Genomic DNA, 56,371 nt, shown 5'->3' with positions numbered 1-56,371 from the left:
TTATAGCGAATTGAAAACACCTGAAGAGGTGAAAGAAGCGTTAGAAAAGAATGGTACAACACTCGTCATGGTAAATTCCACATGTGGATGTGCCGGTGGCGTTGCAAGACCGGCAGCTGCAAGTGCTATCCATTATGATAAGCGACCTGATCAACTAGTTACAGTATTCGCAGGGCAAGACCGCGAGGCAACCGAAACGGCAAGACAATACTTTGAAGGATATCCGCCATCCTCACCTTCTTTTGCATTACTGAAAGATGGGAAAATTCTCAAAATGGTGGAAAGAAATGAAATAGAAGGACATAGCCCGGTAGAAGTTGTCAACCGATTACAGCAACTATTTGATGAATATTGTGAGGAAGTGTGATACGGGCAGCTTTTCCAATTTTTCACACGGCTGAATTAGATCAATAGTGAGACTTTGATCAGTGGGGGTCTTGCAGACGGTTAGCACCGTGATAAAATTAATTACTACATTAATAAAAAAAGGAATCGACATCTATGATGTTGATTCCTTTTCATGATTTAGATAAATGAAGATAGTCCCATTGTAAGAGCAGACAATACCATTGCAATAATCATAATATATACAATTACTTTTGTTCGTTTTTCTCGTTTTGATGCCATGTAAACAGCCTCCTTTAACAACAATACTATTATTATTTTACATGGTATTTATCAGCAGGACAAGTAAATAATAAGGAAAATATATTTCTGGAGGGACAGGTAATGGTAAATAGACAAAGAATCATCGAGCAGTTTCTTGAACTTGTAAAAATTGATTCTGTTACTCAACACGAAAGAAAGATTGCAAATCATCTTACAGGTTTTTTCAAAGAGATGGGGCTGGAGGTAATGGAGGATAAGACGGCAGAAATCACCAGCCATGAGGCAGGGAATATACTAGTTCGTTACCCGGGGAATGCTGATAAGGAAGCGATATACTTTACGAGTCATATGGATACCGTTTCGCCAGGTAATGGAATTAGTCCAATTGTTCAGAAAGACTATATTTGCTCAGATGGTACCACCATACTAGGCGCTGATGATAAAGCTGGCATTGCTGCGATTATCGAAACTATCTTACTATTAAAAGAACGGACAATTGAACATGGAGATATCTATTTTCTGATTACAAGTGGTGAGGAATCCGGTCTTGTCGGCTCCCGTTATTTTGATGAAACGTCTCTCCCGGTTAAATATGGATATGCATTAGACAGTGATGGAGAGGTCGGACAGATTATTACTGCGGCACCATCACAAGTGAAAATATATGCAACAATTTACGGGAGAGCGGCTCACGCGGGGGTTAGTCCGGAAAAGGGAATTTCCGCCATCAGTTTAACAGCCAAAGCTGTTACCAATATGCCGCTTGGGAGGATTGATGAGGAAACAACAGCAAATATTGGGAGTTTCGAGGGGAAAGGACCAACTAATGTAGTGTGTGAGCAAGTATTATTAGTCGCTGAAGCAAGGTCGTTATCTGAAAAAAAATTAGATGTGCAAGTAAAACAAATGGTGGAAGCACTGGAATCGACTGCAGCAGCGATGGGAGGGAAAGTAGACATAAAAACTGAACTCATGTATCCATCCTATCGTTTCGGGGAGGAAGATGAGGTGGTAAAAACAGCCGTTCGGGCAGTGAAAAATATGGAGACTGAACCTGTGCTTGCAACCAGCGGTGGTGGCAGTGATGCAAATCATCTGTCAGGTAAAGGCATCCCAACAGTTAATTTAGCAATTGGCTATGAGAATATCCACACAACTAGTGAAAGAATATCAATAGAACAATTAGTGAAAATCCCGCAATTAATGATGGAAATTATTAAAGAAGTAGACAGTAAATAATAAAGAAGTGAAGTGTTATGAAAAGTTGGTATCCGAAAAACGGTTATGTTATTTTGCATGTTGATATGAATTGTTTCTATGCCTCTGTTGAAATAGCTGATAAACCGGAACTGAAAGGTAAACCAGTAGCGATAGCTGGTAATCCTGATGAACGGAAAGGGATTATAGTAACATGCAGCTATGAGGCGAGAAATTTCGGCGTGAAAACTACTATGCCATTATGGGAAGCTAGAAAGCTCTGTCCAAAGCTGGTTGTACTGAGACCGGACTTTCCAAGATACAGGGAAGTATCTCAACAAATATTTAAATTACTGGAATCATACACCCCGTATGTAGAACCTGTATCTATTGATGAGGCATTCGTGGATATTACCACATGCAGTCACTTAGGCAGTCCTGTGGAAATCGCGCATTCTATTCAAAAAGAACTTCTTGTACAGTTAAATTTACCATCAAGTATTGGTATTGCCCCGAATAAGTTCTTAGCAAAAATGGGCTCAGATATGAAAAAACCGAACGGCATCACTATACTTAGAAAAAGGGATATTCAGTCAAAACTATGGCCGCTGCCTGTGGAGGAAATGTACGGGGTTGGAAGAAAATCTGCTGAAAAACTTAGGAAACATAATATAAATAATATTGGAGAAATTGCAAATGCTGATCCACAGCTCCTGAAGATGCTGCTTGGAATTAATGGTGAAAAATTAAAAGCTAGAGCTTCAGGAAATGATCCCAGACCTGTTGATCCTCTTCAAGCAGCTGCTTTCAAAAGTATTGGAAGTTCTGCAACATTCCCGAAAGATATATTAGATTATGATGAATTAATCCTTCAGTTGAATGATATTGCATACAATGTTGCGGTTCGGTTAGACAGAAAAAACGCTGTCAGTGATGCAATTCAAATAATGATCCGTTATGGTAATCGAAAAACGATCACAAGAAGGATGAAATTGCCAACATACATTATTTCCAAGGAGGATATATTTTATTATAGTGAATTATTGTTAAATCAGCATTGGAATGGTGAAGCAATTAGACTTCTTGGTATTACGATGCAGGATGCGAAGAGAAAAGAAGATGTCACATACCAGCTTAGTTTCTTCTAACTAAAACTATACTCGGTTTGCTTATTAAACAGTAAACCGAGTATAGTCTTTTGCAATTTCTGTATTCGGGAAGATGCTCTTAGCCTCTTTTACAAGGTTTTCATAGTCCTGCTCTTGAAACCTTGCTGAAATATGAGTTAATATAAGTTTCTTTGCCTTTGCATTTTTTGCAATGGCAGCTGCCTGAATCGTTGTTGAATGGTAATATTCATTTGCAAGCTCCTCCTGTGAACCTGAAAAAGTCGCCTCATGTATGAGGAGATCCGCATTCTCCGCCAGTAAGTAATGTGTTTCCTTAAAGCGCGTATCCCCAAATATAACAACAACTTTTCCTTGCTTGGACTTTCCGATGAAACGGGAAGTATCTATCACCTCTCCGCTTGGCAGTGTAACTGTCGGATTGTTTTTTATTTGCTGATAGATAGGACCTGGTGGAATGTTTTGTTTTTTTAGTTCTTCCACTAATAAAGCTCCGGGAAGATCTTTTTCCACAATTCGATATCCGAAACTAGTAATTCCGTGATCTAGTGACTGTGCAATCACCTTAAACTTATCATCCTCATAAATGATCCCATCACTAATTTCAACAAACTTTATTGAATAAGAAAGATGCGTTTGACTAATTGTTAAACACGTCCTTACAAATTGCTCCAAACCTTCTGGTCCATAAATAGTTACAGGGTCTGAACCTCCCTGGAACGAACGACTGCTCAAGAAACCTGGAAGTCCGTATATATGATCACCGTGTAGATGGGTAATAAAGATCTTTGTTACTTTACGGGGTTTTATGTTTGTATGTAAAATCTGGTGCTGGGTTGCTTCCCCGCAGTCAAACATCCACATTGATTGATTTTCCTGTAATAAATCGAGTATAACGGATGTAACATTCCTGCTTTTACTAGGTAAACCGGCACCAGTCCCTAAAAAAACGACTTGCATATCTTCACTCCTTCAATTCCCTTCTCATGTAAGTCTGTTTCTAACTGAAATGGCTGTATCTGGAACGTCAGTAAACAGGGCATGGCATTTGTTTTTTATTACTCTTGAAAGTGAGAATGGCTGATTAACCGTGTAAACGGCGATGTATAATTTATTCTCGGCTGCCTTTTCCACTAGTTTCCTTGAAAGCAGTCGATAACGTATATGCAAACCATCTACACCCAATTGTTTCCCATCCTCAATTAGACTGTTTGACCTTTTACTTGTTAATAATGCTGTTGGGATATCATATTTCAGTTTAGTTATTTCTTTCAGACTTTTTCTGTTAAATGAAGAGATTACTACATTGCTATCCATGTTGTAGGTCTTTACTTTCTCACACACTATTTTTTCCAAATTGGGATATTCAATCAGGTTATTCTTTAACTCTATATTTAATTTCAATTGCTTATCTTGATTCCATTCTAGTAAATCATCGAGTGCAGGAATTACAGTGTGGCGGTATTTGTCGGAATGCCAGTAGCCGGCATCAAGCATTTTCAGCTCCTCATACGTATGATCCTGCACAAACCCAGCTCCATTTGTTGTTCTTCGCAAATTTTCATCATGAATTAACACCGGAATATTATCTTTTGTTAATTGTACATCTGTCTCGATACCATCTGCTCCTAGTTCATATGCTAATTCAAATGCTGGCATGGTGTTTTCGGGTGCTTGCTTACTTGCCCCTCTGTGTGCATAAATGATTGTTGACATATTGTTTCCCCCATCCTCTACAAACGAATCATCATTTAGGAATATAATTGTTTATTTTGCTTCATTTCCAATAACATGTCAAATTCTCATGCTTCTATCATTCATAGTATGCAGCTCTCTTCGTAGTATTAATGATCTTTTTCATTCGATTGTCCATGATTTCATGTTAGAATAAAATTGGTGATGTAAAATGAATTCATTAAAAGGGAAGGTAGCACTTATAACGGGGGCTTCCTCTGGTATCGGTAAAGAGATCACTTTACAATTAGCCAGCAGAGGAGTTACTCCGGTAATGATTGCCAGATCAGAAGAAGTTATGCAATCATTACAACAGGAAATAAATAAGAATTATAATATGAACTCCTATTATTACAGTGTAGATTTAACAGATGAAAAAGAGTGGGAAAGGACCATTAACGAAATACAAATCACGCTTCCTGCTATAGATATTATTATTAATAATGCAGGTTTCGGCATTTTCGAACTATTTGATCAAATGAATTGGGAAAAAGCAGAACAAATGCTCTTATTAAACACTCATAGTTTAATGTATACGACGTACCGGTTTCTTCCTTTGTTGAAGCGAAAAAGCCAGGCACATATAATCAACATTGCCTCACAGGCAGGCAGAATATCCACTCCAAAAGCTGCGGTTTACAGTGCATCAAAAGCAGCGGTGATAAGTTTTACGAATGCTTTGCGAATGGAATTAGCTGCAACGGATGTGAAAGTAACATCAGTAAACCTAGGTCCTGTAAAGACTTCATTTTTTGATCAGGCAGATCCTTCTGGAAAGTATCTAAGCAGTGTGGGACGTTATATGCTGGACCCTGGAGATGTTGCAAGCAGAATTTGCCGTATTATATTTACAAAAAAGCGGGAAATAAACTTACCTTACTGGATGCACATAGGATCCAAGTTGTATCAACTTAGTCCTAACTTAATGGAAAAAGTATTACGCAAACAGTTTGAGAGGAAATAAGGAGGTTTTACTAGTGGAACTTACGATCACAAAACAAGCATTGGAAAAAGTAGAGGAAAATAGAGATATAAATGACCGCTATCTTTTCCTGACATATGACATTGACGGATGTGGCTGCGGGGTAAATGGCATGCCGACGATAAGCTGGAAGGAAGAAAAGGAAGATTCTGATATTCCAGTTACATGTGAAGAAATACCGGTCATTGTACATTATCAGCAAAAAGTTTTCTTTGCTAAAAATATGAAACTCGACTTTAATGGTCAGACATTTCGTCTTTCCAGTACTGAAGGGATGCTGAATCCGTTTATCCCTTTAAATGCTCTCCAATAAAATGGCAATGGCCCAGAATCTATCTGCAAAAAAATTACCCGCAGAGCGGTTTTATATCCACTGCGGGTAATTGTATGAAGAAGAATATTCTCTTATAATCATCTATGCTGGGAGTAGCGGAACGATTTCACAATCTGTCTCACCTCTGCTATCTGTTCAGGGCGGAATTGCTGGGTAACTGCCTCAATGTTATCCATTAATTGAGCGTTTGAGCTTGCTCCTGCTACAACAGACGTAACAGCATGTTCTGCTAATACATAGTTTATAGCTAGTCCATTTAAGGTTTGTCCAGCTTCTAAGATGTGCGATAATTGTTTTACTGATTCGGTAAGCTCATTTTGACTGAAGTTTAAATAACCTTTTTGTGCTTTCTCCGAGATTATGGACAGTGCTTTTGAGCTTAACATGCCTTTGGCAAGCGACCCTCTCGTAACAACACTAATCTCGTTTTGTTCTAATAAACGTAGTATTTCTTCTTCAGGGCGTCTGTCAAAAATACTGTATTGCATCATCACACTTACAATATTTGATTTTTTTACATATTCCCTTATCACATTTGGTCGAATGGATGATATTCCGTAGTATCTTATTACTCCTTCTTTAACGAGTTCTTCAAATGCTTCAATTGTTTCCTCAATCGGATCATCTATCGTTCCCCCATGAAGCTGGTACAGATCGATATAATCAGTTTGTAATCTTAGTAAACTATTTTTTACCTGATTTTTTATATAGTCTTTTGATGGATCCCAGAACCAGCTGCCGGCCTCTTTTAAATGATTTCCAACTTTGGTTGCAAGAATAATATCTTTGCGTTTAGACTTAATTGCTTCCCCAACAATTTCTTCATTCATACCTTGATCATATAAATCAGCAGTGTCCAAATAATTTATTCCTTGATCTACTGCAGCATCAATAATACTACGCGCCTTTTTAAGGTCTGTTCCTAGTGACATACATCCTAGTGATAATTGAGATACGTTTAAGTCCGATTTCCCTAAATTGTTATATAACATTGCGATCTCCTTTCTATTATGAGTTATTTCATATTCATTGTATATATTACTGAAAAGAAATACAATGAATGAAGATGAAAGGGTGGAGAACTATGAATTTTGAAGAGAAAACAGTACACAGTAAAAAGATTTATGATGGGAAAGTAATTAATCTTCAACTCGATGAAGTCACACTCCCGAATGGGAAAACTTCTTCCAGGGAAATTGTTAAACACCCCGGTGCGGTAGCGGTAATTGCGGTTACTGAGAATAACAAAGTTATTTTCGTCAAACAATATCGTAAAGCACTGGAAAAAACATTGGTTGAAATACCTGCAGGTAAAATGGAGAAAGATGAACCTCCGGAATTGACAGCGGTTCGGGAATTAGAAGAAGAAACCGGATATACTACAGAACATTTAAGCTTTGTCACTTCATTTTACACATCGCCTGGCTTTGCAGATGAAATCATATATTTATATGAAACAAATCAATTGAAACTATTGGAGGAAAAGAAAGCACTGGATGAGGATGAGTTTGTCGAACTTCTTGAACTCTCTCTTACTGAGGCAGAAGAACTGGTAAGAGACCAGCAAATTCATGATGCAAAAACGGCATTTGCAATTCAATATTTAAAAAGTAAAGGTATGAAATAGGAATGGAACAGTTTTTTGCAGATCTGCATATTCATGTGGGCAGAAATAAATATGGTAAGCCAGTTAAAATTACAGGAGCAAAGTCTTTGACGATCACTAATATTCTAAAAGAAGCTTCTGACCGAAAAGGGATAAATATCGTCGGAGTAATCGATTGCCATGCTCCTTCCGTATTAGAAGAACTGGAAGACAGCATCAATAGTGGAATAGCAGTTGAAGAGGTAGATGGAGGAATCAGATATAAAAATACTACTTTATTTTTAGGTAGTGAAATTGAAATATATGATCACAAATGTCAGGGGCCTATTCATGTTCTCTGCTACTTTCCGGCTATCAAGATAATGAAGCAATTTACTGATTGGCTGAGTCATCATATGAAAAATATAGAACTCAGCTCCCAACGTTACTATGGAACGGCGATAGAATTACAGGAAAAAGTAAAAGAGCTGGATGGGATATTTATCCCCGCACATATTTTCACACCGTTCAAAAGCACGTTTGGAAAAGGTGTTAAGCGATCAATGGGGGAGGTATTCAATACCAGGTTAGTCGATGGCGTGGAATTAGGTCTAAGTTCGGATACTTATATGGCAGATCAGATAAAGGAACTTCATGCATACCCTTTCCTTACTAATTCTGATGCACATTCACTCGGGAAAATCGGAAGAGAGTATCAGCTGCTGGAGATGGAGGCACCTACTTTTTCAGAATGGAAAAAGGTGCTGCACCATAAGGGAAACCGGAAGATTGTCGCCAACTACGGCATGCATCCAAAGTTAGGGAAATATTATGCGACAGTATGCAAAAATTGTTTATCTCCTGTGCCTCATGAGTCACCTTGCCCTGTTTGCGGATCATCAAGTGTTATCAGAGGAGTTTCTGACAGGATAAATGAACTTGCGAGTAATGAACCCAATCCAAATAAGCGACCGCCATATATTTATCAGGTGCCTTTGGAGTATATTCCAGGCTTAGGAAAGAAAACTTTTGAAAAGCTGTTAGATCACTTCCATAATGAAATGAATATTATTCACTATGTACCTTATGATCATTTAAAGGATGTCGTAGGGGACAGGATTGCAAACTCTATTATGAACATAAGAAATGGTGTTGTGGAGATAGAACAAGGAGGCGGCGGGAAATATGGAAAATGGTTAAGTTGATTCAAAAAGATAATCACAGAGCTAACAACGGTAATACGCCTGCTGTTGAAAGTTTCTTTGCTTTTGCGATCAGATTAAGGGGATGCAAATGGCAAACGAATCTGTTCTATTTCTATCATCCTCTTCATAGATTTAAGTGATAATATGAATAGAGGATGTGAAAGTTATGACGAAAAAAGGAAATGTCATTGTAAACCACTTAAATCAGTACTATACCATTTACATTTTTACCGTAATTTTGTTTTTAACAGGTATCATCTTTGGTGCCATAATTGTAAATAGTATGTCATTTATCCAGAAGCAGGATTTATATTTTTACTTAGAGAATTTTTTTCTTAATTTTCTACATGACGAAAATATCGTGCAGACAGACTTATTTAAAAATGCAATGCTTTATCATATTCAGTTTTTAGCATTACTTTTTTTCTTAGGATTAGCGGTAATTGGTTTGCCGATTATATGGATACTTTTATTTGTAAAAGGGGTAGCGGTTGGCTTTACTGTAGGTTATTTTGTTAATCAGCTTGGATGGAAAGGATTAATGCTAGCTTTTTCTTCCATAGCTTCCCAAAATATGGTGATAATACCGATCTACATTATAGCGAGCGCATTTGCGATGATTTTCTCTTTTACATTATTGCAGAGTATTCTTTCAAAAAGATATAAATTACCTGTAATCCAGGTATTTTACCGCTATATAGGTGTTTTTTTCATTTTAACTGTTGGTGCCGCTGCTGCAGCCGGATTGGAAAGTGTGATTTCCTATAAATCAATGCAAATGATATCCGATTATTTTATTAAATAATAATAATTATAATAAAATAATTAATATTCTTTATCTTTTTATAATTATTTTAATTGACACCCTTCCTTCCGATATTTATAATTGGGAATGTGAGGGAGGTCTTACTTATGGAACACCGCTTAGACCGGATTAAAAAAGAGTTGCATGCGCAAAGCTATAAATTGACACCGCAACGAGAAGCAACTGTGAGGGTGCTCTTGGAGAGAGAAGAGGATCATTTAAGCGCAGAAGACGTTTATTTATTAGTAAAAGAAAAAGCGCCGGAGATAGGCTTGGCAACTGTATATAGAACGTTGGAGCTTCTAACAGAATTAAAAGTAGTCGATAAGATTAACTTTGGTGATGGGGTATCTCGGTATGATCTTAGAAAAGAAGGAGCGAAACACTTCCATCATCATTTGGTTTGTACAGAATGCGGTTCTGTAGAAGAGATCGTTGACGACCTTCTGGAGGAAGTGGAGGAGATTGTCCAAAAAGACTGGGGTTTCCTTGTAAAAGATCATCGGTTAACCTTTCATGGAGTTTGTCGAAAATGTCAAGCGGATGATGATAAATAAAAGGTATATTTTCTCTATTTTCTGGCATAAATTCTAATAGAATAATATTTTCTATTAGGAGAATGTATGATGCAGGCAATTTTTCGGGTTTTTTATGAGATGTTGAAAGTATTTATTGTGTTCGTATTATGTACGTTCCTGTTTTATTATGTAATCAAAGCATTGCACCAGGAATATGAAAAATTAGACCGGTATGAGACACCGCAAGGAAGTGCTGTTAAAGTATTTCAGCAAGAAGAGAACACCGGCATGTGGGAACGTTTAAATATTTTTTTTCGATTGGGTGAGTAGTCATGGATGAGATGCAATATGCAATGGAAGATTTTTTTCATTATTTACAGATAGAACGGGGTCTTTCATCCAATACAATACAGGCTTACAGGCGTGACCTGAAGCAATATCACACCTTTTTAACAGGCAGGCAAATCAGTCGCTGGGAAAATGTATCAAGGCATGATATTTTGCAATTCTTATATCAACTGAACGATTTGGGGAAATCAAGTGCTACTCTGGCCCGAGTGTTATCGACCATAAGGTTATTTCATCCTTTCTTAATGCGAGAGTATCAGATCTCTGAAGACCCCAGTATACATATAGAAACACCGAAAACAAACAGGCAATTGCCTAAAGTGCTATCAGTTGGAGAAGTTGACAGGCTGCTGACTTTTACCGATGAAGACAAGTTTGCTTTTAGAAACAAGGCGATGCTTGAGACGATGTATGCGACTGGATTAAGGGTGACAGAATTAATTGAGCTGACTCTATCCGATTTGCATTTATCAATGGGATTTGTCCGCTGCTTTGGAAAAGGGTCCAAAGAAAGAATTGTACCATTAGGAGAAGTTGCGAGAGAGGCTTTAGAAAAGTACCTTGAGCACAGACCGCAATTCGTGAAGCATAAAAATACTGAGCAGGTTTTTGTTAACCACCACGGGAATGCCTTATCAAGACAGGGTTTTTGGAAAATTATAAAGCAAATAGCAAAAAGCGCAGGGATAAATAAAGAAATTTCTCCACATACACTCCGACATTCTTTTGCAACACATTTGTTAGAAAATGGAGCAGATTTGCGGGCAGTACAGGAAATGCTTGGCCATGCCGATATATCTACAACACAAATTTATACACATGTTTCTAAATCCAGACTTAAGGATATATATAAAGCTCACCATCCCAGAGCATAAATGGCCACGACAAAAAAGCGTGGTTTTTTCTTTTTAGAATGGTGAAAGATTTAAGCTTATTAGGATAAGATAAAGGGTAAAGTTGGACAGGAGGGATTTATATGGCTTTTAAGCGTATTTTTCTAATTGTATTAGATTCAGTGGGGATTGGGGAGGCACCGGATGCCAGCCAGTTTAATGATACAGGTGCTGATACCTTAGGGCATATTGCGGAATATCGAAATGGGTTAAACATGCCAAATTTAGCTTCATTAGGACTTAGTAACATTCGGGAAATAAAAGGGATAGCGAAAAGTGAACAACCGTTAGCATATTTTACAAAAATGAAGGAAGCCTCTAACGGAAAGGATACCATGACAGGTCACTGGGAGATCATGGGCTTACATATTGAGACACCTTTCCGAACTTTCGAGAAATTTCCTGACGAATTAATTAATGAGCTGGAGAAGAGGACAGGCCGAAAAGTGATAGGGAACAAACCTGCTTCTGGTACGGAAATTATAAAGGAACTGGGCAAGGAACATATGGAAACGGGAAGCCTCATCGTGTATACATCAGCAGATTCAGTACTTCAGATTGCTGCACATGAAGATATTGTACCAATTGATGAGCTTTATCGAATATGTGAAATTGCCAGAGAGTTAACGCTTGACGAAAGATATATGATAGGCCGGGTTATAGCAAGACCTTTTACAGGGCAGCCGGGAGCATTTGAAAGAACCTCAAACAGGCATGACTATGCATTAAAACCTTTTGGCAGAACGGTAATGAATGAACTGAAAGATGCAGGGTTGGATGTAGTTGCCTTAGGGAAAATAACAGATATATATGATGGCGAAGGTGTAACGGAAACTATCCGCACGAAGGATAATGAAGACGGAATGCAGAAATTTATTGATTCTATGGATAAACAATTTCAGGGCTTAAATTTTCTCAACCTTGTTGATTTTGATGCAAAGTATGGACATAGAAGAGATCCCGAAGGTTACGCTGAGGCACTGGAGAAGTTCGACCAGCGACTGCCGGAAATGCTGGATAAATTAAAAGCGGATGATTTACTTATCATTACAGCTGATCATGGAAATGATCCTACCCATCACGGAACAGATCATACAAGAGAATATGTACCCTTATTAGTTTATAACCGTGAAACCAAAGGAAAAGAATTGCCTGTTAGAAACACTTTTGCAGATATAGGTGCAACTATAGCGGATAACTTTAATGTAAATTTGCCGAGTAATGGAACAAGCTTCCTTCCGGATATAACAAATGGAGGAGAGTAATAATGAATCATGCACAAATAGAAGAAGCAGTTCAGTATATACAAAAGAAAGTAAGTGGAAAAGCTGATATTGGGCTTATACTTGGTTCAGGTCTTGGTGTATTAGCAGAGGAATTAGTTGAGACCACTGCTATTGATTATGAGCAAATTCCTCATTTTCCAGTATCAACGGTAGAAGGCCACAGTGGCAGGTTAGTATTCGGTAAGTTAGAAGGTGTTAATGTTGTTGTAATGCAAGGTCGCTTTCATTACTATGAAGGGTACTCACTGGAACAGGTAACCTTTCCGGTCCGTGTATTCCAGCTGCTTGGAATTGAACAGCTGATTGTTACAAATGCTGCTGGTGGTATAAATGAAAGCTTTTCTGCAGGAGATTTAATGATCATAACCGATCATATTAATAATTTAGGCTCTAATCCCTTAATTGGGCGCAATGAAAAAGTATTAGGAGAAAGATTTCCTGACATGTCGCAAGCTTATGACAGGGATCTGATTGAAATTGCCAAAAAATGTGCTGATAAGGTAAATATAGCAGTAAAGGAAGGGACTTATGTAGCAAATACCGGACCTTCTTATGAAACACCCGCTGAAGTAAGAATGCTCCGCCGATTAGGTGGAGATGCAGTTGGAATGTCTACAGTTCCCGAAGTGATTATTGCAAGACACGCCAAAATGCGTGTTCTCGGAATTTCCTGCATTTCCAATATGGCTGCAGGTATTTTAGACCAGCCGCTTAGTCATGAGGAAGTAATCGAAACTACAGAAAAAGTAAAAGAGAATTTTATTCAATTGGTACGTAAGGTTATTCAGGAACTGACCTAATTTAATTAGCGAAAAGGATTGATTATATGCGGATGGTAGATCTGATAGCCAAGAAAAGAAATGGGATGAAGTTGTCAGAAGCAGAAATCAAATTTGTTATCGAGAACTATATGGCAGAGACTATACCTGACTATCAATTATCAGCATTAATGATGGCGGTATACTTTCAGGGGATGGACCAGGAGGAAACAGCGTTCCTTACAAAGTATATGGTGGAATCTGGTGATACGATTGACTTGTCTGCAATAAATGGTCACAAAGTGGATAAACATTCCACAGGCGGCGTTGGTGATAAGACTACATTTATTGTTGGACCATTAGTTGCAGCAGCAGGGATCCCAGTAGCCAAAATGTCAGGACGGGGACTAGGTCATACAGGTGGTACAATTGATAAACTAGAGTCGATCCCAGGTTTTAAAGTGGAATTGACCAACGAACAATTTATTGAAAATGTCAATAAATATAAGTTAGCGGTTGTGGGCCAGACAGGAAATTTAGCTCCTGCAGATAAGCAGTTATATGCACTGAGAGATGTTACTGCAACCGTTAATTCGATTCCTCTGATTGCTAGTTCTATTATGAGTAAGAAAATAGCTTCTGGAGCTGATAGTATTGTACTCGATGTAAAAACAGGCAGTGGGGCATTCATGAAAACGCTGGAAGACTCCAGAAAGCTGGCAGAGGAAATGGTAACTATTGGAAAACAATTAAAACGAAATACAGTGGCCATTATTAGTGATATGAATCAGCCGCTGGGCTATGAAATTGGTAATGCAAATGAAGTGAAAGAAGCGGTTAAGGTACTGCAGGGAGAAAATGTGGAAGATTTACGAGTGTTAGCGCTAGAATTAGCTGCACATATGACAATCTTAGCAGGAATTTATCCGGATTATGATAAAGCAGTTCACGAATTATCACGCTTAATCGATAATGGGGAAGCCCTTCAGGCATTTAAAAACTTTGTAGAAGCACAAAATGGTGATATATCTGTAATTGAAAATTTAGACAAATTACCATCAGCTGCTTATCATATAAGTGTAAAGGCAGAAGCGGAAGGGTATGTCCATGAAATGGATGCTGAATCTGTCGGCATAGCTGCAATGCATCTAGGTGCTGGCAGAGCGAGGAAAGATGATAAAATTAATCACGGAGTTGGCATCACCTTGCATAAAAAAATTGCAGATATAGTTAAAGAAGGTGATACGCTTGCCACATTGCATACGGACACTAACAGCAATGATGATATAATCAAACTGATACAGAATGCTTATACAATAAAAGAACAGGTAATTCAGAAGAACACAATGATTTATGATGTAATTAAATAAGATACATTTTAGAGAAGAGATGATTATCTAGCGGTAATCATCTTTTTTTGTTATATATTTAGATTATTTTGGCAAAAATAGATATTGTTAATAATCGGAGGTGTATGAATTTGAATAAGTTAATCAATGCGCTAAAAATCTTTATCAGTTTTTCATTAGTACTATGTGTGAGTGTTGAAATGGATTTGTATGCTGATCATCATGAAACAGAATCTGTTAGTGAAACGGAATCGCAGGACTTAGCACCTAATTCAAAGTCGGCCATATTAATTGAACGGGATACAGGAGAAGTTATATTTGAAAAGAATGCACAAAACGTTCTTCCACCGGCGAGTATGACTAAAATTATGACAATGTTATTGATAATGGAGGAACTTGAAGGTGGGAATTTATCGCTTTCTGAAAAAGTAAGAATTAGTGAAAAAGCGGCATCCATGGGCGGATCGCAAATCTTCCTGGAAGAAGGGGAAGAAATGACCGTTGATGATTTATTAAAAGGTATTGCAGTTGCTTCGGGAAATGATGCATCAGTAGCTTTAGCTGAAAGAATCGGAGGAAGTGAAGAAGAATTTGTAAAAATGATGAATCAGAAGGCTAAAGAATTGGGACTTAAAAATACACTGTTTCAAAATACAACAGGACTCCCTGCAGAGAACCATTACAGCACCGCAGAGGATATGGCTGTTATGGCGAAAGAATTGCTAAAATTCGAAGATATAACAAAATATACTAGTATTTATGAAGACTATTTACGAAAAGGCCAGGAGAACGAATTCTGGTTAGTAAATACAAATAAATTAGTGAAGTTTTACGAAGGGGTAGATGGCTTAAAAACAGGTTTCACCAATGAAGCGAAATATTGTTTAACAGCAACCGCTGAAAAGGATGGAATGCGTGTCATAGCTGTAGTGATGGGGGCAGATTCAACTAAAAACAGAAACAGTGATGTAAGTTCAATGCTGGATTATGTCTACAATAAATACACCACAAAGCAGTTGTTTAATAAAAACCAGGTAGTTACCAGTTTTAATTGGTTGAAAGCAAAGAACCAAAAAGTGAACATTATCACCAATGATTCTATCTCCATTTTACATAAGAAAGGAGAAGATTTGTCGGATATCGAAACAGATATAAAGATAAAGCAAGATATTACATTGCCAATTAAGAAAGGTACTGCAGTCGGGGTGCTGCAGGTAAAGAATAATGATGAGATATTAACCGAAACAGAGCTGGTTATTCAGGATGATATGGAGAAAGCTGGAACTTTCCAACTCGCAGCTAGGATTCTTGGTTCATTTCTTAGTAAATAATTGAAGGAAAAAATCGATTTAATTCTAGTTTTGTCAAGTAGCAGGAGTAAAGGGTGAAAAAATAGAAATATAGAATATACTATAAATTTTGGGAGGGATTACTTTGCAATTATTATCAGAATTTATTGCAATGGAGAATGTATTAATTGTTCGGTTAGATGGAGAATTGGATCATCACTCTGCTGCAAAATTAAAAATTGAATGGCAGGAACACATTCAAAAACACCAGACAAAACATGTTGTTTTAAACTTAGCTAATCTTCATTTTATGGATAGTTCCGGATTAGGTGTAGTTCTGGGAAGATATAAAGAAATTCAGCAATTAGGCGGTGAAATGGTTGTCTGCTCCATCTCTCCAACTGTGAAACGATTATTTGATATGTCAGGATTATTTAAAATCGTCAGGTTAGAACAGGATGAATCATTTGCTTTATTAACACTGGGGGTGGCATCATGAATAATTCGATGCAGTTGCAATTTAAAAGTATTAGTGAGAATGAAGCCTTCGCGAGAGTTTCTGTTGCGGCATTTGTTTCACAAATTGACCCAACAATGAATGAAATTACAGAAATTAAAACAGTAGTTTCGGAAGCCGTTACAAACGCTATTATCCATGGTTACGAAGAAGATCCCAATCAGACAGTTTTTATCGAGTGTGAAATAACAGATAGTACACTATCGATAGTAATTGAAGATCACGGTATCGGTATTGATAACGTTGATTTAGCCAAAGAACCTCTCTTTACCTCCAAACCGGAATTAGAACGTTCAGGTATGGGCTTTACTATTATGGAAAATTTTATGGATAAAGTGAATGTCATTTCAAAGCCCGGAATAGGTACCAAAGTTACTTTGATTAAAGATTTCCAAACAAGTAAAAGCCTTTGTAATTAGGTGATGCCAATGACAAAAATTCAAAATGCAAAGACATTGGATGATAAAGATGTCAAACGATACATTGAATTAAGCCAGCAGGGTGATGAGAATGCAAGAACCATCTTAGTAGAGAAAAATATTCGTCTGGTATGGTCAGTAGTCCAGCGTTTTCTTAATAGAGGATATGATCAGGATGATCTTTTTCAAATAGGTTGTATAGGATTGCTCAAGTCAATCGATAAATTTGATCTTTCATATGATGTCAAATTCTCCACATATGCTGTCCCAATGATAATTGGGGAGATTCAGCGTTTTATTCGGGATGATGGAACTGTAAAGGTAAGCCGCTCATTAAAAGAAGTGGGTAATAAAATTAGAAGGGCTGCAGATGAGTTAACGAAGGAACTGGGTAGAGTCCCGACCGTTCAGGAGATCGCTAACAAGCTCGAGCTAAGTCCTGAAGAAATCATTCATGCACAGGAAGCGACGAAAAAACCGCAGTCTATTCATGAAACAGTCTTTGAAAATGATGGGGATCCGATCACCTTGCTTGATCAGATAGCGGATTCCAATAATAATTGGTTTGATAAGATGACGATGGAGCAGTTAATTAATGAACTTGATCAAAGGGAACGGTTAATTGTTTATCTTAGGTATTATAAAGACCAGACACAGACAGAGGTTGCTAATCGGTTAGGCATCTCACAAGTGCAAGTTTCCCGGATAGAAAAAAGAATTTTGGAAAAAATGAAAGAAGAAATGTTGAATTAAATCTATGTACTGGAAAAGATAAGAGAGCGTGTAGAGGATATATCCTTTCATGCTCTTTTTTTATGGAGCGCGGTATATATTAGAATGGGATCAACTGTATAAAAAGAATTTTTATTAACATACTAAAAAAAAGAAAGTCTGGGAGGTATGAATCAATGGAAGAGAAAATTTACCTTCGATTAAAAAAAAGAATAACAGTTGATGCAAATCATCTCTTAAAATTGTCTGATGTTGCATATATAACCGGAAATATTCCGGATATATCAAAAATATATCACCTGAAAATTTATCAAATTACTGATAAGGATAAAAATGTTTCTGTTATAGATGGTTTTCTTCTGTTGGAACAACTTATTCAAGTATATCCAGCTATATCTTTTGAACTGGTCGGAACTAATCAAACCATTGTAGACATTAAGAAACAAAGAAAGAAAGCTAACATTCTTGTGATTACTTCAATATGGCTTTTGCTCTGTATCGGTTCCGCAATGGCGATAATGAACTTTCATTATGACGTAAGTATGATGGAAGTGCAGCAGAGTTTAGCATATATGTTAACTGGTGAGAAAGTTGACAAACCTTTATGGCTGCAAATACCGTACTCTTTTGGACTGGGGTTGGGAATGGTCCTGTTTTTTAATCATATTTTTAAAAAACGTTTTAATGAAGAACCAAGTCCGCTTGAGGTTGAAATGTTTAATTACCAACAGGATCTGGATGCCTATTTAATATGTCATGAAAATGTGATTACAAAAAATGATAAGTGATTCTATCCGTGTTTGGATCTTGGAAGTATTTATTGGTTTTGGTTCCGGAATAATGGTTGGTTCTGGCTTTGTTGCCTTTTTAACAGTATTAGGAATAATACCGAGACTTGTCCAACTTAGTAAATCGTATAGATTTCTTTCCTCGTACCAGACAAGTGTTATTATTGGTGCTTTACTTGGTACTTTTTTATCGTTTTCTACTGTAACTGTCAGCTTACCCGTTATTCTCCTTATAATATGGGGACTATTACATGGCGTTTTTGTAGGAATGTTGGCTGCAGGACTAACAGAAGTACTAAATGTATTCCCGATCCTAATGAAAAGGTTGGGAATCGAAAGAGAATTACTTTGGTTACTGATGGCTGTAGTAATTGGCAAAATAGCCGGATCAGTTTTTCACTGGACGATATTCGTAGATATTATGCACTAAAAATTTTTTTCTAAGGGGTCAGTCATGAGAAAAAATAAAAAGCCGAAATTAATCAATCGCCGAATTGAAGAGAATGAAGCATTTTTAAAAAGTAAATTAGGACTGGACGTATCGTTTGATGTTGGATTCCGCGAGTTAACAATCTTGAAGAAAAAAGTACAATTGTACTATGTTACGGGATTAGTTGATACAGGCGTTGTTATCGAAATAATAAAAAAATTTATCTCTGTAAACGATGATGAAATAAAAGAAACTGATATTTATGAGGTTTTAGATAACAGGGTTGTACATCAGCAATTAGAGAAGGCGGATACTTTTGAGAAAGCAATTGACCAGCTACTCTCAGGTTTGCTTGTAGTATTTGTTGATGGAGAAAGCGAATGCTTTATCGTAGATGTAAGAAGTTATCCGGGCAGGTCACCAGAAGAACCAGATACCGAGAAAGTAGTAAGAGGAGCAAGGGACGGATACACAGAGAATATTATAGAAAATACAGCATTAACAAGACGAAGGATCCGGGATGAAAGACTTAGAAATGAAATCATGCAAATTGGTGAGCGATCCAAAACGGATGTTTGTATTTCTTACTTACAAGATGTAGCAGATGATGGATTGATTGCACTAATAAAAGATGAATTAAGCCAAATTGAAGTGGATGGTATCTCCATGGCGGATAAAACAATTGAAGAGTACTTAGTGCACCAGGGAATGAATCCATATCCTTTAGTCAGGTATACGGAGAGACCTGACGTTGCCTCAACTCACTTATTAGAGGGTCATGTGCTCATTATGGTTGATACTTCACCTAGTATGATAATTATGCCGACAACTTTCTTTCATCACGTTCAGCATGCAGAAGAATACAGAGAATCTCCTGCAGTAGGGACATTTGTCAGATGGGTCCGCTTTTTAGGGATTTTTGCCTCCATATTCTTGCTGCCGCTTTGGCTGTTGCTAGTGGTGGAACCTCAACTGCTGCCACCGAATTTGAGTTTTATCGGACCGAATGAAACAGGTAATATCCCTATTGTTGTCCAAATTTTACTTGCAGATATCGGGATTGAATTTCTCAGAATGGCAGCAATCCATACACCTACCCCTTTGTCTACTGCAATGGGCTTAATTGCTGCTGTCCTTATCGGGGAGATTGCAATTAAGGTGGGATTATTCAGTTCTGAAGTTATTTTGTATGTTGCAATTAGTGCTATCGGATCTTTCGCAACACCAAGTTATGAATTAAGTGTTGCTAACAAAATAATACGGATATTGCTTGTATTGTTAACATTCTTTTTTCACGTTCCGGGTTTCATTATCGGTATGACATGTTTACTGCTCTTTTTAGCAAATATCCGTTCACTACAGACACCATATTTGTGGCCTTTTCTGCCCTTTAACGGAAAGGCGTTATCCCAAATTTTATTTCGTGTATCTGTCCCCTTATCTAAAACAAGACCAAGCATTGTTCATCCTAAAAATAACCGGAAGCAAGTATAAGCAGACTCGACTCGCTTAACTGGCTTGATAAAAGTAAAGGTTGTATATTATAATAACTTTTATGTATCATGGTTATAAAATTTCGGGAACAATTAATTGATCCCTCTTTCTTTCTCGTATACAGCCTTTGAGAAAGAAAAAGGGATTTTACTTTATGCTGGAAACCGAACAGGATTTACACTATTTTTGGGGGTTGAATAGATAGATGACAAATTCGTTAACTGTAAACAATAAAGGTCATCTTACAATTGGCGGGCTTGATAGTATTATGCTAGCTGAGAAATACGGTACACCTTTATTTGTATATGATGTAGAAAAAATAAGAAATAATGCGAGAGCTTTTGTAAGTACATTTGCTAAACATGGTGTAAAAGCCCAGGTAGCGTATGCTAGCAAGGCATTTTCGTCTGTGGCAATGGTACAAGTCGCAAAACAAGAAAAACTAAGTCTGGATGTTGTTTCACAAGGTGAACTGTATACTGCACTTCAGGCAGGTTTTCCAGTTGACAAAATTCACTTTCATGGGAATAATAAGAGTTTGGAAGAACTAGAGATGGCAGTAAATGCAGAAATCGGATGTATTGTTATCGATAATTTTTACGAAATCGATCTGCTGGCAGCTGTTCTGGAAGAAAAGCAGACTACGATGGATGTACTTATTCGTGTCACTCCAGGGATTGAGGCCCATACACATGACTATATTTTAACTGGAAATGAAGACTCAAAGTTTGGATTTGACTTATCCAATGGTCAGGCAGCTGAAGCGCTGGAAAAAATATCTGCAAATGATTCAATAAATCTGAAAGGTTTACATTGCCATATAGGCTCTCAAATATTTGAGACTGATGGTTTTACAATGGCTGTTGAACGATTATTTAAAATTATGTCCGAGTGGAAAGACCTCTTTCAATTTAAAGCTGAAATCCTTAATTTAGGCGGCGGATTCGGTATTAAATATACGGATGAAGACAAACCATTACCATTGGACAGATATGTGGAAGCATTAATTAGTGAGGTTTCCAAACAGGCTGAGGTTTATGATTTAGAGTTTCCTGAAATATGGATTGAACCAGGCCGCTCTATTGTCGGAGATACGGCTACGACTTTATATACTGTCGGTTCAACAAAGGACATTCCCAATGTCAGGAAGTATGTTGCAGTAGATGGTGGAATGACAGATAATCTCAGACCAGCATTATACCAGGCAAAATATGATGCAGTCATTGCAAACAAAGTGAATCAGCGCATTGAAGAAAAGGTTTCAATTGCTGGAAAATGCTGTGAGTCTGGTGACATGTTGATTTGGGACATCGATTTGCCGGAAGTGGAAGCAAATGATATTCTTGCTGTTTTCAGTACAGGGGCGTATGGTTATTCCATGTCAAATCATTATAATAGGTTTCCAAAAGCAGCAGTAGTTTTTGTTGAGAATGGAAAAGATAAATTAGTTATTAAACGTGAAACATATGAAGATGTAATCCAAAACGATTTAACATATGAGGAGGAATAATGATGAAACAAGCAACGATAGAATTTGAAAATGGTGAAAAGATTGTAATAGAGATGTACGAGGATGCCGCTCCAAATACTGTGGCGAATTTTGAAAAGCTTGCAAATGACGGTTTTTACGATGGGGTAATTTTCCATCGTGTGATTCCGGGTTTTGTCGCACAAGGAGGAGACCCGACAGGAACAGGTATGGGGGGCCCTGGTTACACCATCAAATGTGAGACAGAAGGTAATCCACATAAACACGTTGCCGGTTCACTTTCGATGGCCCATGCTGGAAAAGATACAGGCGGAAGTCAGTTCTTTCTTGTTCATGAACCACAACCACATTTAGATGGTGTTCATACAGTATTTGGACAAGTAACAGAAGGTATGGATACAGTTCTTCGTATAAAACAAGGTGATACAATGAAGACAGTTAGAGTGACAGAAGTTTAATCTATTAGTAAAAGATTGACATATAGTTACCGATATACTATTGTTAACAATAGGAAAGAAACTTTTTTGTCACATGATAAATGAGGTTAGACGAAATGAATGAAAAGCGTAAAAACCTGATACTTTTTGTTATAATATTAATTCTTGCGATTATTTGGGGATGCTATTACTGGTTTGGTATTGTATTACCGAATGCATAATTAATAAAAGGTACTAGTCAGTGTAACGACTTCATCGATCAGAACATAGCATAACTGTAAATGAATGCTATGAATAATGAGGGGTAAAAATGTTAATACGTTATAAAAAGAGGCTTGAAAAAATAGCAATGGGATTGCTTTCATTTATGCCTGATGAAAAGGAAGTAAAAAGGTTACAGGACACCATAAAAGAATATGAAACAAATGATCATTGGCAATTGTTTCTTTGGAAAGTGGAAGAAGATATTCTTGGGGCTGTCGGTGTGAATGTAGATTCTGAAAGTAAACTAGTTACATTGCAACATATAACCGTTGACCCGTCACACAGAAATTTAGGTATCGGTAAAAAAATGGTGCAGGCAGTAAAAGAATATTATCCATCATTTCAAGTTCAACCGAATGATCAAACGGAAAAGTTCTTAGATAAATGTAAGCAATCATAGCAAAAGACAGATTTGTGCAGTTAACATAGCTCAACGTACATGTTTTTTGGATCCTCATCGACCTATTTGATAAATTACCTTAGAAACGAGAAAGAACCTTTGCTAAATTTCCCGCAAAGGTTCTTTTCTTTCTTTTACTTACAGGGTATTATTAATAAAGTTAATTTAAACAAATATTAAAACCAAGCTGCACCAACAATTATTAACAGAATAAACAAGACAACGATCAAAGCAAACCCACTACCGTAAGAGTAGCCCATAGTTATTCCTCCTCTAATAGTGTTGAATCAATTTTGTAATTGATTTCTCGAAAACAGTGTATGCAATAACAGGGAAATAGTATGGGCATATGTAATAGGAACATTGATATTTTTGTAAAATTCATTGGCATTCAAGCCGGCAGCTAGTTTAATTAATGGGAGGTTAATGCGTTGAATGCTTCGTATGAGGTTAAGTTAGATCAATTTGAGGGTCCTTTAGATTTACTGCTGCATTTAATAAATAAGTATGAAATAGATATTTATGATATTCCTGTAGCGAAAATAACGGCTCAGTATATGACATATATTCATACAATGCAGCAATTAGAACTGAATGTTGCAAGTGAATATTTAGTAATGGCAGCAACTTTATTAGAAATGAAAAGTAAAGTTCTGTTACCGAATCCGTCAATAGAATTAGAAGAAGACTATGAAGAAGACCCACGTGAGGAATTAATGAGAAGATTAATTGAGTATCGGAAATATAAAGAAGCAGCAGAACAATTAAAGGAACGTGAAATGGAACAAAGTCATGTACTGACAAGACCACCGTTGCATATAGAACGGAAGGAAACACACCATATTCCTGAGGGGGCTGCCGATGTACTGGACATGATTCAAGCGATGAGTAAGATTATGGAAAGAAGGAAATGGAACCAGCCAATTGAGACAACCGTTCAAAGAAGGGAAATACCGATAAAAGAAAGAATGACTGAGATTGTAAACTTTCTCTCTGATAAAAAGACAGGTGTATCATTCAACCAGTTATTACCGAATCATTCTAAGTCATATCTGGTTGCTACATTTATCGCTATATTGGAATTAATGAAAATCAATGAAATATATTGTATTCAGGAGGAACATTTTGAAGATTTAGTAATATTTAAGCAAGTGTAATAATAGCGGAACGGAAGGTGATATTCTTATGGACTTATCTGAATTAAAAGCAATCACCGAAGGGTTGATTTTCGTCTCAGGGGATGACGGTTTAACGAAAAGAGAACTGCAGAAAATGCTCGATTTAGATAAAGACATGTTGGAACATGTCCTGAATGAATTAAAATTCGATTATGAAAGCAGCAGCAGAGGAATGATGCTTATAGAGTCGAAAGGTTCTTTGTTTTTAACAACAAAACCTGAACATAGTGAATATTACACATCACTAAAAGAAACAAAATCACTATCTAAACTTTCCCAGGCTGCGTTGGAAACATTGGCGATTATCGCCTATCTGCAACCAATTACAAGGACGGAGATTGAACAAATTAGAGGAGTGAAAAGTGAGCGTCCGGTACAAACCTTAATTGCGAGAGCACTAATCGAGGAAGTGGGGCGCAAGGAGGGGATAGGCCGGCCAATATTATTCGGGACCACTTTGGAGTTTCTTACATACTTTGGTTTGAAGTCATTAGAAGATTTGCCTCCTTTACCAGATGAAATTGATGAGATGGATGTGGAACAGGAAGCAGATTTATTCTTTGATCGTTTTCAGGAACTAGAGAATTAAACTTCTTAAGACGAATATGCTTGTCTTTCTTGCATACAATGGTACAAAACTGTATTCATTGGATGGGAGAAGATGAGGGGAAATGATGCGTAAAGTAATAATTATACCTGTATTACTTTTTACATTAGTTTTTTCGGCACTTGAAGTGAAAGCAGATGTTAATGTATCAGCTGACAGTGCTATTTTAATTGATCAATCAACTGGACGAGTATTATTTGAAAAAAATGCTGATGAAAAATCGCTGATCGCAAGTATTACTAAAATAATGACAGCAATAGTTGCGATTGAATCAGGTGACTTAAGTGATAATGTTAAAATCAGTAACCATGCCATAGGTACGGAAGGATCTTCCATCTATTTGACAAAGGATGATCAATTTACATTAGAAGAACTAATATATGGGCTCATGTTAAGGTCAGGAAATGATGCAGCAGTTGCTATAAGTGAGCAGGTAGGTGGCAGTGAAGAAGGCTTTGTCCATCTGATGAACGAAAAAGCGAGCTGGATCGGAATGACAAATACACATTTTGATAATCCACACGGCCTGGACTCTGATACTCATTATTCAACAGCCTATGATATGGCCCTTTTAATGAGTTATGCGATGGAGAATGATACATTTGCAAAGATATCAGGGACCACATCTTTTAAAGCGGATGGGCGTGACTATGCCTGGGCAAATAAAAATAAACTATTAACTTCCCTGTACGATTATTGTAATGGAGGCAAGACAGGCTATACAAAAGCTGCCGGAAGAACGTTAGTAACATCTGCTGAAAAAAATGGTCATACTCTCATTGCCGTTACATTAAATGGGCCGAATGATTGGAATGACCACATCCAGATGTATGAGTGGGGTTTTAAGACCTTTGCACAAACAGAGATACAATCGAAAGGAATTTTCCCATTCGAAAAAAAAGCCGGCGAAGTAATTCATGGTGAAATTAACAGAGACGTTTATTATCCATTAAGAGAAGGTGAATTTGAGCATATCGAAACTAAAACCTTTCTTACGGAAAACGACCCATCTATTGACAGTCATTTTGCGAAAAAAGTGTATTATTTAAATGATGAGAAGATAGCGGAAACTTCAATATACCGGGTGTCAGACACCGAAAAAGAAGAGGATCATTATAATTTCTGGTCAGGAATGTTATCCGCGATCTCGCATTTATTTGGTGATCATGATGGTTAATATCATCTGGGCAGTGATGGCATGTACTGGTATCATTTATGCTATGCTGAATGGTACGATGGATAAAGTGAACGAAGCTGTTTTCAAAGGAGCTAATGATGCCATTACACTTGTGATTGCATTAACAAGTGTTCTGGTTTTCTGGTTAGGGATGATGAGAATTGCTGAAAAAGCGGGTATACTAAGGGGACTGAGCAGGTTATTTAAGCCTGTCGTATCTAAGATTTTCCCTGAGATTCCCCCGGATCATCCTGCAATGGGCTATATTTTAGCTAATTTCAGTGCCAATTTATTCGGTCTTGGGAATGCTGCCACTCCGATGGGAATTAAAGCAATGGAAGAAATGAAAAAGTTGAATAATTCTGCTACCTATGCCAGTAATTCGATGATTACATTTTTAGTTATTAATACTTCAAGTATCACCTTAGTTCCTACACAAATTATTGCTATCCGGATGCAATATGGATCACAGGCACCAACTGAAATAGTTGGAACTACTCTAATAGCTACAGTAGTAACTACTGTTTCTGCTTTATTAATTGATCAGTTTCTAAGGAAGAGAAGGGAGTTACATTCCCTATGATACAATGGATCACAACGATTAGCATCTGGCTGATTCCCTGTATTATTTTGCTTATTCTCCTTGTTGCAACAGCGAAGAAGCTCCCGGCGTATGAATTATTTGTGGAAGGCGGTAAAGACGGTTTGAAAATGGCTATCTCTCTTCTGCCGTTTTTACTGGGCATGCTTGTCGCTATAGCAATTTTAAGAAGTTCAGGAGCTTTAGATGCATTTATTCAGTTAATTGATCCAATTTTGGCGAAAGTGGGCTTTCCTGCTGAAATGGCACCACTGGCATTTATTCGGCCTATTTCCGGTACTGCAGCATTAAGTGTAACAACAGAAATTATCCAGACATTTGGTCCGGATTCTTTCATGGGAAGACTTGCTTCAACGATGCAGGGAAGTACTGACACAACTTTATATATTCTTACAGTTTATTTCGGTGCTGTAGGAATTAAAAGAATGGGGGATGCACTTAAAGTTGGACTTATCGCTGATTTTATTGGTATAATTATATCGGTAATTGTAGTATCGTGGATTTTTGCTTAGAAGCGTTAACAAATGTGTTAGCGCTCCTTTTCATTATTGGGTAAAAATTTATTTCAAACCAACTTAAATTACATTGAAGAAAGAGTGTGAATACATGAGTGAACGACTGCAGAAGGTGATTGCGAAAAGTGGAATTACTTCAAGAAGAAAAGCAGAAAAACTGATTGAAAGTGGACAAGTAAAAGTTAATGGAAAAGTGGTTACAGAACTCGGGGTAAAAGTTACAAATCAGGATGAAATAGAAGTAAACGATGTTCCTATAGAAAAGGAGCAGCCTGTTTATTATCTTTTATATAAACCGAGAGGCGTAATATCGAGTGCTTCTGACGATAAAGGCCGAAAAACAGTTACTGATTTTTTTGAAGGTCTGGAAGAGAGGATTTTCCCTGTGGGAAGATTAGATTATGATACTTCCGGCTTAATTATCATGACGAACGACGGTGACTTCATGAATTTACTATTACATCCCCGATACCGCATGGATAAAGAATATATTGTCAAATCTAAGGGGATACCTGCCAAAGAAGATTTAGAGAAGTTCAAAAAAGGGATACGTTCAGATGGTGATACCTTAAAGGCTAAGCATGTAAAAATCATGTCAATTGATAAAAAAAAGCAAACAGCGATCATTAAAATAATTTTGCACCAGGGTAAAAACCGTCAAATTAGGAGAATGTTTGAGGCTATTGGAAATCCTGTAATGAAATTAAGACGAGAAAGATTCGGATTTCTAACTTTAGAAGGTCTGCAGCCGGGCGAATACCGCAAATTAACACCACATGAAGTCGATCAGCTAATAAAGTCTGCAAATAAAATTGTTAAATAAATGTCACAATCTCATGTCATATACATGGTAAAATATCCAGGGGGGAGTGAGTGTATTGAGTAAAGTAGATGAAGCAAATACATCAAAGCAAACAAAAAAAAGAAATCGATTAATTTATCGGACTTCTATTTTAGTTCTTTTATTTGGGGCTTTGTTATTTGCAGTGATTTCCAATTTATTTGCTGATGATAAAACCTTAGATATTGGTGATAAGGCACCGGATTTTCAATTACCTCACTTGAACGGGGATCAATCAGATGTGTTGAGGCTTTCTGATTTAAAAGGAAAAGGAGTTATGCTAAACTTCTGGGCAACCTATTGTGAACCATGTGAACGGGAAATGCCGTATATGGAGTCTCTCTATCCTGAATACAAAGATAAGGGTGTAGAAATCATTGCGGTAAGTGTTGATGCTACAGAATTAGTGATAAACCAGTTTGTAGATCAGTTTGATTTGACTTTTCCTGTTTTACATGACAAAAACAGCCAGGTGATGGACGCATACGGGATCAGACCGCTTCCTACTACGTTTTTCATTGATGAGAATGGAATAGTTGTAGAACGTGTGATTGGTGAATTAACCTTGGAAAAGTTAGAAGGATATTTACAGAAAATTGAACCAAGCTAATTTTACGAAATAACGAGGGGTATCTATGAATGTAATTAAGTGTGAGGCATGCGGATACGAAAATTCAAGTGGCACTGCGATTTGTAATAATTGCGGAAAGCCGCTCGATAAAGACAATAATACTAATTTATTAAACATGAGGTATGACGGAAGAGCGATTCGGTCCAAAACTAGAAACACTTCGATTGTAGATAAGATATGGAATTTCTTTTCATCCATCAAAGTAGGGGTTTCACTGATAGCAATAGCATTAATAGCATCTGCTATTGGAACAATTTTCCCTCAAAGTCCTTATATTCCGTCAACCGTAGAACCTGCAGTACATTATCGCGATCAGTATGGAATATTCGGGCAGATATATTATCAACTGGGTTTCCATGAATTGTACAGTTCCTGGTGGTATATGATATTAATTGCTCTTATTGGCATTTCTATCTTTATTGTAAGTTTAGACCGGGGTATTCCGTTGTATAAAGCACTAAAGAATCAGAATCCTAAAAGGCATATTAATTTCCTGAAAAGACAAAAACTGTTTGGCTACTATTCTCAATACAGTCCAAAAGATTATGATACCTTAAAAGCCAACTTAAAGAAACACCGGTACAAAATCTATGAAAAAGATGGACATATTCTTGCAGAAAAAGGTAGATTTTCAAGGTGGGGCCCATATGTCAATCATACTGGACTTATTATTTTTTTAATTGGTACATTGCTTCACTTTGTTCCATATATGTATGTAGATGAATTTATATGGGTGAGAGAAGGAGAAACAGAAATAATTCCGGGTACAGGACAAAAATATTATGTGGAGAATCAGGATTTTATCTTTGAAACTTACGGTGATGATGAGGAAGATGCGAAATTTAGCGAAATGTTGGAACGGCAAGGTACCGTTGTTGCAAAACATTATGAAACAAAAGCAATAATTTATAAAGATACATCAGAAGGTGTGATAGGATCTGAACCGACGTTGGAAGAGGTTACAAGGGGATCTGCCATCGTAAATGAACCGATTAAGTTTGATGGTTTTGCTTTATATCAGAGTAAATATCAACTGAATGAGTTTCAAAGTATGTCATTCAAACTGCATGAAACTGATGATCCTGAAGAGCAGTCCTTGCTTGAGTTTACTGTAGATTTTGCGGATCCAGAGCGGGTTTATACCTTTGATAACGGATTTAAGATTGAAATAAACAAATATTATCCTGATTATGTGCTGGATGACGATGGGACACCACGATCACAAACAAATTACCCGCGTAACCCGGCATTTGTGTTCTTTGTTTATCCACCAGGAGAAGAGGAGCCTGAAGTCAGTTTTATTGGTATAAGGCAGAATCTTGATCCTTCCCAATCCAATCAGTACAGGATAGGATTAACAGGTATTGATGTAAGGGATGTTAGTGGGCTAAATCTTAAAAAAGACCTTACACTGCCAGTGCTTGGATTAGGAGCCTTTATATTTATGATAGGTGTTATTCAAGGCATGTATTGGCAGCATCGGAGAATATGGATTCATCCAGAAAATGGGACTTTATACATCGCAAGCCATACAAATAAAAATTGGTTTGGTATGAATAAAGAAGTAGAAAAGATCATGCAAAACACAAATTTTGAAATGTTAGAAGACCAGGAAAATAAAGTGACCAAAGATAAATAAAAAGAATGCAAAACGAAGGAGGGTCACACCGATGGAGGATTTATTATTTTGGAGCAGTGTACTATTATATGCTGCTTTTGTCCTTTACTTTATTTCAACAGTATTATTTGCTGCCACTATCAAGGATAAGCGACATGAAAAAAAGTTTACTAAACTTCATTTATTAGCACTAAGCACTACAATTATTGGATTTTTAACACAACTTAGTTATTTTATTACAAGATGGATTGCGAGTGGGCATGCACCGGTAAGTAACATGTTTGAATTTGTAACTTTCTTTAGTATGATGCTTGTCCTGGCCTTTGTTATTCTATATTTTATATACCGTATTGAAATGCTTGGATTGTTTGCTTTACCTGTCACATTAGTTATTATAGGATATGCCAGTGTATTCCCTCAGGAAATTTCACCACTCGTACCATCTCTGAAAAGTCATTGGTTATACATACATGTGACAACTGTTGCTTTAGGTGAAGCTATTCTGGCAGTCAGTTTTGTTGCAGGGATAATTTATCTTATTAAACAAATTAGTCAAGAACGTTTAACTGGCCGTAATTTTCTGTTAGAAGTAATTATCTATTCTATTTTTTCTGCCATTGGTTTTGCTGTCATATCATGGGGATTTACGCTTGCAGATTATTCTGCTACCTTTGAACTGGAAGTAGATGAGCAACAAGTGGAAATGGAATACACATTACCTGCAATTATCGGGCCTTATAATGGTACACTAATAACAGAAAATAAAATGGATGGAATAATTCCTGCTCCCGAATGGCTGCATGGAGTAGAAGCATCAAAAAAATTAAATACATTAGTTTGGTCACTTTTAGTTGGACTTGTTCTTTATGGTATTACTTTACTCATACTAAAAAAACGTGTAGCAAAGGCTATCCAGCCACTCTTAAATAAAGCAAACCCTGAACTGTTGGATGAAGTATGTTACAGAGCTGTCGCAATTGGTTTCCCGGTATTTACACTGGGAGGATTAATTTTTGCTGCCATTTGGGCACAGGAAGCTTGGAATAGGTATTGGGGATGGGACCCTAAAGAAGTTTGGGCACTTATTACATGGTTTTTTTATGCTATTTTCCTCCATTTGAGATTAACCAGAGGCTGGCATGGTGAAAAATCAGCATGGCTCGCTGTAGTAGGTTTCGCTATTATTATGTTCAATTTGATTGTAGTGAACTTAGTGCTTGCAGGCCTTCACTCTTACGCATAATCTAATTATGTAAAATTTATTCATAAAAGTACAAGAGATAATTGTCCCTTGTACTTTTTCCGTATATACTATTATTGGGACAGGGGGTAGGAATTGTTAATGGAAAACAGAAAAGTACTTGTAGTAGATGACGAAGAAAGAATTAGACGACTATTAAGAATGTATTTAGAAAGAGAAGAATATGAAGTAGAAGAGGCAGAAGATGGTGAAGAAGGTTTACATAAAGCATTGAATAATGATTACGAAGTTATTCTTTTAGATGTCATGATGCCAGGCAAAGACGGCTTAGAAGTCTGCAAAGAAATCAGAGAGAAAAAAGCAACTCCTATTATGATGTTAACAGCAAAGGGTGAAGAGATTAGCAGAATACATGGCTTCGAAGCTGGAACTGACGATTATATTGTAAAACCGTTTAGTCCCAGAGAAGTAGTTTTACGTGTGAAAGCCTTGCTGCGACGAACTGGAAGTCAATCTGTATCCAACCAGTCAAACCGTTCCAAGGATATGATCGAATTTCCGCACTTAGTGATTGACAATGATGCCCACCGTGTTCTGGCAGACAATAAAGAAGTGAGTTTAACACCAAAGGAATATGAGCTGCTCTTATTTCTGGCTAAAGCTCCTGACAAAGTTTATGATCGGGAGGAATTACTGAAAGAGGTTTGGAAATATGAGTTTTTTGGTGATCTTCGAACAGTGGATACCCATGTGAAAAGACTGCGGGAAAAACTTAGCAAAGTATCCGAGGATGCCTCAAAAATGATTGTAACGGTGTGGGGAGTCGGTTACAAGTTTGAAATTAAGTAATTTTATTATGTATTGGTGTAATTCTACTTAATAGGGAAACTGGTGAAAATCCAGAACTGTCCTCGCAACTGTAAGTGTTCACGAAACGGAATAGTCATTGTACGAATGTATGAGAAGACCCGGAGTAGGAAAATGCACAAGTCAGGAGACCTGCCGATTCATAAAAAGCGAATGCTTCGAGGATTGAGCATTGCAGGTAGTATAATGATCCACTATCTACCCTAATGTTAGATCCTCCTATTCTTTAAGGAGGTAAAATTTTATGAAAAACTGGTACAAAATGATAACCGCAATATTTTTAGGTATGTTTATTTTAGCAGGCTGTTCTGCAGCGGAACAGGATGAAATTCCAAATAAAGATGTAAGCGAAACAGCCCAAATTACAATCTCTATTGAGGAAGAAATAATTGCAGAAAAAGATATTGAGATTAATGAAGAAAAGAATTTGATGGATTTGTTGGAAGAAAACTTTGAAATAGAATCCGACGAGGGATTCATAACTTCAATTGAAGGTTATGAGCAGAATGTTACGGAAAATAAATATTGGTTATACAATATTAATGGGGAGCCGGCTACAACGGGTGCTAATGATTACCAGTTAAAGCCTGGAGATGACATAGTTTTTAATTTAGGTAATGTAGAGTAATGCGTATAAACATACATACGTTTACAATTCTGGCTCTTTTATCTGCACTGGCAGTTACAGGCAGATTTTTTTTTCAATTCCTGCCTAATATTCAGCCTGTCACTGCCATTGTAGTAATAACTGGTTTCTTTCTTGGACCATATTCCGCTACTTTACTAGCAGTTGTCTCGACTTATCTATCTAACCTATTACTGGGAATGGGGATTTGGACAATCTGGCAGATAATTGGATGGGGGATAGTCGGTTTATTTTCAGGAATGTTGAAACTTCGCAAATGGAAGAACCCCCTTATTCCTGTTTCGCTTTACAGTTTTTTTGCAGCATATTTATATGGATTCATACTGGATATTGGTACTTTCACTTATAGTGGCAGTTTCCTGCCATATTTCTTATCAAGTTTGCCGTTTAATACTTTTCACGCATTAGGGAATATCATGTTCGTTATATTGTTATTTCCGATAATTAACAGAATATTAACTTCGGAGCGAGTGAAGGCTCGTATAGAGAAATAGTTTCAGATAAAAAGTTACAGGATTGTTGTAACTTTTTTTCATATAAATCGACAACTTAATTAGTAAAGGGGGTCTACCCGTGAAGGCCACTTTTGATGATTTTTACCATCGGTATCATCAGGATCTGTACCAATTTGTATTTTATATGGTTAAAAACAAACAGGAAACCGAGGATATAGTTCAAGAGGTCTATATACGCGTAATACGTTCATATCATAATTTTAAAGGTGACAGCAGCGAGAAAACATGGTTATTCTCCATTGCGAGACATGTAACTTACGATTATTTTAGGAAATTAAAAAGAAAAAGGAATCGCTTAATAAGTTTCTTTAACTGGTCAAAAGCTGACGAAACATTATCTTCCAATCATCCTCTTCCTGAAGAAGTGGCACTACTGGATGATGAGATGAAACGGCTGTATAACTGTTTAGATCATTGTACAATCGATCAAAAGCAGGTTATTATCTTAAGATACCTTCAGGAATTTACCATCCAGGAAACTTCGGATATATTAGGCTGGTCGACAAGCAAAGTAAAAACAACGCAACATCGAGCTGTGAAATTTTTGCAGCAGAAGATGGGGAATGCTGATGAGAAGGAGGATGTGTAAAATGGCAGCAAATCATCCTGATACAAAAAATAAAGTCGAGAAAATGTTAGTAGAACTGCCTTCAATCAAGGATAAACGAGATAAAGAATATATTTATCAAAAAGTCCAAACAGAAGTAAATGAACCATTACTAAAACAGAAAAACAGAAAGCTGTGGGTTTTTCCGACATTAGCTGCTGCTGGCTGTTTACTCCTCTTGTTGATCATTGTAAACGGCATAGATGATTTTCCTTTCAGTAGCAGTTCAGATATGGAGAGCAGACAGGAATCTGCTACATCGGAATCTAGTGAAACGGAGATCCAGGATTCACAACTAATGAAAGAATCAAGCTTAGAAGATAAAGGAACTGAAGAGAATGTGGCAGAGAACAGTACTATTTTTGCTCCTCCAGAGGATGACCGTTCACTGTTTCACTATATTGATCAGGATAATTTTGTATACCGGTTAGATACTGAGATGGAACTTGACGAGGTAGTTTTTACATCATGGGCAACGGAAGATGCACAATATACCGTGCCAATTTCTTTTCGGGATACTGATGAATTGGATAATGACCTGAAAACAATTTATAATAATGCCAGTAATTATATATCTTTGTCAGAGAACGGCTTTTCTGCTCTCGGGTTTGATACTTTTGAATTTTTTATAAGGGAAGAAGAACAGCAGGCAGAGATTGAGATGAATAGCATAGAATCAGATTTATCTAGTAGTGCCAATTACCAGATGTTTCGGTATATGCTGGAAGATATTCTTGCACCTTTACGTATAGAACAGGTTACTTTAACTGGTAATCACCCTTTTACTAAACAGGATAATCATTTTTCGCCTGACTACCGAACAAATACCTTCTATAAGATATACCAATATAAGGAAGGGTCGCCGTTTTGGCTGGTTCCTGTTTCCAATTCTGAGGTGGAATCATTTATTGGTGCATTGGAGGAAATGAAGAAAGATGAAGAAGCATTTCATGTAAGGGGAGTAATACCAGGCGATGCTGAAATTGATGTTGTTAATGAGGAAAATGTAATTACAGTCTCCATACATTCACCTCTAATTGGGAATAATCAGGGGACTGTAACAATGATTGAAGCTATTATGTTCACCGCAAAAAGTTTTGGTTTTAAACAAGTTCATTTCGACATAAATATTGAGCAGGCTGGTATGTATCAATTAAACCAACCACTTGAAGTTCCTGATATAATAAATCCGGTTTATTAAATAGAGAAGGTGTAAATAAGCAACTAGTGCAGATAGTACTAGTTGCTTTTATCTATAGGGAGAAGATTGCTTTTTTATTGATTCTGTTGGACACGATTCATACGCCTCCATAAATTCCTCTTCATCCTCTGTTGGAATCGGGGAGGTGCCTTTATTACAATCGAGCTTTCCATATGCCAGTCCTTCATCATCATAATCAAAGACATTTTCGGCAATTGCTCCGCAAAGTCCACAGGCAATACATGTTTCTTTGTCTACCCACGTGAAATAGGGCATCATTTATTCTCCTTTATATTCCTAGATGTTTCATTAATCATACCATATGAAAATAAGAAAAAAAATAAGTTTATCTTTTCAATTAACCTTGATAGAATGAAGGGAAGATGGAGGATATTATTATGTTTCAATATATTCTGTTACATTGTATCAAAGCTTTAAAAGCGGAACGCTCACTTGCTAATATATTCTATTTATTAACAGGGAAAAAGTCTACCCAGACAATCCAGGACAGTCATTTATATAATCTAACGGATTATTTTGGGGTCTATCGTTCATTAAAAAGAGTAGACTTTAACAATGCAATTGATAATCTGGTTCAAAAAAGTTATATAGTATATAATAAGCAGGGTTTTGCGCAGTTAAGTGATGCAGGAAAGTATCACTTAACTGTACAGGCACAGCAATATCAAGATTTGCATTTTAGAGGGATGGTTTTCGAGCGAATGGCACCACCATTTTTAGCGACATTAATTCTTCTTATTCAAACCGCTACAAATATTTTTGTTAATAATTATCGATTTATTCCTGTTATTGATAATTCTTCCGCTCAAAGTAATGTCAAACAATTTTTAAAGCAAAAAGACCTCGACATTTCGATCTTATTAAGGGATCTATACGGGGATTTGTATAAGTGTTTTACAGTGAATCGTCTTCCCCAATCCAGTATCGAGATTTTTACGGATCATATTACATCTGCTAAGGAAATTGGTTTAAGTCAGCATCAGCTTGCATCAAAATATATTATGACTAAGGAAGATGTTCATTGTTATTTAATGAATGTTGTCCATTTGATGTTGGATGAATCTAAGCATCCAGATAAATATAATGTTTTCCCGTATATAATTAATCAGCAAAGCGATCTTCCAGTAACAGAGTCGGCCTTAGCTACATACAAATTATACAGTAGAGGTCACACTATTGGTGAAATTGCTGCATACAGAAGTCTTAAGGAGAGCACAATCCAGGACCATATCATTGAAATAGCATATGCAGAAAAAGTGGAATGGACGAGACATATGGGTACAGAGATATATAACACTATTAGCGAAGTGATGGAAAAGACAAATACTAAGCAGTTAAAAATATTAAAATCACTCTTGCCAGAACATATATCCTATTTTCAGATTAAACTGGTCATTGCGTTATGGCACAAACCGTTGTAAGAAGGGAAGTAAATTTATGTATGACACCTCCTTAGAAGACTATTTAGAACGTTTTTTCGGTTATAATACTTTTCGTACAGGTCAAAAAGAAATAATTCAATCTGTTTTGTTCCGTCAGCATACACTTGCTGTTTTGCCAACTGGTACCGGTAAGTCCATATGTTATCAGCTGCCAGCTCTGCTGATGAAGGGAACTGTCCTGGTTATCTCACCATTACTTTCCCTGATGACTGATCAAATAAAGGAACTAAAATCTTTTGGCATGAAAGATGTAGTGGCGATTAACAGTATGACTTCAAAACATGAGAAACAGTATTCTATGAAAAATTTAAACAAATATAAGCTTGTTTTCACCTCACCTGAGATGTTACAAAATTCATTCTTCATTACTCAGTTGAAGAAAATCGATTTATCACTGTTTGTTATAGATGAGGCTCACTGTATTTCCCAATGGGGTTATGAATTTCGGCCTGATTATTTACGGCTGACCGATGTTCATAAAGAGTTACGTTCACCACCCGTCCTGGCAGTAACAGCAACAGCAACACCTGAAGTACAAGAAGACATTATTGATTTATTGGAATTGAGAGATTGCAATAAATACATTTATCCAATGGATAAACCGAATCTTTCTTTCGTGGTAAAAAAAGTTGCGGAGGTTTCAGAGAAAAAGAAAGATATTGTTGGGACATTAGAAAAATATCCTGTTCCGACTATGATATATTTTTCCAGCAGAAAGGAAGCTGAAAATATGTCAGCTTACCTTCAAAATGAATTGGCTGATCTAAAAACTGCTTACTATCATGGAGCTATGGATACAACAGACCGTTTATTAATCCAGCAGCAATTTATGGCCAATCAGTTAGATATTATTTGCTGTACGAGTGCCTTCGGAATGGGTATCAATAAAATGGATGTACGTCTAGTCATTCACTATCATGCTCCATCACAACTGGAATCTTTTATCCAGGAAGTAGGTAGAGCAGGTAGAGATGGGAAAGAAAGTGTTAGTCTGTTATATTTTCATGAAACCGATCAGCATATCTCCAGACATTTAATTGAATCGGAACTTCCCGACATATCATTGATTGAAAATGCGGTAAAGTACATTATTGATAATCGTTTAACAGAAAAAACAAGTCTGGAAGATTACTTTCTCAAAGTATCAGGTGAAAATGAAATACAGTGGCGTTTTTTTCAATATCAATTAGAAGTGCACGATATCATTATAAATGATAAAATTAATGTAGAAAAAATTAATATAAACGATTTCGTTAAATCAATAAGAGATACTATTTGGGAAAGACAAATCTACAAGCATAAAAAAATGTATGAAATGGTCGATTGGATAAACCGAACAAATTGCAGAAGAGTCGCTCTGTATGAACACTTTCAATCAGGAGTCCAGCAGCCTTTAGGGATGTGTTGTGACTACTGTGATTTTAAATGGGAATATTGGCAGCCCTCGTTGATCAAGCATAAAAAAAGTTATCAATTATGGGAGGAAAAACTTGCGAGCAAACTGATGCAGAATGATTATTAGAATAACGGAGGGGTAGTGTATGAAACCAAACTTAGACGATCAAGCCTCTTCCTTGCGAGATTTAGTGAAAGACAGAGAAGACAAGGATCAAAAGGAAAAGGGCTTACCACCAAGAAGTGCTATCCATCAGAAGAAGAGAAAAAGAGAGAAAAGAAAGAAAATACACTTAATCAGTGTTCTTCTCGTAGTATTCTTATTTATTGTAATAGTTATTCTTTTTTTTCCATTCTGGGGCGATTCTCTTCTTACTTCAAAATTACCGGATCAGCAACAGAACATTCCTATAGAGCAAGTTTATTTAAATGAAAATAATAAAGTAGAATTTCAAGAGGGGGTGTATCATACGGTCACATCAGATGATACATTATTTTCAATTGCCCAGCAATATTATAATGATAAAGAAAAAGTCGAGCTAATAATATTGGCAAATGATATTCAGGATAATACGATTGTCGTCGGCACAAGGTTGTTTATTCCTGTCGCGAAAAAGTAGAAGCCCTTCTATTCTATGTGAAAGAAAGACTTCCAGCAGTTTAAAATATTTTTTTGCGATCCCGTTCTTCTTTTAAAATTTCTACTGCTTCGTGGAATCGTTGGGAATGGACGATTTCTCTTTCCCTTAGAAATTTTAGTGAATCATTCAAGAAAGGATCATCCGATAAATCAATTATCCATTGATATGTGGCTCGGGCTTTTTCCTCTGCCGCAATATCTTCATATAAATCTGCTATTGGGTCACCTTTTGCCTGAATATAAGTTGCAGTCCAAGGTGAACCTGCGGCATTTTGATAATACAGGGCCTGATCATGATTCACATAGTATTCGCCAAGTCCTGCCTCCTCAAGCTGTGCCGGTGTCGCATCTTTTGTCAATTTATAGATCATTGTGGCAATCATCTCTAAGTGAGCAAATTCCTCTGTTCCAATGTCATTTAGTAACCCGACAACTTTGTCTGGAATAGTGTAGCGCTGATTGAGATAACGTAATGCCGCCGAAAGTTCGCCATCTGCCCCGCCATATTGTTCAATTAAGTATTTGGCTAAACGGGGATTGCATGTACTTACTTTTACAGGATATTGTAATTTCTTCTCATAAACCCACACTTTCTAATACCTCCTTTAAACCTGCCAGGGCCATGGTGCGTCTTTCCAGTTCCATGGATAACTGGAGTAACTTAAACCATACTGTAGTAAAGGACCGAACTGCCTTTCGAACTCCGCCTTAAGCTGTCTGCTTTCATATGACTTCTGGTTAAACTGTTTAATTGCTTCTAAATCATCTGGATGTGTGTCCAAGTATAGAGTTAAATCAACAAGCACAAAGTCTACAGCCTGTATTTTTTCCAGCAACTTATAGTAATTCTCCGGCATTGTCAATTTTCATCACCTGCCCTTTTGGGATAATAGGGGTCATATAGACAAGGCCACAATGTACCGTGATACAGAGCTTCTTCAGCAGTAGCAAATTGGTTAGAATGCATAGGCTGGAAAGTAATGTACAAATTAGGTGGTGTAGAATAACATTTCTTCCATACAGGGGGACATGGATCAAATGGACTGATATATGGTGTATAACACTTCATAGTTGAATGCAAGATGATCTGCTCCTTTCCTTTTAATACCATTACATCATATGTAGTACCGGGATTGTCCTATGCCTGTTTATCTATAAACAGATGTAGATGCGAATTGCTAGAAAAATAAAAAAGTGCAGAGTAAAATGACAGTAGTATGCTTTAAAGATAAAAATCATCTTTATTTATTTCTCGGAATTAATGATTATGTTTCTCCCATACATAAATAACAAAATAGTCCATACTGTCAGATATTTCACAACGAGAATATAAAATAGTATAATGATTAAAGTGGCATTTTTTTGCATTAGGAGTGAAACTTATTGAGAAGCAGTTATGAACATCTTCAATCAATGATGAAAGATGTACTGGATCAGTTAGGATATCCTGACGAAGTATATCAACTAATGAAAGAACCAACGAGAATAATGAGAATCCGTTTTCCTGTAAGAATGGATGATGATTCGGTGAAAATTTTTACGGGATACCGTGCTCAGCACCATGATGTATTTGGGGTTACCCAGGGAAATGTTCATTTTAGACCAAATATTACAGAAGAAGAGATTGCTGCCTTGGCTATATTGAGAAGTGTAAAATCAAGTAATTTACAGATACCACTTGGCGGAAGCAGCGGGGGAATAGTGTGTGATTTAAGGGAGTTATCTTTCAGAGAATCAGAAAGGCTATGCAGAGGATATATCAGGTCCATCCACCATATTATCGGACCGAATATAGATATTCCTTCATCAGATGCTGCTGTCGATCCGCAAATGATGGCATGGATGATGGATGAATACAGCAGATTACATACAGGAATGAATCCAAATTTTATTGCCGGGAAACCTTTTGTACTTGGAGGTATTAACAATAAACAGACAGCTGTAGAACAAGGTGTTTATCATACGATTCATGCATTGATTGATGAATACAACCTGCCGCTAAAGGAAACAAAAGTGATGATACACGGTACAGGTAACATTGGCAGCTACTTAGCCCGGATGTTAAATGATTCAGGTGTGAAAGTAGTGGGAATTTCCGATCCTCAAAATGCAGTTTATCATCCGGATGGTCTTAATATACCAGAAATATTAAAACAGAAAGACCATTTCGGTATTGTCACGCGATTTATTGATGAATCAATTTCGATAGATGAATTTATGGAAAAAGAAAGTGATTTACTTATTTTAACAACAAAACAGGAACAAGTTAATGTAAATATTGCTAAAAAGTTGAATACATCAATTATTGTAGAAACGGTGAATAATACGTTAGACCAGGAAGCAATTAACCACTTGCACAGTAGAGGCATAGAAATGGTTCCGGAAGTATTGGCAACCAATGGAGGAATTGTATATGCCTATCTGGAATGGTTGGAGTACAAACAAGGCAAAAAGTTTACAGATAAAGAGATAGAGGAGTATTTTAAAGATATTATACATCTTGCAATTAAAGAGGCCAAGTATACTTCTTTAAAGAAAAATATCAATATGTATTTAGCGAGTTATATGATCGGAATGAAAAATCAAGCAGAAGCGATAAGGTACAGAGGATGGCTTTGATTTAAATTGTAAGGAGAGTGTTTTATTTATGCAGGAAGAAACAGTGATAATTATAGGTGCAGGACCATGTGGAATGTCTGCTGCCATTGAATTGCAAAATTTAGGAATACAACCACTTATAATAGAAAAAGGAAATATTGTTGATTCCATCTATCGATATCCTACACACCAAACTTTCTTCAGTTCCAGTGATAAGTTGGAAATTGGTGATGTGGCATTTGTTACTGAAAAACAGAAGCCTGTCAGGAATCAGGCATTAGCATATTATCGTACTGTTGCACAGCGTAAAGATCTGAGAATCAATAACTTTGAAAAGGTAGTATCGGTCCAGGAGCAAACAGGGGCTTTTCAAGTAAAATCAGTTGATTCGAACGGTAACCATAAAGAGTATTCTACTAAATTTGTGGTAATTGCAACAGGGTACTACGACCAGCCGAATTTACTTAATATCAAAGGGGAGGAACTGAGTAAGGTATTTCATTATTTTAAGGAAGCACATCCCTATTATAATAAAAATGTAGTAGTAATAGGCGGAAAGAACTCAGCGGTAGATGCAACGATTGAATTGCATAAAGCTGGGGCAAATGTCACTGTTTTATACAGAGGAAATGACTATTCTCCTAGTGTAAAACCATGGATTTTACCTGAATTTGTCTCACTTATCAAACATAACAAAATACTAATGGAATTTAGAGCGAATGTTAAAGAGATAACAAAAGAATCAGTTATATATGAAGTTGATGGTTCTTCTAAGTCTATTCCAAATGATTATGTTTTTGCAATGACAGGATACCAGCCAGATCAGCAGTTTCTTAAGAATATGGGGATAACTGTTGACCCAAAAACAGGAAGACCTAACTTTAATGAAAATACGATGGAGACCAATGTGGAAAATATCTACATCGCAGGAGTAATTGCTGCAGGTTATGATAATAATGAGATCTTTATAGAGAATGGCAGGTTCCATGGAGGACAAATTGCATCCTCCATAAAGCGTAAATTATCTTAATTATCTACTCTTGAAAAGCGGATTGAATCTCTTCTGCTGCTGCTCCTTTTTGAAGCAGCAGCAGAAGCTTCAACCTTGCTTTTGGTCCATTAATTTCGTTAGTAAATATCATTCCTGAATTTTGGAGATTCTTTCCACCACCTTCATAATCATACATTGGCTGTACAATTCCGTTATAACATCTTGACACAATAACGATGGTAATCCCCTGCTGCAGGAGTGTTTCCAGCACTGGAACAACGTCTGGAGGCAGATTTCCTTGTCCAAAAGCTTCAATCACAATTCCATTGGTATTGTTTTTATTTAAATGTTGAAATAAAATATTAGACATACCGGTGTATGCTTTAAATAGATGTACCTCCTTGGTAATCTCATGTATTTCTGTATATTTATCGGAATAGAGGTACTTTTGATAAAATATAATTTTGTCTTTGTGGATTAATCCTAATGGGCCAAACGGCGGACTTTTAAAAGTAGCAACATTACTTGTAGAAGTTTTTGTAACATATCTTGCAGAGTGTATTTCGTCATTCATTACTACAAGCACACCAGAGTGGATAGCTTCCTTGCTAGTTGCAACGCGAACCGCGCATTGAAAATTATATATTGCATCTGTGCCGATTTCATTACTTGGTCTCATAGCTCCTGTTAAAACAATCGGTAAAGGAGATTTACAGGTTAGTTCAAGGAAGTATGCTGTTTCTTCCAATGTATCCGTTCCGTGTGTGATAACGATACCTGCTATATCCTCATTTTCAGCTAATAGTGCATTAATAAAATCGGATAATTTCAACATATGTTCCGGTTTAATATGAGGCGATGGTAAATTATAGAACTCTATTTCGTGAATAGGGACATCCTTAGTTTCATTCAGGTTCGATAATGGATGCTGTTTTGATGGTTCAATAGTTCCTTCCTCATTTTGCTGCATGGAGATGGTACCACCAGTATGTATAACAATCAGTTTTTTCATAGAATCACCTCTTAAACGTATTTTATCATCCCTGAAAGAAGGTGTATATTTGTTTACGTTATTAACAGCAGGGTTGGCACCTGCGTTTGCACTGTTATCTTTTTTTTATTTAAAGGATGAATATGAACTGGAACCAGTACACGCAATCTTCAGGACATTTGTGTATGGTGCATTATTAGTGTTTCCCATTATGTTCATCCAATATGCTTTTATTGAAGAAGGGGTTGCACAAACACCATTTATTAAGAGTTATCTTCTGTACGGATTATTCGAAGAATTTTTTAAATGGTTTATTTTTCTGTTTACTACATATAAATATTCGAAATTTTCTAATGTTTATGACGGTATTGTTTATGGAGTTTCCATAAGTTTAGGATTTGCCACCGTAGAGAATATATTATATCTGTTCGCACATGGTATTGAGTATGCATTCAGCCGCGCAATCTTTCCAGTCTCCTCACATGCATTATTTGGTGTTATTATGGGATATTATTTGGGCCGGGCAAAATTTAAAAGTAACCGTTCAAAGTTCCATGTTTTTCTGGCACTCTTTATACCTTTTCTGTTGCATGGCACTTATGATTTTATCTTAGTTTCAATTACCCGGGCATGGGTATATTGCTTAGTGCCATTCATGATTGTGCTCTGGCTATACAGTCTTCGAAAAGTTAAAAAAGCAAATGAATATTCCAAATTGCATAACTACGAAATATAAGAGTTATTCTTAACGTCAAAAGGATAACTCTTATTTTTGTTGCAATTTTCCAATGAATAATTAATTCAGTTTCAATAAAAGCTATGTTTAGGAAAAAAACAGTTAATTCGTAAAAACTTATACGCAGGAGATTTTTATTGGAGGTTAAGGTGATGAATTATTTAAAAATTGGCGTAATTGCTTTTCTTTTATTAACAATACCATTCTTCTTTGCGGAAAAGAATCAGGTAGATGCATTTACAGATCAGGTAATCCAGCATGGAGCAACTGGAGAGGATGTTATCGAATTACAAGCTAGACTACAATATTTAGGGTTTTATAATGGAGAAATAGATGGTGTTTTTGGCTGGGGAACATATTGGGCTCTACGTAATTTTCAGTATGAATTTGGGTTGGAAATTGACGGTCTGGCTGGAGAAGGCACAAAGCAAAAATTAGCGGCTGCCAGTGAATATGATAGACAGTTTGTGAAACAGCAGATTCAGTCAGGGAACAGATTCTCTCATTATGGCGGGGTTGATAATAAAAAACAATCACAACAGAATACGAACCAAAACCGTCCAGCTGAACAGAACAATCAGCAGAATCAGGGGAATCAACAGCAAACTCAGACTCCGGCAGAAAATGATACAGTTGCAGAATTAGAACCCACTGCTGTCAATGTACCGCAAGGATTCTCACAAAATGATATTAAATTAATGGCTAATGCGGTATATGGGGAAGCAAGAGGCGAACCTTATGAAGGACAAGTTGCTGTCGCAGCAGTTATCCTGAATCGGGTAGAGAGCCCCACATTCCCTAATACTGTTTCTGGTGTAATATTTGAACCAAGAGCTTTTACTGCGGTTAGCGATGGACAAATATGGTTAACACCAAATGATACTGCAAGAAGGGCAGTGTTGGATGCCATTAATGGATGGGATCCTACTGGGGAAGCAACCTATTATTTTAATCCAAATACAGCTACATCTGGATGGATCTGGTCTAGGCCGCAAATCAAACAAATTGGAAAACATATATTCTGTATGTAATATGGAGGTGTCTGAATGTTTCGATGGATATTAATTTCATTGCTAAGTCTAACAGTGGTAGGAGTATCTGTGTGGGGTTACCAGGAACATCAAGAAAAAAATGCGATACTTATTCAAGCAGAAAATGATTACCAAAGGTCATTTCATGATTTAACGTATTATATGGATTTGCTGCATGATAAAATCGGTTCATCACTAGCGATGAACAGCAGAGAGCAATTATCTCCGCAACTGGCAGAGATCTGGAGAATTACATCTTTGGCACATAGTAATGTTGGACAGCTGCCATTAACTTTATTACCATTTAACAAAACAGAAGAATTTCTGTCACAAATGGGAGATTTCAGCTATAAAGCAGCTGTAAGAGACCTTGAGAAAAAACCGCTTACTAATGATGAGCTGCAAACATTCGAAGCGCTATATGAAATGTCAAGTGATATAGAATCAGAGTTAAGAAAAGTACAAAACATGGTTTTGAACGAAAATTTAAGATGGATGGATGTTCAGCTTGCTCTTGTTAATAATGATGAACAAGCTGATAATACGATTATTGATGGATTTAAAACAGTTGAAAAAACAGTGGAAGGTTATAGTGAAGGTAAAATTAATGCGAGCATGATGGGAACATCTAGTAAAAAAGATGGTTATTCCATGCTTGGCAGTGACAAAATAACAGAAGATGAGGCTGTCACAAAAATGAGGAGATTGTTTGACTTAGACAAAAGTGCTGAGATCCATGTAAGTAAAACAGGTGATGGTGCTAATGTCCCATTAATAAGTGCTTCCTTTCAGGATGAAAACAGGTCAGGTTATGCTGATATTACCCAATATGGTGGTTATCCTATCACTTTAATGATTAACAGGGAAGTAAATGAATCTAAGATAAGTCTGCATGAGGCAACTAATAAAGCAAAAGATTATTTAGCCGGAAAGGATTTTGGTGAGCTTGCTCTAATAGAAAGTAATCAGTATGATCATGTCGGAGTATTTCATTTCGTACCGAATCAGGGAGATGTCTGGATTTATCCTGATGCCATTCAAATAAAAGTTGCATTGGATGATGGTGATATTCTTGGATTCGTGGCTAAAGATTATGTAGAGAACCACCGTGAGAGAACAATCGAGGAACCAGAAGTATCAGAAGAAGAGGCAAGAACAAAAGTAAATCCTAATTTAAAGATTCAGGAACACCATTTAGCTATTATTGAAGACGATACAGGTGAGGAAGTATTAGTGTATGTCTTTTTAGGAACACTTGGAAACGATACTTACAAAATATACATCAATGCAGCATCAGGAAAAGAAGAGCGTGTGGAGAAGTTGAAGCAAGCTGAAATAAAATATTGAATGTGAGGAGGAAAGTCTTTCCCTTCTCACTTTTTTTTATGATAAAATAAAAAGAAACTAGCAAACAAATTGTCCTATAAAGTGAGACTTTTGGTCCCCTACAGGATTTAAAGCAAAACTTTTCAGGATGAGCAGCGTTTTAATTTAAATAAATACTCCAATATAAAACGAAAATTTGATAGTAGGAAGAGGATGCAAATTGATAAAAATCGGCACTTTTTTACAACTTGAAGAAATAAGTAAAAATTATAATAATGATAATGTGCAAGACATGAAGGTGACGTTTCGTTGCAGAGTGATTGAAACTGCGGAAGAAGAACTAATTATTGATCTGCCTATTAATGAACTGACAGATAAGACAGCTTTTTTTACTGAGGGAGTTGCATTAAAGGTAAGCTATATTCAAAACAATTCTGTTTTCGTTTTTCCTTCTAAAGTTATTGGTAAGAGGATTGATAATATTCCGGGGATTATTCTTTCCTATGATAAAGATAGAGTGAAAAAAGTTCAAAGAAGAGAATTTGTCAGAGTTGACTCCTTGTTAGATATTTCGATCAGAAGTCCTTATGACAATTTTTCTCCAGTGACGGGAGTAACAAGAGATATCAGCGGCGGCGGGTTGTCAGTATATATGGACAATAATCTGGAATTTAACGAAGAGGAGTCACTTGATATCATGTTAGTACTTCCGATGGAAAATACTCTTGAATATTTACATTTGCAAGGTTCTGTAGTCAGGTTCCAAAAAGAAGAAACAAAAGGAATCCTTTCCGTAAAATTTAATGATATTTCGATCCAAAATCAGCAGAAAATAATCAAATTTTGTTATTTGGAGCAATTAAGGATAAAGCGTAAAGAAATGAAATAATAAATGTTAGAAAGAGGTATTGATTAATGAAGAAAATTGCAATAGCGATTGATGGACCTGCTGCCGCGGGCAAAAGCACGATAGCAAAACTGGCAGCACAGCATTTAAATTACATATATATTGATACTGGAGCAATGTACCGGACTTTAACTTTTAAAGCAATCCAAGAGAACGTAGACCTTAGTGATGATCAAAAAATCCTGGAAATACTGAAAAAACTGGATATAACATTGACTCCCGACTTTGAAGTATTTGCGAACAACGAGAATGTTACAGATAATATCCGATCAAATGAAGTGACAAATAATGTCTCTAAGGTTGCATCCATTCCGGAAGTGCGGGATGAGATGGTGAAAAGACAGCAGGAATTAGCTGTGAACAGGGGCGTAGTAATGGATGGAAGGGATATTGGTACAAGAGTTATCCCAGATGCGGAAATAAAAATTTTTCTCGTAGCAAGTGTGGAAGAAAGAGCACAAAGAAGACACGAAGAAAATATAAAAAAAGGAATCGAATCAGATTTAGAGAAACTAAAAGCAGAAATTAAGAACAGGGATAAAATGGACTCAGAAAGAACTTCATCTCCTCTGAAAAAAGCGGACGATGCAATTGAGATTGACACAACTTCCCTTTCCATAGAGGAAGTTTTACAAAAAATCCTGACAATAGTTGAGCAAGAGGTGTAATGAATGAATTTATATAAATTTGGAAAGTTTGTGATGAAGACCTGGTTAAAACCTAAATACAAAGTACAGGCCATAGGTTTGGAGAATATTCCTAAAAGCGGGCCTGTAATTATTTGTTCCAATCATATATCCAATTTTGATCCGCCGATAGTAGGGATAACCTGCCCGCGAGATATTCATTTCCTTGCAAAAGAAGAACTGTTTAAAAATAAATTTTTTGGGTATATCTTAAAAAATGTACATGCTTTCCCAATAAAAAGAGGGATGAAGGATCGAAATGCATTAAGAAGAGGTTTAGAAGTTTTAAAAGAGGGTAATGTTTTAGGATTATTTCCTGAGGGTACAAGGAGTAAGACAGGGGAATTAAAAAAAGGATTGGCTGGAGCGGGATTTTTCGCTTTAAGATCTGATGCAGCCATTATTCCCTGTGCAATTATTGGCGATTACAGCAAAAAAAAGCCGTTAACCGTATCTTATGGAAAACCAATTAATATGACCAGTTTAAAAGAGAAAAAAGCTTCCGCTCAAGAGGTTACTGATGTTATAATGGAAGAAATTAGAAAGATTAAAGAAAATCACTAACTTCACCTATATAACTTGACAAATTGGTCTAAATGTTAGAAGTTAGAAAAAAGCACATAAATGTTTTTGTGTTGTATTTTGAAGGAGGTCTTTGTCATGGAAGAGATGAACCAAGAAATTTCCGAAATCAAGGAGCTTTCCGTTGGCGATATTGTCAAAGGGAAAGTAGTCAAAGTAGAGGAGAAACACGTGCTGGTTGACATCGGCTACAAAGTAGAAGGTATAGTACCTATAAGTGAATTGTCTGCACTTCGGGTAGAAACAGCCAGTGATGTGGTGAGTGAAGGCGACGAACTAGAATTACAGATTAAGAAAGTGGAAGACGAAGAAATCGTCTTGTCTAAAAAAGCTGTCGTTGCTGAAAAAGCTTGGGAAGATCTGCAACAAAAATTTGAAGCAAATGAAACAATTGAAGCAGTAGTTAAAGATGTTGTGAAAGGCGGCCTCGTAGTGGACGTAGGTCTTAGAGGATTTATCCCTGCATCTTTAGTTGAGACACATTATGTTGAGGATTTTGCGGATTATCAGGATAAGCCAATTACATTAAAAATAGTGGAACTGGATAAGGAACAGAACCGCATTATTTTATCACACCGTGCTGTTTTAGAAGAGGATGCTAAAGCTAAGAAAGAGAGTCTTTTAGAGAACCTTGAAGAAGGACAAGAAATTGAGGGTACTGTACAGCGCATTACTGATTTCGGTGTATTTGTAGATATTGGAGGTATAGATGGGTTGGTACATATTTCGCAATTATCTCATACCCATGTAGAAAAAGCTTCTGATATTGTATCTGAAGGGGACAGTTTACGCGTAAAAGTATTAGGAGTAGATAAAGAAAAAGAAAGAATTTCTTTATCACATAAAGCGACATTGCCTGGTCCGTGGGACAATATTTCAGAGAAAATATCAGTTAATGATGTTGTAAGTGGAACTGTAAAGCGACTTGTTAACTTTGGTGCTTTTGTAGAAGTATTGCCAGGTGTTGAAGGTCTTGTTCATATTTCTCAAATTTCTACCCAACATATTGGTACACCTGCAGAGGTACTGGAAGTAGGTCAGCAGGTTGATGTGAAAGTTTTGGAAGTAAATGAAGCTGAGAAGAGAATTTCCTTAAGTATTAAGGAAATTGAAGAAGAGAAAAATGACCAGGAAATCAAACAGTATGAAAGTGATGATGACCAATCAGGTTTCCAATTAGGGGACATGATTGGAGATAAACTGGATAAATATAAAAATTAATATTATCAATTGTTTATAAAAATGAGTACCGCCTCCCGTCACATTAGGGAGGCGGTTTTTATATTCCTGTTTGTCCCCCCCTTTATTTCCTCTGTAACTGGCAGTCCATCATTTATACAGCTTCAATAAACTTCTGGTAATTATAGTATAAAAAACAATGTTATGCCCAATAATGATAAGGGTGATAAGAAAATGAACGAGTTTATCTATTTATGGATATTGTGGTTATTATGGTGTCTCACAACATTCTTTTTAACAAAGACAAAAATCAGAACAATATACAGCTTAGGTATTTTAATATTAATAATCTTTCTGCCTGAGAATTCAATTGTTGGAGAGCTCCCATTGAATTCAGGGATTATTTTTCTAATTATTTACAGTTCAGCATTATTAATAATTACGCCATTACCTTTGAAAAAATATCTCCATATATTAATTTTATCCTATCTATATGTTATTTATTTTGTCTGGTACATAACAAGCCCCATATTAAGCGGTAGTTATTTCATAGTAATTGGCCTAATCCTTGCAGTGATACTTTTACAGTTTTTCGGAAAAGAATTTCATGAGAGATTATTAATATGGATAACTGGTCTTTCTTTCGGACAAATTCTTTATACAATTATCTGCTGGAGTTATGGCCTTGAATATACGATAAATTACCATCATTCCTACACGTTGTTATGTGGGGTGTTGATTTTACTTAGTTTACAAAGGGTATGGTCGTTATTATCGAGACGGGTAGAACTGTTTGTGAAAAATATGGAAGCAAAAAAGAGGTGGACATATTGAATGAATATACTTTTCCGATATTATTTGGAGTAGTTATTGGAACGATAGCGCGAATTATTATGTTAAAAACAGATTACAGGCAGTATCCTACCTATTTGCATGGAAAAATTATTCATCTCGCTTTAGGTTTTATTGCTGCCGGATTGGGATCTGTTGCCGTTCCAGCAATAATGGAAAAGGAATTTACTGCAATTACATTTCTAACAATTGCTGCATCCCAGTTCCGGGAAGTGAGGAATATGGAAAGAAATACATTATCTGAAATGGATAGTTACGAGTTAGTGCCAAGGGGGAATACATATATTGAGGGGATTGCTGTTGCTTTCGAAAGCAGAAACTATCTCGTCATATTTACTGCACTAATAACAACATTAGCATATTTAGTATGGAATGTTTATATCGCTGTCATTGTTACAATTGGAGCCTATATTATTATACGAAAGTTTATGAGCGGATCTACTTTAGGCGATATAGTAGATATTGAGCATGCAGAAGTCTCTTTTGAGGGTGCAGGTTTATATGTTGATAATATATATATTATGAATATTGGTCTCCCTGCTAGGCAGAAGGAAATTATGAAGTATGGTATGGGGTTTATCCTTACCCCCAAAACATTTGATGTGAGATCGACAATCGCAAATCTGGGCCAGCGGCAGGCAATATTACACGATGTTTCCGTTTCGCTTGGTGTGTTCAGAGATTCAGGTACCCCGGCTTTGGTTCCGTTAATCAAAAGAGATTTAGATGACGGGAGAATCGGTGTTTTTATTCTACCTCAAGATAAAGACGTGGAGAAGGCGATGAATGTAATTAGTTCCGTTCCTGTACTGGAAAATGCTATCCGGATGCCTTCAGAATCGAAAGCAGCACATAAGGAGTGATGATAATGCAATTAGAAAAAGCTATTTTGGCTACAATTACTACAAATGCTAATAAAGTGACAGCGGGAGGATCCATTTTTATTTGCGAAACAAAAGAAGAAATGGATAAAGTTGCAGCTAATTTAGAAGCTATATTAGATGGAATCAGTCATGCATTAAGCGACGAATTATATATTATAGTAAAACATTAATAACAAATATGACGAATGTTCCGGAATTTAGTGAAACTTGTATTTAATGAATGGTTTATGGTAATTTAATTAAGTGAAACAACAAAACCGGCAAAATTAGAGAAATATATAAAGGAAGGATGTGCCTTCATGAGAAATTCAGTTGTAGCAATTGTTGGAAGGCCTAATGTAGGGAAATCAACTATTTTTAATCGCTTAGTTGGTGAAAGAATTTCCATTGTTGAAGATATACCCGGAGTAACTAGAGATCGTATTTATGCAAAAGCTGAGTGGTTAAATAATACATTCCGATTAATAGATACTGGCGGTATTGAAATCGGTGACGAGCCGTTGTTAATTCAGATGAGAGAACAAGCAGAAGTTGCTATTAGAGAAGCTGATGTAATTATTTTCTTAGTAAATGGCCGTGAGGGCATTACAGCAGCTGATGAAGAAGTAGCAAAAATGCTCTTTAAATCCAATAAGCCTGTTGTTCTAGCAGTTAATAAAATAGACAATCCCGAAATGAAAGAGCAGATTTATGAATTTTATTCACTTGGATTCGGAGAACCATATCCGATTTCAGGAACACATGGGTTAGGTCTTGGTGATTTATTAGATCGTGTCCTGGAATTATTCCCGGAACGCGAAGATATTCCGGTTGATGAAGATGTCATTCATTTCAGCTTAATTGGAAGGCCTAATGTAGGAAAATCCTCCCTAGTAAATGCTATGTTAAATGAAGAAAGAGTTATTGTTAGTGATATAGCAGGTACAACCCGGGATGCAATTGATACCTCCTTCTCGAGAGATGGTCAGGACTTCGTCATAATTGATACTGCTGGAATGAGAAAAAGAGGAAAAATCTATGAAACTACCGAAAAATACAGTATTCTGCGAGCACTGAAAGCGATCGAAAGGTCAGATGTTGTTCTTACCTTAATTGATGCTGAGACAGGAATAATTGAACAAGATAAAAAAATTGCGGGATATGCCCATGAAGCAGGTAAAGCTGTAGTCATTGTTGTTAACAAATGGGACACGATTAATCAGCATGATCATGCCATTAAGGAATTTGAAAAGAATATCCGCGCTCATTTTCTGTTCCTTGATTATGCACCGATTGTTTATTTGTCTGCGAAAACAAAAAAGAGAATTCATACCCTTGTTCCCAAAGTAGTTGAAGCGAGTGAAAATCATAGTAAACGTGTGGAAACCAATGTGTTAAATGATGTTATCATGGATGCACTGGCAATTAATCCGACACCAACGAAAAATGGTAAACGTTTGAAAATACTTTATGCGACTCAGGTTGCTGTAAAGCCTCCAACTTTTGTTGTTTTTGTAAATGATCCGGAATTAATGCACTTCTCCTATGAACGCTTTTTAGAGAATAAAATTAGAGAAGCATTCGGTTTTGAAGGTACACCAATCAAAATTTATGCGCGAAGAAGGAATTAGAGGTGTGTGAATTATGAAAAAAGTTGCTGTACTTGGTGCAGGAAGTTGGGGAACTGCATTAGCTATGGTATTATGCGATAATCACCATCAGGTGCGTTTATGGACACATAATGCTGACCAGAAAGAAACCATGCAGAAAACAAAAAGGAATGAGAAATATTTGCCTGATATCAAGCTTCCGTCTAATATAGAGATTTTCACGGATCTTGAGAAGGCTGTGGATAATGTGGAAGCAATTGTGTTTGTAGTGCCTGCAAAGGCAATTAGGCAAACCTGTCAAAAAGTATTGCCGTTTTTAAGTGACGATATTATTTTAATTCATGGTTCAAAAGGAATTGAGCCTGATTCCCATTATCGTATATCAGAAATGATGGAAGAAGAGTTAGCGAATATAAATTTTCGGGGAGTCGTAGCATTGTCGGGTCCGAGTCATGCTGAAGAAGTTAGCTTAAAACACCCGACAACTGTAACAGCTGCTTCCAAGAACGATATGGCAGCCAAATATACACAGGATTTATTTATTAACGAGTATTTTCGTGTTTATACAAGTAAAGATATCGTAGGTGTAGAGCTTGGCGGTGCATTAAAAAATATAATTGCATTAGGAGCTGGGATTTCTGATGGATTGGGATATGGTGATAATGCAAAAGCTGCCTTAATCACAAGAGGCCTTGCAGAGATATCCAGACTCGCCGCGGTTTTAGGGGCGAATCCTCTAACTTTTTCAGGATTATCAGGAGTAGGCGACTTAATTGTAACATGTACGAGTGTCCATAGCCGAAACTGGCGTGCCGGGAATTTATTCGGAAAAGGACAGAAACTAAAGGAAGTACTTGATCAAATGGGGATGACAGTTGAAGGAGTAAGAACAACCGAAGCTGTTTATCAATTGTCAAACAAATTAAAAGTAGAGATGCCGATAACAAAGGGAATTTATGAGGTGATTTTCGAACAAAGATCACCAAAAGACGTAGTAGATCATTTAATGACAAGAAACAGGACTACTGAAATTGAAGATATTGCTTCTGTATTAGTGGATAGGTATTCTGATTAACTGTTTGAACTTCCTCTGCATACTATGGAAAGAGATCTATAGTAAGGAGGAAAAACATTGAGTGATTTTAAACAGAATATGTTTGATCAAATTCAGAAGAAATCTAATATCCAATCAGATCAAATTCTTAAAGTAGCACAATCCGTACAAAATGCTGACTTTTCGGATGAAAACACAGTCAGAAAGTTAGTGAGACAATTAGCTAACATGGCTGGAAAGCCCGTTTCAAAGGAAAAAGAAGACAAAATTGTACGTGCCATTACGAATAATAACATGCCTAAAGACATGAACACATTAACTAAACTATTTAAAAAGTGATATTATAGGCACTTGAGGATGCAATGTAAAATTGCTTCGCATACAATAAATCGCACAAGCATTCACTTTCAGGGTGCAAATGGGTATTTATTTAGTCATTACCGGAGTAGATTCTGCCCCTTCTACTTCGGTTTTTTTGTGGAAAAGTAAGGAAAAAAGAACGCCAATTTAAACATTTCCTGAACTTATAGTGAAACAAGTGGCACAGTAAAGTGGATGTGGTATACTGTTAATTATGTATTTATAATGATCTGCTGGAAAACAGGTAAGAAAGGATGTCATAATTCATGTCTGCTTCAATGTTAATGATGTGGGTGTCTTTTGCTGGAATGTTTGCATTATTTTTAGCCATTGGTTTAATTCTTTTAAGTCGATATAAATTAAAAGGTATCTTCGCAGCTATTACAGCTTTATTAGCGTACATTTTTTTAGTTGCAGGTGGCTTAATTATTGCTTTCGTCGTTCTCAGAGGACCAACATCATAATTAGGGGGTTCAAAGGTAGTATGATACATAAAAATCTATTGCTGATACTGTTCCTGCTGCTGCTTACCGGGTGTATGTATCCGTCAGATAATTTAAGTCGTAACCAGGTAGCAAATGATGCGCAGCTTAATATGGTTCAGCAAGCAGTAAATCAATACGTTGCACAAAATGATGGAAGAATACCTATTTATACAAAAGAAAACGATACACCAATTTATCAGAAATATATTATTGATTTTAATTTACTTAAACAAAATAACTTAATACAGACTGTCCCCGGAACTGCATTTGAAAATGGCGGTGTTTATCAATATGTGTTAATTGATGTGGAAACAGAGCCTTTAGTAAAGGTAATTGATTTAAGAGTGTCTGATCAAATACGCGAGCTTCAGCAACGGTTAAATATATATTTAAGTGATAATACTTATCCACCCTTTGGCGAAAAGATTGCAGAAGGTATTTATACATTAAAACATGAAGAATTAAACTTAGAAACACCTCCTTATGTCGACAGTCCATACTCTACTAATAAATTACCGGTTTTAATTGATACAAATGGAGAATTACTAATTGATTACAGGTTAGAACTGTTTCAATTGTTAGAGAGCAAGGAACATAATTATAAAGAGGGCGATGATATCAGGAAAATAATTACAGATCATTCGCCAATTGTACCAGCTTATTCTATCCCTTACACATTGCAAGACGGTGAACCGGTATTTTCACCTGAATGATCATAAACAGCAAATGAGCCTGTACACAGAAAGGCTCATTTGCTGTTTTCATGTTTAAATGGAATTCCCTTTCTCCTCTGGAATTTTCGGTTACTCAAATAAATTACTATTTCTATACTATCAGATGCATATTCTTTCAATTCACCTCATATCATTTACTAGTATATATTTATATCATACAAGCATATTATTCAGGGAGAAAAAAGATTTTATAATTATTCGATAAATATTAGCATATTTTAATAGGACAACATCATAAAATAACATTGTCAATGATTCGAGTAATTTTAAGTTGAATAGATCGGGAGGGGATCATTTGGAAAGGGTAGATATCTTTAAAGATATTTCAAAACGCACAAACGGGGATATTTATTTAGGAGTAGTCGGTGCTGTTCGAACGGGTAAATCTACTTTTATTAAGAAATTCATGGAAAAAACAGTTTTACCTAATATCCCGAATGAAAGTGATCGACTAAGAGCACAGGATGAATTACCTCAAAGTGCAGCAGGCCGGACAATCATGACAACAGAGCCGAAATTTATACCAAATCAAGCAGTAAAACTACACGTGGAAGAAGGACTAGAAGTAAATGTTAGATTAGTTGATTGTGTTGGTTATACCGTTAAGGGTGCGCAAGGATTCGAAGATGAAAATGGACCAAGAATGATTCATACACCATGGTATGAAGAACCAATTCCATTTCATGACGCTGCC

General features: G+C 36.6%; 69 protein-coding genes and 1 riboswitch (2 of these 70 running past the window's edge). Of the genes, 59 read left to right on the top strand and 10 right to left on the bottom strand.

Features of this window, described 5'->3' with window-relative positions; all coding sequences use genetic code 11:
* Positions 1-367, top strand: the 3' portion of a protein-coding gene (locus BMW36_RS02050) for a BrxA/BrxB family bacilliredoxin (protein WP_089738470.1). It extends 65 nt beyond the left edge of the window; 367 of the gene's 432 nt are visible here — the last part of the coding sequence; the start codon falls outside the window, past its left edge; its stop codon occupies positions 365-367.
* A gap of 158 nt (positions 368-525) precedes the next feature.
* Here BMW36_RS02050 and prli42 read toward each other — a convergent pair whose 3' ends face one another.
* Positions 526-627, bottom strand: a complete 102-nt coding sequence (gene prli42 / locus BMW36_RS20130; RefSeq protein WP_139180275.1) for a stressosome-associated protein Prli42 — start codon at positions 625-627, stop codon at positions 526-528.
* A 102-nt stretch (positions 628-729) separates the two neighbouring features.
* On the opposite strand from prli42, the gene BMW36_RS02045 reads away from it, so the two are divergent.
* Together BMW36_RS02045 and BMW36_RS02040 are read left to right on the top strand one after the other, a co-directional pair.
* Positions 730-1,848 carry a M20/M25/M40 family metallo-hydrolase gene (locus BMW36_RS02045; RefSeq protein ID WP_089738468.1) on the top strand — a complete coding sequence of 373 codons (1,119 nt, stop codon included), beginning with the start codon at positions 730-732 and terminating at the stop codon, positions 1,846-1,848.
* A gap of 17 nt (positions 1,849-1,865) precedes the next feature.
* Entirely contained in the window at positions 1,866-2,954 is a 1,089-nt protein-coding gene (locus tag BMW36_RS02040) for a DNA polymerase IV (RefSeq protein WP_089738467.1), read from the top strand.
* A gap of 24 nt (positions 2,955-2,978) precedes the next feature.
* On the opposite strand, the gene rnz is transcribed toward BMW36_RS02040, so the two are convergent.
* Positions 2,979-3,893, bottom strand: a complete 915-nt coding sequence (gene rnz, locus BMW36_RS02035; RefSeq protein WP_089738464.1) for a ribonuclease Z — start codon at positions 3,891-3,893, stop codon at positions 2,979-2,981.
* Between the two features lie 24 nt (positions 3,894-3,917).
* Positions 3,918-4,649 carry a glycerophosphodiester phosphodiesterase gene (locus tag BMW36_RS02030; RefSeq protein WP_089738462.1) on the bottom strand — a complete coding sequence of 244 codons (732 nt, stop codon included), beginning with the start codon at positions 4,647-4,649 and terminating at the stop codon, positions 3,918-3,920.
* A 190-nt stretch (positions 4,650-4,839) separates the two neighbouring features.
* Between BMW36_RS02030 and BMW36_RS02025 the strand changes: the two genes are divergently transcribed.
* Positions 4,840-5,631: an SDR family NAD(P)-dependent oxidoreductase gene (locus BMW36_RS02025; RefSeq protein ID WP_089738460.1), complete on the top strand. Its 792-nt coding sequence runs from the start codon at positions 4,840-4,842 to the stop codon at positions 5,629-5,631.
* Between the two features lie 13 nt (positions 5,632-5,644).
* Positions 5,645-5,962, top strand: coding sequence for an iron-sulfur cluster biosynthesis family protein (locus BMW36_RS02020; protein WP_089738459.1), 318 nt, complete (start codon positions 5,645-5,647; stop codon positions 5,960-5,962).
* A 98-nt stretch (positions 5,963-6,060) separates the two neighbouring features.
* On the opposite strand, the gene BMW36_RS02015 is transcribed toward BMW36_RS02020, so the two are convergent.
* Positions 6,061-6,975 carry an aldo/keto reductase gene (locus tag BMW36_RS02015; protein WP_089738457.1) on the bottom strand — a complete coding sequence of 305 codons (915 nt, stop codon included), beginning with the start codon at positions 6,973-6,975 and terminating at the stop codon, positions 6,061-6,063.
* 92 nt (positions 6,976-7,067) lie between these two features.
* Here BMW36_RS02015 and BMW36_RS02010 point away from each other — a divergent pair, with 92 nt between their 5' ends.
* The 19 genes from BMW36_RS02010 (at position 7,068) to BMW36_RS01920 (ending at position 22,989) form a co-directional block, all read left to right on the top strand.
* Positions 7,068-7,610, top strand: a complete 543-nt coding sequence (locus BMW36_RS02010; protein ID WP_089738455.1) for an NUDIX hydrolase — start codon at positions 7,068-7,070, stop codon at positions 7,608-7,610.
* A gap of 2 nt (positions 7,611-7,612) precedes the next feature.
* The gene (locus BMW36_RS02005) at positions 7,613-8,773 is read left to right on the top strand and encodes an endonuclease Q family protein (RefSeq protein ID WP_089738453.1); all 1,161 of its coding nucleotides are present in this window, start codon (positions 7,613-7,615) and stop codon (positions 8,771-8,773) included.
* A gap of 166 nt (positions 8,774-8,939) precedes the next feature.
* Positions 8,940-9,578, top strand: coding sequence for a stage II sporulation protein M (spoIIM, locus tag BMW36_RS02000; protein ID WP_089738451.1), 639 nt, complete (start codon positions 8,940-8,942; stop codon positions 9,576-9,578).
* 107 nt (positions 9,579-9,685) lie between these two features.
* Entirely contained in the window at positions 9,686-10,135 is a 450-nt protein-coding gene (gene fur / locus BMW36_RS01995; protein ID WP_089738449.1) for a ferric iron uptake transcriptional regulator, read from the top strand.
* A gap of 66 nt (positions 10,136-10,201) precedes the next feature.
* A complete protein-coding gene (locus BMW36_RS01990) occupies positions 10,202-10,426 on the top strand; it encodes a DUF4227 family protein (RefSeq protein WP_342707242.1) in 225 nt (74 codons plus the stop codon).
* Between the two features lie 11 nt (positions 10,427-10,437).
* Positions 10,438-11,319, top strand: a complete 882-nt coding sequence (xerD, locus tag BMW36_RS01985) for a site-specific tyrosine recombinase XerD (RefSeq protein WP_089738863.1) — start codon at positions 10,438-10,440, stop codon at positions 11,317-11,319.
* A 101-nt stretch (positions 11,320-11,420) separates the two neighbouring features.
* A complete protein-coding gene (gene deoB, locus BMW36_RS01980; RefSeq protein ID WP_089738445.1) occupies positions 11,421-12,602 on the top strand; it encodes a phosphopentomutase in 1,182 nt (393 codons plus the stop codon).
* Between the two features lie 2 nt (positions 12,603-12,604).
* On the top strand, positions 12,605-13,423 hold the full coding sequence (locus tag BMW36_RS01975) for a purine-nucleoside phosphorylase (protein WP_089738443.1): 819 nt from the start codon (positions 12,605-12,607) through the stop codon (positions 13,421-13,423).
* Between the two features lie 26 nt (positions 13,424-13,449).
* On the top strand, positions 13,450-14,751 hold the full coding sequence (locus BMW36_RS01970) for a pyrimidine-nucleoside phosphorylase (RefSeq protein WP_089738441.1): 1,302 nt from the start codon (positions 13,450-13,452) through the stop codon (positions 14,749-14,751).
* 104 nt (positions 14,752-14,855) lie between these two features.
* Complete coding sequence (locus BMW36_RS01965) at positions 14,856-16,061, top strand: D-alanyl-D-alanine carboxypeptidase family protein (RefSeq protein ID WP_425431911.1); 1,206 nt, start codon at positions 14,856-14,858, stop codon at positions 16,059-16,061.
* Between the two features lie 130 nt (positions 16,062-16,191).
* Positions 16,192-16,518 carry an anti-sigma F factor antagonist gene (gene spoIIAA / locus BMW36_RS01960; protein ID WP_089738859.1) on the top strand — a complete coding sequence of 109 codons (327 nt, stop codon included), beginning with the start codon at positions 16,192-16,194 and terminating at the stop codon, positions 16,516-16,518.
* Positions 16,515-16,955: an anti-sigma F factor gene (gene spoIIAB, locus BMW36_RS01955; protein ID WP_089738439.1), complete on the top strand. Its 441-nt coding sequence runs from the start codon at positions 16,515-16,517 to the stop codon at positions 16,953-16,955. Before spoIIAA ends, spoIIAB begins: the two co-directional genes overlap by 4 nt.
* A gap of 9 nt (positions 16,956-16,964) precedes the next feature.
* Entirely contained in the window at positions 16,965-17,708 is a 744-nt protein-coding gene (sigF, locus tag BMW36_RS01950) for an RNA polymerase sporulation sigma factor SigF (RefSeq protein WP_425431910.1), read from the top strand.
* A gap of 155 nt (positions 17,709-17,863) precedes the next feature.
* Positions 17,864-18,475, top strand: a complete 612-nt coding sequence (locus tag BMW36_RS01945) for a stage V sporulation protein AA (protein ID WP_089738435.1) — start codon at positions 17,864-17,866, stop codon at positions 18,473-18,475.
* A complete protein-coding gene (locus tag BMW36_RS01940; RefSeq protein ID WP_089738433.1) occupies positions 18,465-18,905 on the top strand; it encodes a stage V sporulation protein AB in 441 nt (146 codons plus the stop codon). The genes BMW36_RS01945 and BMW36_RS01940 overlap by 11 nt, the downstream gene beginning before the upstream one ends.
* A 24-nt stretch (positions 18,906-18,929) precedes the next feature.
* Positions 18,930-20,399: a spore germination protein gene (locus tag BMW36_RS01935; RefSeq protein WP_089738431.1), complete on the top strand. Its 1,470-nt coding sequence runs from the start codon at positions 18,930-18,932 to the stop codon at positions 20,397-20,399.
* A 205-nt stretch (positions 20,400-20,604) separates the two neighbouring features.
* Positions 20,605-21,909, top strand: coding sequence for a diaminopimelate decarboxylase (lysA, locus tag BMW36_RS01930; protein WP_089738429.1), 1,305 nt, complete (start codon positions 20,605-20,607; stop codon positions 21,907-21,909).
* 2 nt (positions 21,910-21,911) lie between these two features.
* Complete coding sequence (locus BMW36_RS01925; protein WP_089738427.1) at positions 21,912-22,346, top strand: peptidylprolyl isomerase; 435 nt, start codon at positions 21,912-21,914, stop codon at positions 22,344-22,346.
* Positions 22,347-22,635: 289 nt separating this feature from the next.
* Entirely contained in the window at positions 22,636-22,989 is a 354-nt protein-coding gene (locus BMW36_RS01920) for a GNAT family N-acetyltransferase (protein WP_089738424.1), read from the top strand.
* A gap of 176 nt (positions 22,990-23,165) precedes the next feature.
* On the opposite strand, the gene BMW36_RS01915 is transcribed toward BMW36_RS01920, so the two are convergent.
* On the bottom strand, positions 23,166-23,249 hold the full coding sequence (locus BMW36_RS01915; protein WP_089738423.1) for a YjcZ family sporulation protein: 84 nt from the start codon (positions 23,247-23,249) through the stop codon (positions 23,166-23,168).
* Positions 23,250-23,420: 171 nt separating this feature from the next.
* Between BMW36_RS01915 and BMW36_RS01910 the strand changes: the two genes are divergently transcribed.
* The 14 genes from BMW36_RS01910 to BMW36_RS01845 all read left to right on the top strand — a co-directional run bounded on the left by BMW36_RS01910 (position 23,421) and on the right by BMW36_RS01845 (position 35,194).
* Positions 23,421-24,146: a segregation/condensation protein A gene (locus BMW36_RS01910; protein ID WP_089738421.1), complete on the top strand. Its 726-nt coding sequence runs from the start codon at positions 23,421-23,423 to the stop codon at positions 24,144-24,146.
* A gap of 28 nt (positions 24,147-24,174) precedes the next feature.
* Positions 24,175-24,756 (top strand): SMC-Scp complex subunit ScpB, encoded by a 582-nt coding sequence (scpB, locus tag BMW36_RS01905; RefSeq protein ID WP_089738419.1) that lies wholly within the window; start codon positions 24,175-24,177, stop codon positions 24,754-24,756.
* Positions 24,757-24,838: 82 nt separating this feature from the next.
* Positions 24,839-25,951 carry a D-alanyl-D-alanine carboxypeptidase family protein gene (locus BMW36_RS01900; protein WP_342707241.1) on the top strand — a complete coding sequence of 371 codons (1,113 nt, stop codon included), beginning with the start codon at positions 24,839-24,841 and terminating at the stop codon, positions 25,949-25,951.
* Positions 25,944-26,534, top strand: coding sequence for a nucleoside recognition domain-containing protein (locus BMW36_RS01895; protein ID WP_089738415.1), 591 nt, complete (start codon positions 25,944-25,946; stop codon positions 26,532-26,534). Before BMW36_RS01900 ends, BMW36_RS01895 begins: the two co-directional genes overlap by 8 nt.
* Positions 26,531-27,064, top strand: coding sequence for a spore maturation protein (locus tag BMW36_RS01890; protein WP_089738412.1), 534 nt, complete (start codon positions 26,531-26,533; stop codon positions 27,062-27,064). The genes BMW36_RS01895 and BMW36_RS01890 overlap by 4 nt, the downstream gene beginning before the upstream one ends.
* 94 nt (positions 27,065-27,158) lie before the next feature.
* Positions 27,159-27,890 (top strand): pseudouridine synthase, encoded by a 732-nt coding sequence (locus tag BMW36_RS01885; RefSeq protein ID WP_089738410.1) that lies wholly within the window; start codon positions 27,159-27,161, stop codon positions 27,888-27,890.
* Between the two features lie 55 nt (positions 27,891-27,945).
* Complete coding sequence (gene resA, locus BMW36_RS01880) at positions 27,946-28,518, top strand: thiol-disulfide oxidoreductase ResA (protein WP_089738408.1); 573 nt, start codon at positions 27,946-27,948, stop codon at positions 28,516-28,518.
* Between the two features lie 25 nt (positions 28,519-28,543).
* Positions 28,544-30,178 carry a cytochrome c biogenesis protein ResB gene (gene resB, locus BMW36_RS01875; RefSeq protein ID WP_089738407.1) on the top strand — a complete coding sequence of 545 codons (1,635 nt, stop codon included), beginning with the start codon at positions 28,544-28,546 and terminating at the stop codon, positions 30,176-30,178.
* Between the two features lie 31 nt (positions 30,179-30,209).
* Entirely contained in the window at positions 30,210-31,400 is a 1,191-nt protein-coding gene (gene ccsB, locus BMW36_RS01870) for a c-type cytochrome biogenesis protein CcsB (protein WP_089738405.1), read from the top strand.
* A gap of 99 nt (positions 31,401-31,499) precedes the next feature.
* Entirely contained in the window at positions 31,500-32,207 is a 708-nt protein-coding gene (locus BMW36_RS01865; protein ID WP_089738857.1) for a response regulator transcription factor, read from the top strand.
* Positions 32,204-32,379, top strand: a riboswitch (cobalamin riboswitch). It overlaps the preceding gene by 4 nt.
* Before the next feature lie 90 nt (positions 32,380-32,469).
* Positions 32,470-32,853 carry a DUF4430 domain-containing protein gene (locus BMW36_RS01860; RefSeq protein ID WP_089738403.1) on the top strand — a complete coding sequence of 128 codons (384 nt, stop codon included), beginning with the start codon at positions 32,470-32,472 and terminating at the stop codon, positions 32,851-32,853.
* Positions 32,853-33,365: an ECF transporter S component gene (locus BMW36_RS01855; protein ID WP_245711552.1), complete on the top strand. Its 513-nt coding sequence runs from the start codon at positions 32,853-32,855 to the stop codon at positions 33,363-33,365. Before BMW36_RS01860 ends, BMW36_RS01855 begins: the two co-directional genes overlap by 1 nt.
* Before the next feature lie 79 nt (positions 33,366-33,444).
* Positions 33,445-33,975, top strand: a complete 531-nt coding sequence (locus BMW36_RS01850) for an RNA polymerase sigma factor SigX (protein ID WP_089738401.1) — start codon at positions 33,445-33,447, stop codon at positions 33,973-33,975.
* A 1-nt stretch (position 33,976) separates the two neighbouring features.
* Positions 33,977-35,194, top strand: a complete 1,218-nt coding sequence (locus tag BMW36_RS01845; protein ID WP_089738399.1) for a hypothetical protein — start codon at positions 33,977-33,979, stop codon at positions 35,192-35,194.
* 48 nt (positions 35,195-35,242) lie between these two features.
* Here BMW36_RS01845 and BMW36_RS01840 read toward each other — a convergent pair whose 3' ends face one another.
* Complete coding sequence (locus tag BMW36_RS01840) at positions 35,243-35,470, bottom strand: ferredoxin (RefSeq protein WP_089738395.1); 228 nt, start codon at positions 35,468-35,470, stop codon at positions 35,243-35,245.
* Positions 35,471-35,592: 122 nt separating this feature from the next.
* On the opposite strand from BMW36_RS01840, the gene BMW36_RS01835 reads away from it, so the two are divergent.
* Genes BMW36_RS01835 through BMW36_RS01825 form a run of 3 tightly spaced genes read left to right on the top strand, consistent with a single transcriptional unit; the run spans position 35,593 to position 38,672 of the window.
* Entirely contained in the window at positions 35,593-36,636 is a 1,044-nt protein-coding gene (locus tag BMW36_RS01835; protein WP_139180274.1) for a YpbB family protein, read from the top strand.
* A gap of 16 nt (positions 36,637-36,652) precedes the next feature.
* A complete protein-coding gene (locus BMW36_RS01830; RefSeq protein ID WP_089738390.1) occupies positions 36,653-38,179 on the top strand; it encodes a RecQ family ATP-dependent DNA helicase in 1,527 nt (508 codons plus the stop codon).
* Positions 38,180-38,198: 19 nt separating this feature from the next.
* Entirely contained in the window at positions 38,199-38,672 is a 474-nt protein-coding gene (locus tag BMW36_RS01825) for a LysM peptidoglycan-binding domain-containing protein (protein ID WP_089738388.1), read from the top strand.
* Positions 38,673-38,712: 40 nt separating this feature from the next.
* Here BMW36_RS01825 and BMW36_RS01820 read toward each other — a convergent pair whose 3' ends face one another.
* The 3 genes from BMW36_RS01820 to BMW36_RS01810 are packed head-to-tail and all read right to left on the bottom strand — an operon-like array spanning position 38,713 to position 39,803.
* Complete coding sequence (locus BMW36_RS01820; RefSeq protein WP_089738386.1) at positions 38,713-39,282, bottom strand: manganese catalase family protein; 570 nt, start codon at positions 39,280-39,282, stop codon at positions 38,713-38,715.
* A gap of 15 nt (positions 39,283-39,297) precedes the next feature.
* A complete protein-coding gene (locus BMW36_RS01815; protein WP_089738853.1) occupies positions 39,298-39,549 on the bottom strand; it encodes a spore coat protein CotJB in 252 nt (83 codons plus the stop codon).
* Between the two features lie 2 nt (positions 39,550-39,551).
* Positions 39,552-39,803 (bottom strand): spore coat associated protein CotJA, encoded by a 252-nt coding sequence (locus tag BMW36_RS01810; RefSeq protein WP_217640945.1) that lies wholly within the window; start codon positions 39,801-39,803, stop codon positions 39,552-39,554.
* 272 nt (positions 39,804-40,075) lie between these two features.
* Between BMW36_RS01810 and BMW36_RS01805 the strand changes: the two genes are divergently transcribed.
* Together BMW36_RS01805 and BMW36_RS01800 are read left to right on the top strand one after the other, a co-directional pair.
* Positions 40,076-41,311 carry a Glu/Leu/Phe/Val family dehydrogenase gene (locus BMW36_RS01805; RefSeq protein WP_089738382.1) on the top strand — a complete coding sequence of 412 codons (1,236 nt, stop codon included), beginning with the start codon at positions 40,076-40,078 and terminating at the stop codon, positions 41,309-41,311.
* Positions 41,312-41,339: 28 nt separating this feature from the next.
* Positions 41,340-42,320, top strand: coding sequence for a YpdA family putative bacillithiol disulfide reductase (locus tag BMW36_RS01800; RefSeq protein WP_089738381.1), 981 nt, complete (start codon positions 41,340-41,342; stop codon positions 42,318-42,320).
* 4 nt (positions 42,321-42,324) lie between these two features.
* Here the strand turns inward: BMW36_RS01800 and BMW36_RS01795 are convergent, their stop codons facing one another.
* Positions 42,325-43,293 (bottom strand): asparaginase, encoded by a 969-nt coding sequence (locus BMW36_RS01795; RefSeq protein WP_089738379.1) that lies wholly within the window; start codon positions 43,291-43,293, stop codon positions 42,325-42,327.
* A 49-nt stretch (positions 43,294-43,342) separates the two neighbouring features.
* Here BMW36_RS01795 and prsW point away from each other — a divergent pair, with 49 nt between their 5' ends.
* From prsW to spoIVA, 16 genes are all read left to right on the top strand, one after another.
* Entirely contained in the window at positions 43,343-44,008 is a 666-nt protein-coding gene (gene prsW, locus BMW36_RS01790) for a glutamic-type intramembrane protease PrsW (RefSeq protein ID WP_089738377.1), read from the top strand.
* A gap of 152 nt (positions 44,009-44,160) precedes the next feature.
* Positions 44,161-45,039: a spore cortex-lytic enzyme gene (sleB, locus tag BMW36_RS01785; protein ID WP_089738375.1), complete on the top strand. Its 879-nt coding sequence runs from the start codon at positions 44,161-44,163 to the stop codon at positions 45,037-45,039.
* A 15-nt stretch (positions 45,040-45,054) separates the two neighbouring features.
* Positions 45,055-46,386, top strand: a complete 1,332-nt coding sequence (ypeB, locus tag BMW36_RS01780) for a germination protein YpeB (protein ID WP_089738373.1) — start codon at positions 45,055-45,057, stop codon at positions 46,384-46,386.
* A 199-nt stretch (positions 46,387-46,585) separates the two neighbouring features.
* Positions 46,586-47,254, top strand: a complete 669-nt coding sequence (locus tag BMW36_RS01775) for a flagellar brake protein (protein ID WP_175480323.1) — start codon at positions 46,586-46,588, stop codon at positions 47,252-47,254.
* Between the two features lie 26 nt (positions 47,255-47,280).
* Complete coding sequence (gene cmk / locus BMW36_RS01770) at positions 47,281-47,940, top strand: (d)CMP kinase (RefSeq protein ID WP_089738369.1); 660 nt, start codon at positions 47,281-47,283, stop codon at positions 47,938-47,940.
* 3 nt (positions 47,941-47,943) lie between these two features.
* Positions 47,944-48,522, top strand: a complete 579-nt coding sequence (locus BMW36_RS01765; protein WP_089738367.1) for a lysophospholipid acyltransferase family protein — start codon at positions 47,944-47,946, stop codon at positions 48,520-48,522.
* Between the two features lie 96 nt (positions 48,523-48,618).
* Entirely contained in the window at positions 48,619-49,761 is a 1,143-nt protein-coding gene (gene rpsA / locus BMW36_RS01760) for a 30S ribosomal protein S1 (RefSeq protein WP_089738365.1), read from the top strand.
* A gap of 192 nt (positions 49,762-49,953) precedes the next feature.
* A complete protein-coding gene (locus BMW36_RS01755; protein ID WP_089738363.1) occupies positions 49,954-50,553 on the top strand; it encodes a YphA family membrane protein in 600 nt (199 codons plus the stop codon).
* Entirely contained in the window at positions 50,550-51,434 is an 885-nt protein-coding gene (locus BMW36_RS01750) for a YIEGIA family protein (RefSeq protein ID WP_089738362.1), read from the top strand. Before BMW36_RS01755 ends, BMW36_RS01750 begins: the two co-directional genes overlap by 4 nt.
* Positions 51,435-51,439: 5 nt before the next feature.
* Positions 51,440-51,625, top strand: coding sequence for a capping complex subunit for YIEGIA (locus tag BMW36_RS01745; RefSeq protein ID WP_089738359.1), 186 nt, complete (start codon positions 51,440-51,442; stop codon positions 51,623-51,625).
* A gap of 129 nt (positions 51,626-51,754) precedes the next feature.
* The gene (gene der, locus BMW36_RS01740; RefSeq protein WP_089738357.1) at positions 51,755-53,065 is read left to right on the top strand and encodes a ribosome biogenesis GTPase Der; all 1,311 of its coding nucleotides are present in this window, start codon (positions 51,755-51,757) and stop codon (positions 53,063-53,065) included.
* 13 nt (positions 53,066-53,078) lie between these two features.
* The gene (locus BMW36_RS01735; protein WP_089738355.1) at positions 53,079-54,119 is read left to right on the top strand and encodes an NAD(P)H-dependent glycerol-3-phosphate dehydrogenase; all 1,041 of its coding nucleotides are present in this window, start codon (positions 53,079-53,081) and stop codon (positions 54,117-54,119) included.
* A 57-nt stretch (positions 54,120-54,176) separates the two neighbouring features.
* Positions 54,177-54,437 carry a stage VI sporulation protein F gene (locus tag BMW36_RS01730; RefSeq protein WP_089738352.1) on the top strand — a complete coding sequence of 87 codons (261 nt, stop codon included), beginning with the start codon at positions 54,177-54,179 and terminating at the stop codon, positions 54,435-54,437.
* A gap of 287 nt (positions 54,438-54,724) precedes the next feature.
* Complete coding sequence (locus BMW36_RS01725; RefSeq protein WP_089738350.1) at positions 54,725-54,922, top strand: DUF2768 domain-containing protein; 198 nt, start codon at positions 54,725-54,727, stop codon at positions 54,920-54,922.
* A gap of 20 nt (positions 54,923-54,942) precedes the next feature.
* Entirely contained in the window at positions 54,943-55,656 is a 714-nt protein-coding gene (locus BMW36_RS01720; protein ID WP_089738348.1) for a hypothetical protein, read from the top strand.
* A gap of 316 nt (positions 55,657-55,972) precedes the next feature.
* A protein-coding gene (gene spoIVA / locus BMW36_RS01715) for a stage IV sporulation protein A (RefSeq protein WP_089738346.1) crosses the window boundary here: on the top strand, positions 55,973-56,371 show its beginning. The gene runs 1,080 nt beyond the window's last position; the window shows 399 of its 1,479 coding nt (coding positions 1-399); its start codon is at positions 55,973-55,975; its stop codon lies off the right edge, out of view.

Source organism: Gracilibacillus ureilyticus (assembly GCF_900111195.1).
Lineage (GTDB): Bacteria > Bacillota > Bacilli > Bacillales > Amphibacillaceae > Gracilibacillus > Gracilibacillus ureilyticus.
The sequence above is the reverse complement of the archived record's forward strand: the minus strand, read 5'-3'. Positions and strand labels throughout refer to the sequence as shown.

What these genes read in the sequence shown, in the direction of transcription:
- prli42 (WP_139180275.1), bottom strand. Translation starts at nt 627, where the DNA reads ATGGCATCAAAACGAGAAAAACGAACAAAAGTAATTGTATATATTATG.
- BMW36_RS02045 (WP_089738468.1), top strand. Translation starts at nt 730, where the DNA reads ATGGTAAATAGACAAAGAATCATCGAGCAGTTTCTTGAACTTGTAAAA.
- BMW36_RS02040 (WP_089738467.1), top strand. Translation starts at nt 1,866, where the DNA reads ATGAAAAGTTGGTATCCGAAAAACGGTTATGTTATTTTGCATGTTGAT.
- rnz (WP_089738464.1), bottom strand. Translation starts at nt 3,893, where the DNA reads ATGCAAGTCGTTTTTTTAGGGACTGGTGCCGGTTTACCTAGTAAAAGC.
- BMW36_RS02030 (WP_089738462.1), bottom strand. Translation starts at nt 4,649, where the DNA reads ATGTCAACAATCATTTATGCACACAGAGGGGCAAGTAAGCAAGCACCC.
- BMW36_RS02025 (WP_089738460.1), top strand. Translation starts at nt 4,840, where the DNA reads ATGAATTCATTAAAAGGGAAGGTAGCACTTATAACGGGGGCTTCCTCT.
- BMW36_RS02015 (WP_089738457.1), bottom strand. Translation starts at nt 6,975, where the DNA reads ATGTTATATAACAATTTAGGGAAATCGGACTTAAACGTATCTCAATTA.
- BMW36_RS02010 (WP_089738455.1), top strand. Translation starts at nt 7,068, where the DNA reads ATGAATTTTGAAGAGAAAACAGTACACAGTAAAAAGATTTATGATGGG.
- BMW36_RS02005 (WP_089738453.1), top strand. Translation starts at nt 7,613, where the DNA reads ATGGAACAGTTTTTTGCAGATCTGCATATTCATGTGGGCAGAAATAAA.
- spoIIM (WP_089738451.1), top strand. Translation starts at nt 8,940, where the DNA reads ATGACGAAAAAAGGAAATGTCATTGTAAACCACTTAAATCAGTACTAT.
- fur (WP_089738449.1), top strand. Translation starts at nt 9,686, where the DNA reads ATGGAACACCGCTTAGACCGGATTAAAAAAGAGTTGCATGCGCAAAGC.
- BMW36_RS01990 (WP_342707242.1), top strand. Translation starts at nt 10,202, where the DNA reads ATGATGCAGGCAATTTTTCGGGTTTTTTATGAGATGTTGAAAGTATTT.
- xerD (WP_089738863.1), top strand. Translation starts at nt 10,438, where the DNA reads ATGCAATATGCAATGGAAGATTTTTTTCATTATTTACAGATAGAACGG.
- deoB (WP_089738445.1), top strand. Translation starts at nt 11,421, where the DNA reads ATGGCTTTTAAGCGTATTTTTCTAATTGTATTAGATTCAGTGGGGATT.
- BMW36_RS01975 (WP_089738443.1), top strand. Translation starts at nt 12,605, where the DNA reads ATGAATCATGCACAAATAGAAGAAGCAGTTCAGTATATACAAAAGAAA.
- BMW36_RS01970 (WP_089738441.1), top strand. Translation starts at nt 13,450, where the DNA reads ATGCGGATGGTAGATCTGATAGCCAAGAAAAGAAATGGGATGAAGTTG.
- BMW36_RS01965 (WP_425431911.1), top strand. Translation starts at nt 14,856, where the DNA reads ATGAATTTGAATAAGTTAATCAATGCGCTAAAAATCTTTATCAGTTTT.
- spoIIAA (WP_089738859.1), top strand. Translation starts at nt 16,192, where the DNA reads ATGGAGAATGTATTAATTGTTCGGTTAGATGGAGAATTGGATCATCAC.
- spoIIAB (WP_089738439.1), top strand. Translation starts at nt 16,515, where the DNA reads ATGAATAATTCGATGCAGTTGCAATTTAAAAGTATTAGTGAGAATGAA.
- sigF (WP_425431910.1), top strand. Translation starts at nt 16,965, where the DNA reads ATGACAAAAATTCAAAATGCAAAGACATTGGATGATAAAGATGTCAAA.
- BMW36_RS01945 (WP_089738435.1), top strand. Translation starts at nt 17,864, where the DNA reads ATGGAAGAGAAAATTTACCTTCGATTAAAAAAAAGAATAACAGTTGAT.
- BMW36_RS01940 (WP_089738433.1), top strand. Translation starts at nt 18,465, where the DNA reads ATGATAAGTGATTCTATCCGTGTTTGGATCTTGGAAGTATTTATTGGT.
- BMW36_RS01935 (WP_089738431.1), top strand. Translation starts at nt 18,930, where the DNA reads ATGAGAAAAAATAAAAAGCCGAAATTAATCAATCGCCGAATTGAAGAG.
- lysA (WP_089738429.1), top strand. Translation starts at nt 20,605, where the DNA reads ATGACAAATTCGTTAACTGTAAACAATAAAGGTCATCTTACAATTGGC.
- BMW36_RS01925 (WP_089738427.1), top strand. Translation starts at nt 21,912, where the DNA reads ATGAAACAAGCAACGATAGAATTTGAAAATGGTGAAAAGATTGTAATA.
- BMW36_RS01920 (WP_089738424.1), top strand. Translation starts at nt 22,636, where the DNA reads ATGTTAATACGTTATAAAAAGAGGCTTGAAAAAATAGCAATGGGATTG.
- BMW36_RS01915 (WP_089738423.1), bottom strand. Translation starts at nt 23,249, where the DNA reads ATGGGCTACTCTTACGGTAGTGGGTTTGCTTTGATCGTTGTCTTGTTT.
- scpB (WP_089738419.1), top strand. Translation starts at nt 24,175, where the DNA reads ATGGACTTATCTGAATTAAAAGCAATCACCGAAGGGTTGATTTTCGTC.
- BMW36_RS01900 (WP_342707241.1), top strand. Translation starts at nt 24,839, where the DNA reads ATGATGCGTAAAGTAATAATTATACCTGTATTACTTTTTACATTAGTT.
- BMW36_RS01895 (WP_089738415.1), top strand. Translation starts at nt 25,944, where the DNA reads ATGGTTAATATCATCTGGGCAGTGATGGCATGTACTGGTATCATTTAT.
- BMW36_RS01890 (WP_089738412.1), top strand. Translation starts at nt 26,531, where the DNA reads ATGATACAATGGATCACAACGATTAGCATCTGGCTGATTCCCTGTATT.
- BMW36_RS01885 (WP_089738410.1), top strand. Translation starts at nt 27,159, where the DNA reads ATGAGTGAACGACTGCAGAAGGTGATTGCGAAAAGTGGAATTACTTCA.
- resB (WP_089738407.1), top strand. Translation starts at nt 28,544, where the DNA reads ATGAATGTAATTAAGTGTGAGGCATGCGGATACGAAAATTCAAGTGGC.
- ccsB (WP_089738405.1), top strand. Translation starts at nt 30,210, where the DNA reads ATGGAGGATTTATTATTTTGGAGCAGTGTACTATTATATGCTGCTTTT.
- BMW36_RS01865 (WP_089738857.1), top strand. Translation starts at nt 31,500, where the DNA reads ATGGAAAACAGAAAAGTACTTGTAGTAGATGACGAAGAAAGAATTAGA.
- BMW36_RS01860 (WP_089738403.1), top strand. Translation starts at nt 32,470, where the DNA reads ATGAAAAACTGGTACAAAATGATAACCGCAATATTTTTAGGTATGTTT.
- BMW36_RS01855 (WP_245711552.1), top strand. Translation starts at nt 32,853, where the DNA reads ATGCGTATAAACATACATACGTTTACAATTCTGGCTCTTTTATCTGCA.
- BMW36_RS01845 (WP_089738399.1), top strand. Translation starts at nt 33,977, where the DNA reads ATGGCAGCAAATCATCCTGATACAAAAAATAAAGTCGAGAAAATGTTA.
- BMW36_RS01840 (WP_089738395.1), bottom strand. Translation starts at nt 35,470, where the DNA reads ATGCCCTATTTCACGTGGGTAGACAAAGAAACATGTATTGCCTGTGGA.
- BMW36_RS01835 (WP_139180274.1), top strand. Translation starts at nt 35,593, where the DNA reads ATGTTTCAATATATTCTGTTACATTGTATCAAAGCTTTAAAAGCGGAA.
- BMW36_RS01830 (WP_089738390.1), top strand. Translation starts at nt 36,653, where the DNA reads ATGTATGACACCTCCTTAGAAGACTATTTAGAACGTTTTTTCGGTTAT.
- BMW36_RS01825 (WP_089738388.1), top strand. Translation starts at nt 38,199, where the DNA reads ATGAAACCAAACTTAGACGATCAAGCCTCTTCCTTGCGAGATTTAGTG.
- BMW36_RS01815 (WP_089738853.1), bottom strand. Translation starts at nt 39,549, where the DNA reads ATGCCGGAGAATTACTATAAGTTGCTGGAAAAAATACAGGCTGTAGAC.
- BMW36_RS01810 (WP_217640945.1), bottom strand. Translation starts at nt 39,803, where the DNA reads ATGGTATTAAAAGGAAAGGAGCAGATCATCTTGCATTCAACTATGAAG.
- BMW36_RS01800 (WP_089738381.1), top strand. Translation starts at nt 41,340, where the DNA reads ATGCAGGAAGAAACAGTGATAATTATAGGTGCAGGACCATGTGGAATG.
- BMW36_RS01795 (WP_089738379.1), bottom strand. Translation starts at nt 43,293, where the DNA reads ATGAAAAAACTGATTGTTATACATACTGGTGGTACCATCTCCATGCAG.
- sleB (WP_089738375.1), top strand. Translation starts at nt 44,161, where the DNA reads ATGAATTATTTAAAAATTGGCGTAATTGCTTTTCTTTTATTAACAATA.
- ypeB (WP_089738373.1), top strand. Translation starts at nt 45,055, where the DNA reads ATGTTTCGATGGATATTAATTTCATTGCTAAGTCTAACAGTGGTAGGA.
- cmk (WP_089738369.1), top strand. Translation starts at nt 47,281, where the DNA reads ATGAAGAAAATTGCAATAGCGATTGATGGACCTGCTGCCGCGGGCAAA.
- BMW36_RS01765 (WP_089738367.1), top strand. Translation starts at nt 47,944, where the DNA reads ATGAATTTATATAAATTTGGAAAGTTTGTGATGAAGACCTGGTTAAAA.
- rpsA (WP_089738365.1), top strand. Translation starts at nt 48,619, where the DNA reads ATGGAAGAGATGAACCAAGAAATTTCCGAAATCAAGGAGCTTTCCGTT.
- BMW36_RS01755 (WP_089738363.1), top strand. Translation starts at nt 49,954, where the DNA reads ATGAACGAGTTTATCTATTTATGGATATTGTGGTTATTATGGTGTCTC.
- BMW36_RS01745 (WP_089738359.1), top strand. Translation starts at nt 51,440, where the DNA reads ATGCAATTAGAAAAAGCTATTTTGGCTACAATTACTACAAATGCTAAT.
- der (WP_089738357.1), top strand. Translation starts at nt 51,755, where the DNA reads ATGAGAAATTCAGTTGTAGCAATTGTTGGAAGGCCTAATGTAGGGAAA.
- BMW36_RS01735 (WP_089738355.1), top strand. Translation starts at nt 53,079, where the DNA reads ATGAAAAAAGTTGCTGTACTTGGTGCAGGAAGTTGGGGAACTGCATTA.
- BMW36_RS01725 (WP_089738350.1), top strand. Translation starts at nt 54,725, where the DNA reads ATGTCTGCTTCAATGTTAATGATGTGGGTGTCTTTTGCTGGAATGTTT.
- BMW36_RS01720 (WP_089738348.1), top strand. Translation starts at nt 54,943, where the DNA reads ATGATACATAAAAATCTATTGCTGATACTGTTCCTGCTGCTGCTTACC.